Raw genomic sequence first — 56,707 nt, 5'->3', positions numbered from 1 at the left:
GCTGCGCAGGTCGAGCTCGTCGGGATCGTTGGTGATCCAACGAATCTGCGTGTACGGCAGGGGCGTGCGGCGGATGCCCACGTGATACTCGCTCTTGAGTCGACGCTCGAGGACATCGAGCTGAAGAACGCCCACGACGCCGACGACGACGCGCTCCATGCCCATGCCCCACTCGCGGAAGATCTGGATTGCGCCCTCCTGGGCAATCTCTTCCATGCCCTTGATGAACTGCTTGCGCTTGAGGGTGTCCACCTGCTCGATGCGCGCGAAGTGCTCGGGAGCGAAGGTGGGGATCTGCGGGTACTTGACGTGGTGGCGCATGTCGCACACGGTGTCGCCGATGCTGAAGATGCCCGGGTCGAACAGGCCCACGATGTCACCGGCATACGCCTCGTCGACGATGGCACGGTCGTCGGCCATCATGCTCGTGCCGGTGGCCAACTTGAGCTTGCGATCTCCCTGGACGTGCCAGGCATCCATGCCGCGCTCGAACTTGCCCGAGCAGATGCGCACGAAGGCGACGCGGTCGCGGTGGTTCTTGTCCATGTTGGCCTGGATCTTGAAGACGAAGCCACTGAACTCGTCAGTCGCGGGATCGACCTCCTGGCCGGTCAGCGTGTCGGTATAGGCCAGCGGCTCCGGCGCCATGCGCAGGAACTCCTTCAGGAACGGCTCGACGCCAAAGTTGGTGAGTGCGGAGCCGAAGAACACCGGAGAGAGCTTTCCGCAGCTGACGGCATCCATGTCGAACTCGTTGTCGGCACCGTCGAGGAGCTCGATGTCATCCATCAGGTTCTTGTGGTTCTCCTCGCCGATGAGCTCGTCCAGCTTGGCATCGCCGAGCTCGGCCTCGATCTCGCCAACCTTCTTGGTCGCGTTGGCGTGGCCATCGCCCTGGAAGGCGAGCACGTGGCGCGACTGGCGGTCAAACACGCCGCGGAAGTTGCGTCCCGACCCGATGGGCCAGTTCATGGGATAGGTGTCGATGCCCAGAACGTCCTCGATCTCCTCCATGAGCTCGAAGGGGTCGCGCGTGTCGTGATCGAGCTTGTTGACGAAGGTGAAGATGGGGATGTGCCGCAGGGTGCAGACCTTGAAGAGCTTGATGGTCTGGGCCTCGACGCCCTTGGCGCCGTCGATAACCATGACCGCCGCATCGGCGGCCATGAGCGTGCGGTACGTGTCCTCAGAGAAGTCCTGGTGTCCCGGCGTGTCGAGGATGTTCACGAAGTGGCCGCCGTAGCTGAACTGCAGGACGGAGGAGGTGACCGAGATGCCGCGCTCCTTCTCGATGTCCATCCAGTCCGACACGGCATGCTTCGCGCTCGCCTTGCCCTTGACCGAGCCGGCCGTCTGGATGCTGCCGGTATACAGGAGGAGCTTCTCGGTAAGGGTCGTCTTGCCCGCGTCAGGATGCGAGATGATGGCAAACGTCCTGCGCGAGGAAATCTGGTCGGTAAGGTTGGACATGCGCGTTCCTTCTGCCGCGCACCACAGAAACCTCTGGGCTGGCGCGACAACTCGTCGAAAAATAGTGATTAACCTGTGGCATTGTATCTAATGGGACGGGTCGGCTCTAGAATGACCCCATGTTTGACCGAATTACCTCATTTGTGCGCCAGCAGCTCATGCTCTGCATCGCGCTGGCTGCGGCTGCCGTTACCACCACCATCGCCGGAACGGGCCCCTCGGAGGTCGCCCAGTCCATCGACTATCGCGTGCTCGCGCTCCTGTTGTGCCTCATGACCTCGGTCGCAGGGCTCGTTGGCTGCGGAGTGCTCGACCGCATGGCGCGCCAGCTGCTCGGCCGGGCACGCAGCACGCGAACGCTCAGGCTCGCGCTGGTGCTGCTCCCCTTCTTCTGCTCGATGCTGGTGACCAACGACGTGGCGCTGCTGATCTTCGTGCCGTTCGCCATCACCTCGCTACGCATGGCCGGACGCCAGGACGAGCTTGCCCACCTGGCCGCCTGCCAGGCCGTGTCCGCCAACCTCGGAAGCATGGTCACGCCCATCGGCAACCCCCAGAACCTGTTCCTCTACCTTCGCTTCGGCATCGACCCCATCGAGTTCTTCCTGGCGATTGCCCCCTACGCCCTGCTCTCGCTTGTCCTGCTCGTCACGCTGTGCGTCGCGAGGAGAAGCCAGGCGGTCGAGAAGTACGTGGCGCCCTCGGGGGCGACGGGCGCGGAGCCCAAGCCGTCCAGCGCGGAGGGCAATGAGTCACGCAGATGCCTTCTGCCCATGCACCTCGCGCTCTTCTCGCTGAGCATCCTCACGGCGCTTCGCGCCGTGCCTTGGCAGCTGACGCTCCCCATGGTCCTGCTCGCGGTCTTGGCGCTCGACCGCCACGCGCTCAGCAAGGTCGACTGGGCCCTTCTTGGCACGTTTGCGTGCTTCTTCGTGTTCTCGCACAACATGGCGCGCATCGAGGCGGTGACACTGGTGCTCGGATCGGCCATGGGGACCGCGCCGTTCCTGACGAGCCTGGGCGCCAGCCAGGTCATCAGCAACGTTCCTGCGGCAATGCTCCTTTCCGGCTTCGTCCAGAGCTGGAGGCCGCTGCTGCTCGGCGTCGACCTGGGAGGGCTGGGCACGCCCGTCGCTTCCCTTGCGAGCCTGATCGCGTTTCGCATCTACCGCATGTCTCCGCACTCGTCTGCGCGGCGCTTCATGCTGCCCTTCGCCGCGCTCAACGTCGCCCTGCTGGCCTGCCTCTGCCTGCTATACCTGGCAATCGGCTAGTCGCCGCTTCGACGGGCGCCGAACCGTGCGAAAAAAGAAAGACGCCCCCGGCGATGCCTGCAGGCGTCTCGTCGAGGGCGTCGGTGCTTCTTGGCCAAGAGATGGCACTACCAGCTTAGGAGCTCATAGCCGTCGTCGGTTATCACGATCTGGACCTCCCACTGCGCAGAGTCGCTACCGTCCTTGGTCCGGACGATCCAGCCGTTCTCCTTGTCGATGGTCACGTCGGGGCCGCCGGCGTTAATCATGGGCTCAATCGTGAAGCACATGCCCGGCATCAGGACGGGGCCGGTGTCCTCCTCGCCCACGTGCGGAACGAAGGGCTCCTCGTGGAACTCGCAGCCGATGCCATGGCCGCCGAACATCTCGACCACGCTGTAGCCCGCGTCCTCGGCGACCTTCTGGACCGCAGCGCTCATGTCGCCAAGGTGGCCCCAGGGCTTGACGGCGGCCAGGCCGGCCTTCACCGCCTCGTGGCAGACCTCGACCAGGCGCCTACGCTCCTCGCTCACCTCTCCGATGCAGTACATGCGCGAGGAGTCCGAGTAGTAGCCGCCCTTGATGGTCGACATGTCGACGTTGATGATGTCGCCCTCCTTGAGGACGTCGTCCTCGTTGGGGAAGCCGTGGCAGACCACGTCGTTGATGGAGGTGCAGACGCTGTAGGGGTAGCCCTCGTAGTTGAGGTCGGCAGAGACCGCGTCGTGGGCGGCAAGGTACTCCTCGACCCAGGCGTTGATGTCGGCGGTGGTGGTGCCGGCGCAGATCTTCTGGCCCACATAGTCAAGAACGCCAACGTTCACCTCGGCAGACGCCTTGATTCCCACAACGTCGTCAGCCGTCTTGATGAGCGAGCGGGGCAGGACCTCCTCGCCGTCGGTCCAGAGGCGCTCGAGACGCGCGTCGATGGCAGAGTGGCACTTCTTGTACTTCTTTCCGCTGCCGCACCAACAGATGTCGTTGCGCCCAGGAACGGGCAGGTTGTCATACATGATGATCTCCCAATCAGGTAACTCTTTGCTAGTGAGACCTTACCCCTAGAGAGACGGGCGTTGCGCGCAAAACGAGCGAATCGCGCAGTCTCCAGCGGGCCGCCGCAACTCCATGCGACAACGCGCATGGCCAGCCGCGGCAAGCACGGACGAGGGCATTAGTCTGGACAATTTGTCCATACGGTTAAGCTTGCCACCCGTCGTTGCAATTCCTTTTCCCCTGGCCTAATATGCGACGCGTTCTCAATTTGAAGGCAGGAGGTTCCGGTGGCACGAGGCCGATACAACACGGCGCATCGCGAGATGGTCACGCGCTGTCTCGAGTCGCTGGGAGACCACCATGCCACGGCATCGGACGTGTTCGACCGGCTGCGCGCCGATGGCGCCGACGTGTCGCGCGCCACGGTGTACCGCCAGATAGAGCACCTGGTCGAAGAGGGCTCGGTGATTCGCTTCACCCCCGAGGGGGAGCGCCGCGCCTGCCTCCAGCTCGTGAGAACGGAAGGCTGCCGCGACGAGCACTGCTACCACCTCAAGTGCACCGAGTGCGGAAGGCTCATCCACCTTGACTGCAATGAGGTCAAGCCGCTTCTCGAGCACCTCGAGCGCGAGCACGGCTTCACGGTGGACGTGCATCGCACCGTCCTGATGGGCGTGTGCAGGGACTGCCGGAAGGAGCGCTGATGCCCCTCCGTCGCCTCGTCACAGACTGCCGTCCCGTCGCACGCCGCGCTGTCGCCCTGCTCGTCACGGTCACGCTCCTGCTGCCCGCCGTCTTCGTGGCCACGGAGGCCAAGCACGACTGCACGGGCGACGGCTGCGTCGTATGTCAGGTCCTGCGCGGGGCAATCGCCCTGCAAGGCACATATGGCCCGACCCCCAGCAGGCCCCAGATGCCGCTCGCGCTTCCCCGTGCGGCGGCGCTGACAGTCGTCGTAATGCAGCTCCTCCTGATGGCCGAGACGCCCATCACGCTTAGGGACCGAATGGACGACTGACGTTCCACGCGCACCTCGACAGAAGTACCGCGTCACCCATGACGCATAGGCATCGTCATCGCGAAGGAACGAGCACACATGAAGAAGAGCATCATCGCGGCAGCGGCAAGCGCCCTGCTCGCACTTGCCTGCGTAGCGGGCTGCGCATCAGGAACGGCCAGCAACAACCAGAGCGGCTCCGACCAGGGTCAGGAGACCAAGACCGTCAAGGTCGTCGCGTCTTTCTACCCCATGGCCGACTACGCCAAGAAGATCGGCGGCGACCGCGTCGAGGTCGTCAACCTGGTGCCCGCAGGCACCGAGCCCCACGACTGGGAGCCCTCGACCGACGACATGAAGACCCTCGAGAGCGCGGACGTCTTCGTCTACAACGGCGCCGGCATGGAGAAGTGGGTCGACCAGGTTTCCGACACGCTTTCCAACGACAGGCTCGTGAAGGTCGAGGCGTCCCAGGGCATCCAGCTGCGTGCGGGCGCCGACGAGGAGCAGGGCCAGTATGACCCCCACGTCTGGCTCAGCCCGCAGAACGCCAAGGTCGAGATGGCCAACATCCGCGACGCCCTGATCGCGGCCGACCCCGACGGCAAGGACGTGTACGAGAAGAACTACGAGACCTATGCCGCGAAGCTCGACGAGCTTGACCAGCAGTACCAGCAGAGGCTCTCGGCCGTCCCCAACAAGAACATCGTCGTCTCGCACCAGGCGTTCGGCTACCTGTGCGACACATACGGCCTCAACCAGGTCGCCATCGAGGGCCTGGACGCAGAGTCCGAGCCCGACGCCAAGACCATGGCCGAAATCGTCGACTTCGCCAAGGACAACCACGTCAAGGTCATCTTCGGCGAGGACCTGGTGAGCCCCAAGGTCGCCCAGCAGATCGCCGACGAGTCCGGCGCGCAGTGCAAGGTGCTCAACCCGCTCGAGGGGCTGACCGACGAGCAGCTTGCCGCAGGCGAAGACTACTTCAGCGTCATGGAGAAGAACCTGGACAAGCTCGTCGAGGCCCTCTCGTGAGCATAAGCGCCGTCAGGCTGTCGAGGGTTAGCTTCTCGTACCGAGAGCACCCCGTTCTTGCGGGGGCGAGCCTCGAGCTCGCCCCCGGCGAGTTCTGCGTTCTCGCGGGACAGAACGGAGCGGGAAAGTCCACACTCACCAAGATCATCCTCGGCGAGCTCGAACCCGACGGGGGATCCGTGGCGGTGTTTGACCGGACACCCACCGCCGCGATTGCGGACGGCCTCGTGGGATACGTTCCCCAGCAAAGCCCAGACGACTACCGCCACATCCCCCTGACCGTTCTCGAGCTGGTCCAATCCAACCTCAACGCAACGCGGATCCTCCCCCACCGCCACGCCCGGGAGCGTTCCCTCGCGCTCGAGGCAATCCAGAGGGCGGGGCTCGCCGGATTGCACGACCGATTGGTCGGAGAGCTCTCCGGGGGCCAGTTCCAGTCCGCCCTCCTCGCCCGCGCGCTCGTGAGGAGCCCCTGGCTCCTGCTGCTCGACGAGCCGACGAGCAACCTGGACGACGCCAATGCGGCGGCCCTCATGCAAACCGTCTCCCAGGCTTCCGAGGGCGGGATGAGCACCCTTCTGATCACCCACGACCTCGCGCGCCTTCCCAGGCTCTACGACAGGACGGTCGTTCTCGGCCACGGCGTCATACATGAGGAATCGGACGAAAGGAGCGTCCACAATGGGCTTTGACATGTTCGAGTACGCCTTCATGCAGCACGCCTTTGTCGCGGGCCTCGTCATGGGCGTCGCCATCCCCTGCATCGGAGTCGTGGTCGTGCTCAGGCACCTCTCCATGATGGGCGACGCGCTCTCGCACGCGTCGCTGGCAGGCGTCGCCGGGGGCCTCGTTGCGGGAATCGACCCCGTAATCGGGTCCATCGTCGCCTGCCTGCTGGCCGCCGGCTCCACCGAGTTCGTCCGCAAGCACTTCGCAGGGCGCCAGGAGCTGGCCATCGCCGTCGTGCTCGCCTGTTCGGTAGGACTTGCGGGCGTCCTTTCGGGGTTCACGCCCAACGCGGCGAGCTTCTCGAGCTTCCTGTTCGGCAGCATCGTCGCGGTAAGCGACCGCGAGCTCGCCGTCGTGGTGGTGGTCGGCCTTGCCGTCGTCGCGTTCTGCGCGACGTTTCGCCGTCAGCTGCTGCTAGTCACCCTCGACGAGCAGCAGGCCCGTCTGGCCGGCGTGACCACGGGCGCGCTCAACGTCGCGTTCGTCATCGCGACGGCCCTTGCCATCTCGGTGGGCTCGCGCACCGTAGGCGCACTGATCGTCTCGTCGATGATGGTCGTGCCGGTGGCCTGCGCGCTGACCGTCGCGCGCAGCTGGCGCCAGATGGTCGCGGTCTCGTGCGGCTGCGGCCTTGCCATGTCCGCAATTGGGCTCGTCATCTCCTACGCACTTGGTCTCAAGCCCGGCGGCACCATCGTGCTCGTCGGCATCGCCATCCTCGCCTTGCTCGCAGCGGGCAAGTCCCTGGCGCACAGGAATTCGAGGGGGTAGGGGCTTCGCGGAAGGCCCCGACCCCGTCCCTTCCCCGCCGACGATTTGCCACCAAAGAGGCAAGAAGTAGCAGGTCAGCCATGCGCGCGGCGCTAGGATGAGTCCATCCACGTCACTCGGGGGGCAGACATGACGACACGCCAGGAGAGCGCTCGGACCGGCGGGAGACACAAGAGATTCCCGCACGGCAGAGGGAAGCGCAAGGCAGACCCACGTCCCACCCTGCAAAGCGCCGGGCTCAGACCCCGGAGCAGGGCGGAGGGGGCCAGCCTCGCCATGGCGTTCGCCTTGCTGAGCCTCGCCTTGGGCCTGCTGGTAGGCTCTGCGGTGTTTCTCGTCATGAACCTCTCCGAGTGGCTCACCAGGCTCATCTGGGAGAGCCTCGGCTCGAGGCTGAGCATCCCCCTGTTTCCGCTCATCACCTGCACGCTCGGGGGCGCCGTCATCGGCGTATGGACCTACGTCTCGAACGACCGTGTCAAGTCCCTCGAAGAGGTGCTGGGCGAGTTCAAGCGTACGGGCTCCTACAAGACCCAAGGGGCCATACGGCCCGTCGTGACCTTCCTTCTGCCTTTGGCCTTCGGCGGCTCCATCGGATTCGAGGCCGGTCTGACCGGCCTCATAACCGCCGGGTGCTGCTGGGTTCGCGACCGCATCAAGCGCGCGGGGCTGAGCGTCGCCAGGCTGCACGTCGACGAGGTGGCCGACGCCTCCATCGCAGCCTGCGTATCGGCCATCTTCGCGACGCCGCTCGCCGGCATCGTCGCCGGAGTCGAGGACGCGTCCAAGCCCAACGCGAGCGACTACACCATGCGCCGCGGGGCCAAGGTCGCGCTCTACACCGCCGCGGCCTTCGGCGCGTTCGGCGGCATTCTGCTGTTCACCCGCATCTTCGGCTCCTCGAGCGGATTGCCGCGCTTCGACTCCATCGCGGTCGGGGACATCCGCCTGCTTTGGGTCATCCCCTGCATCGTTGCGGCATACGCCATGACGCTCCTGCACCACGCCTCGAGGCGCTTCTTCGCGTCGGCAGCGCGCCGCCTGGGCACCGGCGCGGTCGGCACCGTTGCGGCCCCCGTCGCGGCGGGAGCCCTCATGGGGGCCGTGGCGACGTTTTTGCCCTACGTCCTCTTCCCAGGCGAGGCCCAGACCACGGAGCTAATGCGCGAGTGGTCCGGCTGCCCCGCAATCGTCCTGCTCGCGACCGGCTTCGCCAAGGCGGCGATCACGCCTATGTGCCTCAGCATGGGATGGATGGGCGGAGACTTCTTCCCCAGCATCTTCTCGGGAGTCGCCGCAGGGTACGGCCTCGCCGCGCTCACGGGCGCGGACCCCATGCTCATGGTCACGGTCACCACGACGGCGTTTCTGGCCGGCGTCACGCGCAAGCCGCTGCTCACCCTGGCCATCCTGATTCTGTGCTTCCCGGCCAACGGGCTCATCTGGATGGGAGTCGCTGCCGTCATAGGGGCGGCGATGCCACTTCCGTCCTTCTCCTCGCTCGACGGCGCAGCCGACGCGCCCTCCATCGCCTCGGACGAAGGGGTCTAGCCCATGGAGAAGGACCTGCGTCCGCACCCCAAGGTCACACCGCGACCCTTCAGGTTTCGCGCTCTGGGACCCATCATACGCGCAGCTGGGCTGGGGCCTTGGACGGCCAGCTTCGTCATGCTGTTCGTCATCGCCTCCATGACGCTCGCCATGGCTGAGCCCGGCGTCAGGGGACTCGGCGACGCCGCCTGGATCCTCTTCCAGGCGGTCAGCACCATCGGCTTCGGCGACATCGCGGTCAACTCGATTCCGGGCCGCGCGGCGGTCGTCCTTCTCTCCGTCTACTCCATCTTCTACCTCGCGCTCATCACGGGTGCCGTGGTCAGCTTCTGCCAGGAGCGCATGCGCGCCTCGCGCGACGAGAGCGTCGCGCGCTTCATCGACCAGCTCGAGCACCTGCCCGAGCTCTCGCACGAGGAGCTCGTCGAGCTGTCCCAAAAGGTCAAGCGTCTCGACGGCAGGCGCTAGCGCCACGAAAAAAAAGAGCCGGCCCCACACGGAGGCCGGCCCAATCATCGTCTCGCTTCTTGCGCGGACGCCCGCAACCCTACAGGTCGAAGAGCGTCATGCGGTCCTCGTCCGATATCGAGGTGCCGGCGGAGGGCAACTTGTCCACGACGTAGCGCGCTGGGTCGGCGTCGGGTCCCAGGAACTCCTCGGGCTTGCCCACCGCGATGACCTCGCGCCCCTTCTTGCAGGTAAACGCGATGAGACCCTGGGTGCTGTTGGTGGTCTTGGTCTTCAGCAGCTCGGTGTTGAACGTTATCAGGCGCTCGTCGTTCGAGAAGAGCGTCACGTCTCGGTTCTCGCTCAGGACGATCGCGTCGACCAGCGGGCTGCCAACGTAGATGGCGTTCTTGAGCTTCTTTCGGTTCTGCTTCGTGACGTAGCCGGAGAGCGCGACGCGAGCCACGCGGCCGTTGCGGAAGATGTAGAGGATGTCGCTCTTGTAGTCGCCCGGATCGAGCACGTGGATGATGTTCTCGCCATCCTCCATCTCGAGCTTGGTCGCAAGGAAGGTTCCCAGGTCGGCCGACTTGGTGTCGGACAGCGTGCAGACCTTCACCTTGTAGCACTGGCTCTGGTCGGTCAGCACCAGGAGCTCTCCCCTGTTGGTCGATGGGAACTCCAGCCAGGGGGAGTCGCCGTCTTTGTACTTGAGGTCGGCCCCGGAGCGCAGGACGCGGTCGGTCAGCTTCTTCAGGTAGCCTTCCTTGGACACCATGATGGTGACGGGATAGTCCTCGACCTCGGGCTCCAAGGATACCTGGACGATGTCCTCGGCGTCGACGATGCCGGTCTTGCGCGGCGTGACGTACTTCTTGTTGATGGCGGCCAGCTCGTCGTAGATGACCTGCTTGACGTTGTCGTCGCTGCTCAGGATCTTCTTGAGGGAGGCGATCTCCTCGTCGAGAGCCTCGATGTCCTTGGTCCGGTTCAGGATGTACTCGCGGTTGATGTTTCGCAGCCTGATGTTCGCCACGTACTCGGCCTGCACCTGGTCGATGTCGAAGCCCCTCATCAGGTTGGGCACGACGTCGGCCTCGAGCTCCGTGTGGCGGATGATGTCAACGGCCTTGTCGATGTCGAGCAGGATTGCCTCGAGGCCGTGCAGCAGGTGCAGCTTCTCGGACTTCTTGTTCAGGTCGAAGCGCACGCGACGCCTCGTGGACTCCATGCGCCACGCGACCCACTCCGCAAGGATCTCGCGCACGCCCATGACCTTGGGGTAGCCGTCGACCAGCACGTTGAAGTTGCAGCTGAAGGTGTCCTGCAGCGTGGTCATCTGGAACAGCTTGGCCATGAGCTTCTCGGGGTCGGTGCCGCGCTTCACGTCGATGGCGATGCGCAGGCCCGAAAGGTCGGTCTCGTCTCGGATGTCCGAGATCTCGCGGACCTTGCCCTCCTTGGACAGCTTGACGATGCGATCGATGATCACGTCGGTCTTGGTGGTGTAGGGAATCTCGTAGACCTCGATGATGCGCTCGCTGGGCAGGTAGCGCCAGCGCGAGCGAACCTGGAAGCTGCCCAGGCCCGTGTTGTACACGCGCTCGAGCTCCTCGCGCTTGTAGATGAGCTCGCCGCCGGTCGAGAAGTCGGGCGCCGGCATGCTCTTGAAGAGGTCGTAGTCGGGGTCCTTCAGGAAGTGCATCGTGGCATCGCAGACCTCGTTCAGGTTGAAGCCGCAGATGTCGCTGGCCATGGCGACGCCGATGCCCTTGTTGGCCGAGACCAGCACGTTGGGGAAGGCGGTCGGCAGCAGGCGTGGCTCCTGCATGGCGCCGTCGTAGCTGTCGACGAAGTCGACCGGGTCCTTGTCGATGTCCTTGAAGACCTCCGCGCAGATGGGCGACAGCTTCGCCTCGGTGTATCGCGAGGCTGCGTAGCTCAGGTCGCCCGAGTAGTACTTGCCAAAGTTGCCCTTCGACTCCACGAACGGGGTGAGAAGTGCCTCGTTGCCGGTCGCAAGGCGAACCATGGTCTCGTAGATCGCCGCGTCGCCGTGGGGATTGAGCTTCATGGTCTGGCCAACGATGTTCGCGCTCTTCTGGCGCGCGCCGTTGAGCAGGCCCATCTTGTACATGGTGTAGAGCAGCTTGCGGTGCGACGGCTTGAATCCGTCGATCTCGGGGAACGCGCGCGACACGTTGGTGCTCATCGCGTACGGCATGTAGTTGACCTCGAGCGTCTCGGTGATGGGCTGCTCCAGGACCTCGGAGTGCAGGCCGATGACGTTGGGGTTGTCCACGTGCTTCTTCTTGGGCGAAGCCTTCTTCTTTCTTGCAGCCATGTCTCCTCCTTACTGCAGGTCCAGTTGGTCCAGATACTCTTTGCCGTGCTCGGCAATGTGGCGCTTGCGTCCCGCGTCGTCGTTGCCCAGGAGCAGGTTGAACATGCGCTCCATCTGCTCTACGTCCTCGGGCAGGACCTTGATCAGGTGGCGCGTCTCGGGGTTCATGGTGGTGAGCCACATCATGTCCGGATCGTTCTCACCAAGACCCTTGGAGCGGCTGATCGAGCACTTCTGGTCGCCAATCTCCTGGAGGATGCGGGCCTTCTCGGGCTCGGTGTAGGCGAAGTAGGTCTTCTCCTTGCAGTTGATCTCGTACAGGGGCGACTCCGCGATGAAGACGTAGCCCTCCCTGATGAGCGTCGGGACAAGGCGGTAGAGCATCGTCAGGATCAGCGTGCGGATATGGTATCCGTCGACGTCGGCATCCGTACAGATGATGACCTTGTTCCAGTTGAGGTTGTCCAGGTCGAAGGTGCCCAGGTTCTTCAGGCGCTTGTCCTTCACCTCGACGCCGCAGCCCAGGACGCGCAGCAGGTCCATGATGATCTCGGACTTGAAGATGCGCGGGTAGTCCTCCTTAAGGCAGTTGAGGATCTTGCCTCGGACGGGCATGACGCCCTGGAACTCCGCGTCGCGAGAAGTGCGGCAGGCACCGGCCGCGGAGTCGCCCTCTACGATGTAGACCTCTCGGCGCGTGCGGTCCTTGGAGCGGCAGTCGATGAACTTCTGCACGCGGTTGGCCATGTCGGTCTTCTGCTGCAGGTTGGTCTTGATGCTCTGGCGCGTCTTCTCGGCGTTCTCGCGCGAGCGCTTGTTGATGAGGGCCTGCTCCATGATCTTGTCAGCCGACGGCTTGTTCTCGATCAGGTAGGTCTCCATCCGCTCCTTGATGAAGGCGGTCATGGCCTGCTGGATGAACTTGTTGTTGATGGCCTTCTTGGTCTGGTTCTCGTAGCTCGTCTGCGTCGAGAAGCAGTTGGTGACCAGGACCAGGCAGTCCTGGACGTCCTGCCACTTGATGGCGCTCTCGTTCTTGTTGTACTTGCCCTGCTTCTTGATGTAGGCGTCGATTGCGCTGGTAAATGCGCTGCGGGCGGCCTTCTCGGGCGAGCCGCCGTTCTCGAGCCACGAGGAGTTGTGGTAGTACTCCTGCATCGACATGGTGCGCGAGAAGCAGAAGCACGCGGTGATCTTCACGTTGTAGTCGGGAAGGTCGTCACGGTCGCGGCCGCGGCGGTTCGCCTCGATGAAGAAGGGCTCGGTCAGGTAGTTGGGCCCGACCTTCTCCATGACGTAGTCCTCGATGCCCTTGGGGTAGCAGAAGTCCTGCTCCTCGAAGCCGTCCGCACCCTCCACGCGCAGGCGGAAGGTCACGTTGGCGTTGACGACCGCCTGACGGCGAAGGGTCTGCTCGAACCACTCGCGCGGGATGTCGATTGACGTGAAGACCTCGAGGTCGGGACGCCACTTGATGATGGTGCCCGTGCGCTCCTCGTCGGTGGGCTCGACGTGGAGGGCCTTCTTCTTGCTGCCGACGACCTTGCCCTTGGCAAAGTGAAGGTCGTACTTCTTGCCGTCACGCCAGACTGTCACGTCCATGTACTCGGACGCGTACTGCGTCGCGCAGGAGCCCAGGCCGTTCGTTCCCAGCGAGTAGTCGTAGTCGCCACCCGCGTTGTTGTCATACTTGCCGCCCGCATAGAGCTCGCAGAAGACCAGCTCCCAGTTGAAGCGCTTCTCGCTGGGATTCCAGTCAAGGGGGCAGCCGCGGCCGTGGTCCTCGACCTGGATGGAGCCATCCAGGAACTTGGTGACCGTGATCAGGCTGCCGAAGCCCTCACGCGCCTCGTCGACGGCGTTCGACACGATCTCGAACACCGCGTGCGCGCAGCCGTCGAGGCCGTCGGAGCCAAAGATGACTGCGGGGCGCATGCGGACGCGCTGCTCGTCCTTGAGCTGGCGAATGCTGTCATTGCCGTAGCTTGCTGTGTTTTTTGCCATGGTGATGCTCTCGTTTCACACTGCGGCTGTGCCGCTCTCTTGCCCGGCGCCGCAAAGCCCGCGTGCCGGACGCAAATCTCGACTTACTACCCTACCTGTTGTATCGGCCAAATAATAAGAAATCCAGACATACGCGGCGAGGGCGAGGCCACCTAGCGAGCAAGAAGGAGCATGGCTGCCAGCGGAAGTCCGTTTCCCACGACGTTCACGATGAGGTGCGCGGTCATCATCGCGTAGACGTTCTTGTGCCAGGCATAGGGAATCGAGAAGGACGCGCCAAGCACCGCGTAGGTCAGGACGCCAAAGGGGGCAAGGGCGTGCTCGAGGGCAAATAGAAGCGAGCTCAGCACGACCGTCACGACCGTCCGAGCCCCTCCCCCGAGCACGATGAGGGACTTCCTGAAGAACAGCTCCTCGGCAAGGGGCGGCAGGAGGGTCGTCTGCAGGGCGAAGAGGGCGATCTCGACGGGAGTTCGCGTAGGCAGCTCGATCTCGCCCAGGTCGAGCCCGGGGAGGCTAGCCTGGAGCAAGAGCATCAGCAGGAAGCCGGCAACGACGGCGCCCACCGTGGCCAGCGTCTGCCTCCAGAAGGAACCCTTTGCGAGCTCTTCCTTCCACCGGACCGGCGAGCAGCTTCCCAAGGCGGCGAAGTAGACCGTCACCACCGCATAGAACGCGAGGTTGAGATAGGTCACTCCCCTGCCGACAAGGGGGACGAGGCCGACAAACAGGGCGAGCGCCAGAAGCGGAGCCGCGTTTCTTGCCAAGTAGCCCTTGGCCCCACGCCCACTCGCGAACCCGCAAGAAGCCTCGTTCGCCACACCCATCCGTCATCCCTTCTCCTCGGCTCCTGCCAGCGGCAGGCAACCTCACAAGTATAGGCACGGGGCGGACGCAAGGGTAGCCGGCCCCAAGGCAGCAAACGCCCCTCTCGATACAAGAAGACCGCCCAGCGAGAGCTGGACGGTCCTTCTCCCCTGCGCATCATGCGTCTTGAAAGGCTATGCGTCCTTGGAGTGACGCTCGCCAATCTGGAAGTCGTCGGAGTGCTCGAACATGTACCTGACGGTGATGGGATCGTCGCCGGTGAGCTTCTTGAAGTCGTCGGTGAACTTGGCCATCTTGCCCTCGCGGATGGCCTGGGCGAAGGTGACCATGCCGTCGGAGCTGAACGGCGCCTCGGAGCCCTTCTTGAACACGCCGTCGGTAGTGCGGGGGACGCCCATCGCGTCGAAGATCTGGTAGTTCTCCTCGTCTGTGACCTCCTGGTAGGTCACGTGGTTGCCCGTCGCCTCGTTGCCGATCTCGATGAACTTCGAGATGGTCATGAGCTCGGGGCCATTGATGTCGAGCGCCGCCTGGTGGTACTCGTCGCCGCGGACGAGCGCATAGGCCACGGCCTTGGCGCAGTCCTTGCGCGAGATGTAGGCCATCAGTCCGTCGCCCTGGGAGTTGGTGAGGACGCCGGTGGTCTTCACGTAGGTGTAGTAGTTGGTGATCATGGCCTCGGCGTACTGGCTGTTGCGCATGAAGATGTAGTCGAGCCCGACGCTCTTGATGTACTCCTCGGTGTAGATGTGGTCCTTCTTCTCGACCGAGGGGTTCGTCGGGTCGTCGGCATTGACGAGGCTGGTGTACACGATCTGCTTGACGCCGGCCGCCTTTGCGGCGTCAACCGCGTTCTTGTGCGCGTTCTGGCGCTTTGCGCCCACGAACGGCATCGAGATGAGCGCCAGGCGCTCGGCACCCGCAAACGCGTCGGCAAGGCCATCGGGATCGTTGAAGTTCGTGACGTGGGTCTCGACGCCCATTGCCGCGTACGGCTCGAGCGACGCCGGGTTATAACCGCAGAAGATCAGCTGGTCGTGAGGGACGATGTCAAGAAGGACGCGCGCCGCCTCGCCTCCCAGGTTTCCGTCAACGCCAGTAAGAAGCATCTTTGCCATAGTGGCTCTCCCTTCGAACGGTTAACCAGGCGAAGTTATTGTATCAACCTCCACGCCTCACTCACGAGCGAGGCGTTCGGCCCGTAGCATGAGGTCAGTCAACCGACCACATGCGAACGCTCATGTCCAGCGGCTTGGCGCTGTACAGACAGGTCGTGGCGACGCCGTCGACACCCGTCACGGCATAGGACGCCGCATTCGATGGGTTGATTCCTCCAGCAGCGATAAGCGTCAGGCGCGGGTCTATGCTTCTAAGCTCAGCGACCAGGTCAGTCAGCTCGCCGGCCGGAACCTTGTCGAACTGGAGCCCGTCAACGCCCGCCTTCGCGAGCCTCACGGCGTCATGCGGACCTGCCTCGACGAAGACCTTCTTCTCTATGCAGCGGCGCTTGATCTGGGGGAGCTCGGCAAGAAAGGCATCCATTCCGCCCATGAGGTCGATGTGGTGGTCGAACACCAGGACGGTCTCGGATAGCCCCAGCCGATGCGGATATGCCCCGCCCACCATTACCGCCTTCGTCATGAGCGACTTCGTCCCCGGCATCAGCTTGCGCGTCGCGAGGACCTCGCAGTCGGGATTTGCGCCGTGGACCGCTTTGACCATGGTCGCCGTCTTGGTGGCGACGGCCGAGGTGCTGTCCACCATGTTGAGGCAGACCTTCCAAGCCATGTGAAGCGCCGAGGCGGGGCCGGAGACCCTCAGGAACGAATCACCCGCATCGAGGCTCGCGCCGCTGGGCAAGAAGGACTCGACCTCGCAGCCCAGTCGTTCCGCGATCCTGGCAGATTCCTCGGACCCGCAGAGCAGGCACTTCTCCCTTGTGTAGAACTCCATGGAGGCAAAGACGGAACCTATCCCCATGACCTCGGTGGTCAGATCGATGTAGGGCACGTCCTCGGCAATGAAGGCGTCAAGCTGTGCGTCGGTCACGCGAACCATTTCGATTCCTCCCAAGAAACGCGGCCACGTCCTCGTCGCAGCCTTTGGTAAAGAGCTGGCCTGACGGCACCACGGCACGCAGCCTCCCGTCAAGAATGATCGCTATGCGGTCGGCCAGCAGCTGGGCCTCGTAAAAATCATGCGTCACGAACACGATGGTGCAGTCATATTCCTGGTTGACCGTACGGACGACCTCGTACATGTCCTCCCTTGTGGTGGGGTCGAGCGCCGAGAAGGGCTCGTCCATCAGGAGCAAGCGCGGGCGCAACACCATGGCTCGGGCAAGGGCAACCCTCTGGGCCTCGCCGCCACTGACCCCGAGGGGACTGCGGTCCCCAAGATGCGCGACCCCAAAGCGATCAAGCTCCGCGAGGGCCCGGCCGTGCGCTTCGGCCCTCTTGACCCCATGGCATTCCAGACCGTAGGCGACGTTGCCGACCACGCTCAGGTGGGGAAAGAGGGCGCAGTCCTGGTAGACGACGCCCACGTCGCGCTGGCGAACCGGCACCTTGGTCACGTCGACGCCATCGATCAGCACGCGCCCCTCGTCGGGATCGTAGGCGCCGGCGACGGTCTCAAGGAGCACGGACTTTCCGCTTCCCGTACGTCCCAGGAGGGCAAACACCTCTCGCTCTCCCACGCTCAGGGTAACGTCGCGCAGCTCGAAGGGTCCGAGCCTGACCGCAAGGTCCTGTATGTCAAGTCTAGCGCCCACGGCAGGCCCTCCCTCCGTCCACGGCATGCGCCCTCGGCCGGTTCAGCAAGTTGGCGAGGATTAGCGTCGCCGCCGAGAGCAGCAGCATGACCATGGCCGTCGCCATCGCCATATCATTGTTGCCCGTGGATATGTTGAGGTAGATGCTCCCCGGCAGCGTCTCGGTCTTCATCCTGGTGACCCCCACCAACATGAGGGTCGCGCCGAACTCCCCCATTCCCCTTGCCCACGTCAGCACGAAGGCCGATACGATCGAGTTGCGGCAAAGCGGCAAGATGATGGTCCGAAAGACGCGAAAGGGCGAGGCGCCCAAGGTCGCTGCAACAAGCTCAAGGCGTCTGTCGAGACCGTCAAGCGCGGTTCGCATCATCCTCACGGCAAATGGCAGGTTCACGATGAGCTGGGCCATTACGATGCCAGCCGGCTGAAAGACCACGGCAAAGCCAGCGTCGCGCAGCGCCTTTCCCATCGGGCTCGAAAAGACGACCAGCAGCGCAAACCCCAGCAATATGTAAGGCAGCGATAGCGTGAGCTCGATAACCACCTCGACCAGGCGGTTGAGGGGCATGTGGGTTCGCGTCAGCGCGTATGCCGTGGGCAGGGACAGGAGCAGGCAGATGGTCGTCGAGATCGTCGAGGTCACGAGGCTCATACCAAGGCTGAACAGCACCTCGGGAGAAGTGCCCGCCTCTACAAGGCGAGGAGCCCCCGCCACCACGACGGCCGCGATGGCGCCGCCCACAAAGAGCAGCACCAGCGCGGCCAGGGCAATGCACAGGTTTGCGAATGTCCCCTGAGTCCTCACGTGGTTATTCGCTTGCTCCCACGACCTCGTAGCCATATTTTGTCCAAATCTCCCGGGCGGCGTCAGACTGGAGGAAGTCGTTGAAGGCCTTTGCGGTGTCCTTGTCGGAGCAGCAGGTCAGTTGCGCGGCAGGAATGACCTTTACGGCCTTCTGCATCTGAGGCGTCTCGATGACGGTGACGCCGTCGCCGGCATTCTCCTTCCACACGATGCCCGCCTGCCCCTCGCCGTTGGCAAGCGCCGTGGCAATCTGGGGAGCCGTGGTCGTGGTGGTAATCTTCCCGTCCGCCATCATGGAGTCCCAAAGGCCGGCGTTGGTCAGGACCTTATTGGCGATCTTGCCGATGGGCGTCGACTCGGGGTCGCCCACGAGGACGCGGTCACACTTTGCCAGGTCATCGATGGAAGAGACCTGGGCAGGATTGTCATTGGGGACCACCAGAACGGGAACGTGCTTCACCAGATCGGTGCTCGAGTCGACATAGCCCTCGACCGGCTGGAGCTCCTCCTTGGAGCCCGCAATGAAGAAGTCGCCCTCTTCGGTCGTCTTGATCTGGGTCTGGATCTGAGCGGCATTTGCGTACGTGACCTCTACCTTGCAGCCGGTCTGCTCTTCGAATGCCGCACTGATGTCAGTAAAGGGGTCCTTCATCCCAGCTCCGCAGTACACCTTCAGAGACTTGCCCTCAAGCGCGGGCTTATCACTCGTCTCGCCGCTCGTAGAGCCGCTACCAGCGCATGCGCTTGCTCCAATGCACAGCACCAGCGCGAGCACGCTTGCCAGAATCGTCATAACCCTCTTGCGCAAACTCATTGTTCCTCCCTGTCCAGGGGTCCCACCCCCCGCGTTGACAAATTGTAAGGACAAAATAATCTTCTTAAGGCTAATTCTGCCGCCCAGGAAACAACATGCCAAAAAGGGCCAGCGGTTGCCATCTCTGCCGCCCTCGCATGCAGCCAGGCCGCCCGTCTTCATTACAGGGGCCAACGCGCGCACGTCGCGCCGCACCGACGTTGGAGCGATGGATGGGGCCGAGGGCGACGCAGCGCTCGTCAGCCACGGCCCCTTCCACAAGTTCGGCCGGTGCCGTCGGCCTGCTCGCCACGGGCTTCTCGATGGCGCAGTCCTGCTGTCGTCCTTCCAACCCGAACCTCCAACGACGTCGCGAGCATGCGCCCGCCAGAGGCAGTCGGCCGGCTCGCAACTCAACCTTAGACCGCGCAACTTGGTCGCTCCCGGTGCATCTTGGTCAGATGCCGCCGGGAGCGACCAAGCCGGCGTGTAGGATGTGCCTTGTCGAGAGGAGCAAGATGAAGATTACGATCGACGAGCAGCCGGGCATGATGGGCGTCGACGTCACGATCGCCTGCGGCAAGACGGACCAGCAGGTCCTCGACATCGTCGCAAGGCTGCGCATGTTCGACCGAAAGGTAACGGGCGGCTCAAATGGCAGCACGCACATAGTGAGCGCGGAGGACGTGCTCTACGTGGAGTCGGTAGACAAGCACACGTTCTTCTACACCAAGGAGGCGGTGTACGAGACCCCGCTTCGCCTTTACGAGATGGAGGACCGGCTGAGGGAATGCGACTTCATGCGCGTGGCAAAGGGCTGCGTGGTGAACTTCCAGAAGATCGCATCGCTCAAGCCGGACGTGAACGGACGAATCATCGCGACCATGACCAACGGAGAACGAGTCGTCATATCGAGGCAGTACGCGCCCGCCGTCAAGCGCAAGCTCGGACTGATGTAGCGGAGCAGAAAAGAGGCAGACATGACACGCAAGGACATTATCGACACCGAGAGGAAGACCCCGGCGGAGGGTGCGCGAACCTTCCTGCTCATGGTATGCGCGGAATTCTCCGTCGCGATGATCTTCTATCTGTTCTTCACCACGCTGTACGCCAGCTGGGGCGCTCACCTGGACCTCTGGGTCTGCTGGTCGTTCCTGGCAATCGCGCTCGTCGCAACCACACTGCAGCTCGTGTTCTTCACGCCGCTCGTCATCAAGCGCATGCCCTACCCACTGCGAATCGCAGCCTTCGGGGTCTGCCTGTACGCCGTCCTCTCGGCCGTCGCCGTGCTGGTGGGCTGGTTCCCCGTCGAGAGCCCTGGCAGCTGGGCGCTGTTCACCACGACGTTCCTCGTCACGCTCGCGATCGCGACGGCCGCGGCAAGCCACAGGATGAGGCAAGAGGAGCGCACCCTCAACGAGGGCCTAAGCAAGTACCACAACGACGGCAAGTGAGGCCGGCGCTTGGGGCCAAGGACCCTATTGCGCCTCTCGCCTCTTGCCTCGCCTCACCCTGTTGACGTGCCTCTCGAAGTCCCCGCGGCCGATCAGCTCTGCCAGCAGCAGCTGCTCGAAGGTCGGAACGGTGCACGAATAGAAGCCGAGCCTGGAGTCGTACCTCTGGACCAACTTCCGAGGCAGCACCATGTAGCCCACCCTGAGCGACGGGGATATCGTCTGGGAGAACGTGTTCAGGTAGACCACGTTGTCGTCGCCCGAAAGTGCAAAGATGGTCTCCTTGGTCTTTCTGAACAGGGAGAACTCGGATTCGAAGTCATCCTCGACGACGAAGCGCCTCCCCTGGCCCGCCCACCTGAGGTACTCGTGCTTCTTCGAGGCCGACGCGGTGATGCCCGAGGGAAAGCTTCGGTAGGGGGAAACGTGCAAGACGTCCGCCGACGTCTTGGCCAGGGCCTCGCTCGCGATGCCATCCGCCCCCATGGGCAGCAGCTCCACGCGCGCTCCGGCTATCCTATACGTGTCTTCGATCTTCTCGTACGACGGATATTCCAGGGCAAACACGCTACCCCTTCCAAACAGCTCGACAATGAGCCCGTACAGGTGCTCCACGCCGGATCCGATGACAATCTGCTCGATGTCGACGCAGATTCCGCGGTTGCGGGCAAGGTACCTTTGGATCTCCGAGCGAAGCTCGATGCGCCCCTTGTTCGGAGACCTTTCCAGAATCCCCTCCCCGTACTCTGTCATCACGCGACGCATCGTCTTCGCAAGGACCGAAAACGGAAAGGGAGGCGCCGAGAAGGCCACCCCCTTTCCGGTCGCGGGCGACTCCCCTCCCAAGCGGTCCCTCCCAAGCGACCCCTCCTCTGCGTAGGCCGCGAACCCGTCCTCCTGGCGGAACGCCACGTAGTATCCGCTGCGTTCCCTCGCCTCAAGATAGCCCTCGTCGCACAGCAGCTCATAGGCATGCTTTACGGTGATGACGCTCAGGTTCGCTTCCTCGGCCATCGTCCTCTTCGAGGGGAGTCTGCTTCCATAGGGAAAGCTCCCGCTGACGATATCGCGCTTGATGCGCTCGTACAGCTGGACGTATAGGCAGCCGTTTGGTTCTTTCATGGGCGATTCTTGCATCTGGGTATACCAAATTCTTCGCTTTTGGATATTTCTATATAGTCAGCCTCGTGCGATTATCACTCCCATTACGCACCCAGCACAAGGGAGGTTTTGCTCGATGGCCCAGAATAGAAACGAACTCAACAGGCAGTTGGCCCAGATGCTCAAGGGTGGCGTCATCATGGACGTCACCACACCCGATCAGGCACGAATAGCAGAGGCGGCCGGCGCGTGCGCCGTCATGGCGCTGGAGCGCATCCCCGCCGACATCCGCGCCGCCGGGGGCGTCTCCCGCATGAGCGACCCCAAGATGATCAAGGGGATTCAGCAGGCCGTCAGCATTCCGATCATGGCCAAGGTGCGCATCGGCCACTTCGTGGAGGCGCAGATCCTTCAGGCAATCCAGATTGACTACATCGACGAGTCCGAGGTCCTGACCCCGGCGGACGACACCTACCACATTGACAAGACCGCCTTTGGCGTGCCTTTCGTCTGCGGTGCCCGAGACTTGGGCGAGGCACTCCGGCGCATCGCCGAGGGCGCGACCATGATTCGCACAAAGGGCGAGCCAGGCACCGGCGACGTCGTCCAGGCAGTCCGACACATGCGCCTCATCAACCGCGAGATCGCCCACGTGGCGTCGCTGCGCGACGACGAGCTGTTCGACGAGGCAAAGCGCCTGCAGGTTCCCCTGCAGCTGGTACGCGAGGTGCACGACAGCAAGAGGCTCCCGGTGGTCAACTTTGCGGCAGGCGGCATTGCCACGCCCGCCGACGCCGCCCTCATGATGCAACTTGGCGCCGAAGGCGTATTTGTGGGCAGCGGCATCTTCAAGAGCGGCAACCCGAAGAAGCGCGCCGAGGCCATAGTGAAGGCCGTTGCAAACTATCGTGACGCAGAGCTCATCGCCAAGCTCTCCGAAGACCTGGGCGAGGCCATGGTCGGCATCAACGCCGACGAGATCGAGCTCATCATGGAGGAGCGTGGGAAGTGATGGCCAGGTCCAAGGTGGGAATCCTGGCCGTCCAGGGAGCCTTTGCGGAACACGAGGCAGTCGTCAGGCGCCTGGGCGCGGACTTTAAGGAGCTGCGTCAGGCATCGGACCTGGACGATGGCATCGATCGCCTGATTCTTCCAGGAGGCGAGAGCACGTCGCAGGGACGCATACTCCGCGACCTCGGCATGCTCGATCGCATTCGCCAGCTCATTGAAAGCGGCATGCCAGTGCTTGGCACCTGTGCGGGCCTCATTCTGCTGGCACAGTCGATTGACCAGATAAATGGCGATGGGTCCACGGTCGACGAGCAGCACAACTCCACGTGGCTGAAGACCCTTCCCGTCACGGTGCGCCGCAACGCCTATGGCCGCCAGCTGGGAAGCTTTCACACGGAGGCCGAGTTTGCCGGACTTGGAACGATACCCATGACCTTCATCCGCGCCCCCTTCATCACCCAGGTTGGGGATGGAGTCGAGACGCTGGCAGAGGTTGATGGCGAGGTCGTCGCGGTAAGGTACAAGAATCAGCTGGGCACGTCATTCCATCCAGAGCTGGATGACGACGCTCGAATCCACCAGATGCTTCTGTCCATGTGATCATCCGCCCAAGCACGCCAAGGCGAAGCCTGGTACGACATGAAACTCGCAGCCGTTCCGCATGTCGCGTCAGGCAGACGCTTACGTCTTGCCCATCATTATTAGATGCCCTTTCTGGACGGCATTAAAGGCCGCGACGACCGAGGGACAGCATGGGTTTCTGGGCGGAGTTTCCCCGCCTTCACCCTTAACTGAACTGGCTGATGAACTTCTTACCATGGAGGGAAACGCGCTCGCGCCGATGGGCGCGAATCCGGTCTATGACACGGGCTGTCCCTTCCCCACCTTCGGCATAGTCAAGCCTGCCGTCACCAACACCCGCGTGGATATGAGCCCTTACGGGCAGTCGGTGTTCACTGACGCGGTGGACGCGGTCCAAGCGGTGGACCTCACCTTCGACGCTCTCATCTCCGAGATCGACCTCTCCAAGATGCGTATCTTCCTCTCAGACGTTCTCTTCGACCGATCAAGCGAGGGGAACAAGTCAGTCACCATCCCCTTCGGGAAGCAGGACTGCACCGTGTTCAGAAAGGTCATGAGCACCGAGGACACGATCCAGGAGTTCGCGCCGGCGCTGCGCACATCTGCCCAGAAGGAGGCGTTCCGCGTCTCTCTCCAGATGCTCGGGGACCTCTGCGGCTTCGGCATCGACTACTTCGACCTGGACGACGCGCGTGGGTACGTGAAGACGGCGACGGAAGTGTCCAGCGATAACTCTGCGCTCATGCGGAACATCAGGAGGCATGAGAACAGCCTGGAGGGGCGCTCACGGGGATAGCGCATGCCCTTCTCAGCGTCTCTCGGTCCTTTGGCGCGGGCATATCGGACGAGGGCGTCCTCACCGTCTCGTTCGACGACAGCATCATCACCGACACGGCGGCCGAGAAGGAGCAGGACATGAAGGAGGTCGGCGTTACCATGGCTCGCTGGGAGTATAGGCACAAGTGGTACGGGGAGGACGAGGCCACGGCCAGGCGCATGGCGGCCGAGGTGGGGACGGACGTGTCGGGCTCGGTGGGCTGATATACTCTTGCCAGGGGAATGAGGCTCTCCCTTGGAATCTTCCAAAACCGCGACTCTCGCTGATGGCTTCTGCACACGAACCGTGCGGGAGCCGTCTCTCTCTTGAAAGCATCCCGCACACGACCACAGGAGGCATGGACATGCTCACTGACTGCATCTTCGTCGGCATCGGAGGCTTCGCGGGGTCTGTGCTCCGCTACCTGTGCGGGCAGGCCTTTCCCCAGGGGGACTTCCCGCTCACCACCATGGGGATAAACGTGCTCGGCTCCTTCGTGCTCGGGACGTTGGCAGCGCTCGTCACGCGCGGCATGGTCACGGACGACCACCTGTCCCTGCTGCTGAGGGTGGGGCTCTGCGGGGGCTTCACCACCTTCTCCACGCTCAGCCTTGAGGCGGCGGGGATGATGGGCGAAGGCAGGACGGTCGCTGGGCTCGCCTATGTGGCCGGCAGCTGCGTCCTCGGCGTGGTGGCGGCCATGATCGGCGGCAGCGTAGCCAGCGCGTAGAGGGGCTACTCCTCCGTGGGGTCTATGACGATCCTGTCGGTGTCGCTCTCCAGGACGAGCCTGTAGCCGCATGCCTGGGCGATCTGGGTGAGGGTGTCCACACGGGGGATGTTGCCCCTGCTGATGGCGGCAGAGACGTAGGCCCTGGACTTGCCCAGCTCCTGGCTCACCTGTATGGGGCCCTTGCCGCTCTCGTCGCACATCCTCCTGATTGCCTCCGCTATGACCATGGCCCACCCTCTCTCTAATCCGATCCATGGACAGTATAGCCCATGGTTAAGGAATATGTAAACTCTATGAATATGGTTTTCATATTCCTAAACTATGGGAACAGGTGTACTATATAGGTCCGGAACAGATCTCCCGATTGGAGGTATCGCAATGACCACCGCCACAGCAGCCACCACCTGGACACCACGTACCACCTGGAGGACCACGAGCCGATGACGCTGAGCCAGATGCTGGACGGCGTGGACCCGGAGATGGTCCCGACGGACCAGACCATGCTGGAGGACCTGCTGTGGGCCTTCGGCGCCTGGGAGAGCCTGGCAGAAATGAACGCGGCCATGCAGGCGAGGGTGTACTGCGTGGGCGCGGACGGCAAGGTGGGCTTCACGCTGGTGAAGTAGACGGACACCACAAGGTGGACAGCTAGGGCGGCCGCAAGGCCGCCCTTCTGCCATGCAGCTGCCCTGCATGACTTGCCTGTGGCACCGCTGGTGGTGGTCACGCGGCTGATCGCGGGCGTGCGCCGTGGCCGATGACCGGCGGGACGGTGCCTCTGCCGCCGACGGTGCGCACACGCCACGCAGGCGCACGACTCAGGGCCAACAGCATCGTATTCGCAAAGAACTACGTATCGGTCATCGACGAGGTCTACCAGCGGGCGGGCGTCTCGGGTGTTCTCAACTCCGGTCGCCGCATGGTCAGGGCCGGGCATAACGCCAAGGAGATCCTCATCCCTAAGATCTCCGTGACAGGTCTTGGCAACTACACCCGCAACGTGGGTTACAAGACCGGCTCGATCACCTACGAGTTCGAGACCAAGACCTTCAACTACGACCGAGGCATCCGCCTGTTCGCGGACGTCATGGATGTCGAGGAGGCCGGCGTGAACGACTGCTTCGTGGAGGCCGGCGCCGAGCTCCAGCGCACGCAGGTGGCCCCGGAGGCCGATGCCTTCACCTTCGCGCAGATTGCCGGCCACACGGGCGTGACCGTGACCCCGGAGGACCTCTCCGACGCGGAGGCGACCGACATCCTGCAGGCACTTCGCACGGTGACATCGGCCATGGACGAGAACCAGGTGACGCTGGGGAGCCGTTACCTCTTCATCACGCCTACGCTCAAGGGCGTGCTGGACGACTACTCCTACGCGAACCCTACCATGAGCAACCGCGTGCTTGAGCGCTTCGCCCGCGTGATCGAGGTCCCGCAGGTGCGCTTCTACACGGCGATCGAGCTCAAGAGCGGCGATACCGAGTTCGGCTACGCCAAGGCCTCGGCCGGCAAGGACATCAACTTCATGGTGGTCGAGAAGTCGGCCGTAATCAAGTTCGACAAGCACGTGGCGTCGCGCGTGTTCTCCCCGGACGAGCTCGAGGCGCTGGACAGCTACATGATGAAGTACCGCAAGTACGGCATCATGGAGCTCTCCGACAACAAGCTCGACGGCGTGTACGCGTCTGCGAGCACGTACTTCGCACCCACCTGCGACTTCGGCAGCAAGTAGATCGTGGCATGGTCCATTTCCCAGCGCCAGAACATGACGCAGCGGGAGGAGATGCTCGACATGCCGATCCCGAAGACCCCGGAGGGGCGCACCCAGTCATACAGTTCGACATGGGCTGGCAGTACCAGCACGATGGGTACTGCGGAAGGCTCGAGGAGGCGGGTTAAGCTGAAGGGACTAACCCCGGAAGAGTTCCGGAGCCAGTCCATGGCCGCCTAGGCTCTTATTAATCACACCCAAGTTTTGGGACGCGGTTCACTCTGAGCGACCCTGGGGCGCTACTAATTCCGCTGCAAATAATCCCAAAAGGAGCGTTTTCTGGTAATGAGAAGTGATGCGCCGATTTCTCGAACACACCACTTCTGAGCTGCGGTTTAGTTGTGCTTTGGGGTAAAGGGTGTAAGAGTGGTCCCCCTGGCCTTTTACTCCCACTCGGCAGACGCATTAGAAACGCCCATTTAAATCTCGATCGTATACCTGCAGTTTATGAGCTTAATGACAGCGATTTCACTCGTCTTGGCGGGCTTGCCGGTACGAATCTGGTACGAATCGTGCAGAAATCCTTTATTTGCATTGCTGGCGTTCGGATGATTTTTCGAGAATGGCTCGTTGAAGTCGCGCTTCGTCATGATTCGAATGAGGCAGGACGAGCCTGCGTACGCATAAACACGTCCGTGGGTCGTGATGAAGATCCCCGTCTACAGCCCCAAGCCCGCTATGAAGCTCTCAATCTGTGCGTTCACGAAGACAGGGGCATCGACATTGGAGTTATGACCGGCTCCAGGCACCCATACGAGCGAGAGACCCTCCCCGGCGGCCCACTTCCGGTTGAACGGGCGTACATCTCCTGCACGGTCCTTGTCCCCGCAGAGCAGAAGCGTCGGGCATTCAATATCGTAATCGCGCTCGGCTTCGATGGCATCCGCAAGAGCGCGATAGCCGTGTGCAGCGAGGTCCACGTATTCTTCCTTGGTGTAACCGTCCATGAACGAGAGCATCTTGGCACGGCCCCGTTCGGTCGTGGCGACGCCCCACGCACCCCAGCGCTTGAGCAGAGCCCAGGGAATAGCCTGGTACATGCCTTTGGTGTGGCGCAGGAACTTGACCTCCCATGTCGGATAGTACTTCCTCTTGAGCGGCGCGGAGTCGATTGAGACGAAGCCCGCGGCTTTACCGGGATACAGATCGATGAACGCCTGGGAGATGTAGCCGCCAAGAGACTGGCCCACGAGGACGGGCCGCCCGATGCCCTCGAATTCCTGTATGCCATGAAGGACGCGCGCCAAGTCGTCCATCGTAAAACTGAGCGGATACGGGCGGGAGGCACCGTGCGCCGGAGCGTCCCACACCAGGCAGTTTGCCTTGCCGGCGAAATGCGCCATCTGCGCATCAAAAAGCGCGTGGTCGGCAGTGAGCCCAGGCAAAAAGACAATCCAGGGCCTGCCCGGCCCCGCCGAAACGTCGACCCAATAGACAACTTCTCCGCCGTCGGCGCTAAAGGACTTCCTGTTCAACGGTCAGCTCCTCTTGTAGCGTCTGTCTCGGGTTGAACCCTCGCCGACAAGCGCCCCCGCCTGTTTTCACAAGCGTCTCAAACTCCACGCTGATACTCCACTCATACACATTGATCCGACAGTTTACCTCTGCCGTATGGCAATGCACGAATCCAATAGCTTCATTCGCGAATGAATACATGAAAGGCTTCGCGAAATGGCCTAATGGATCATATCACGCAAACCTATCTTCACCGTGCGCCCAACGTCGTCAATGGTGGCGCTGGAGTGGTACGAATTCCGGTACGAATAATCCCGAAAGGAGTGCTTTCTTTCAGTGCAGAGTGGTGCGCCGATTTCTCGGACTCACCACTTCTGACCTGCTGTTTTAATGTGTTTTGGGGTAGAGTGTGGAAGAGTGTTTCGTGCCGAAAATCACTCCCACTCAATAGTTCCCACTTTTCCGACTCGTGATCTCTCGTCCATATCGTATCAGCCCGTGCTGCCACGTCCGAAGAAATCCCCCGATTTCGCGGTTCCGGGTGGTAGCCAGTGATGGGGAGTAAATGCTTCCGGTATGGGGAGTAAACGCTCTGACCTGCGGAAACTGGTGGTAGCCAGTCCCGAGAAACGGCGAAGTGGCTGCCACCCCCGAAATCGCCCTTTTGGGACCGTATTCGCATGAATATGGGGAGTAAAGGATGGGAGTTAATTTTCATGCCGCTTAACCTGCGGAAACGTCTCCAAAATACACGAAATGGTAGCCAGCTGGCTACCATTTCAAATCTTCGGACAATACCTCATCGGACGCTCTCATAGAGTCGCCCTGAAATCATCCAGGAACATGCTGGCGGCGTTGGAGAGCTTCTGGCCCCTTCTCCAGGCGAAGTCGATGTGCGCAACGATGGGGGGCCACAGCGGTCTGAATACCAATCCGGTGCTTGATCCGGTTGGGATAAGCGCATCGAGCCCGAGCATGTAGCCCGCACCCTCCCGCACGAAGACGCTTGCGTTGTAACCGAGTGTGTAGGTAACTGCAATCCCCGCCCGTGCGAGTGAACCGCCGAACCACGCCGTGAGCTCGTCGGTCTCCAGGGCTTGTTCGGAGGCGATGAGGGGCAGACCCTCGAGGTCTTCAGGGGAAACGACATCTTTGGCGGCCAGCGGGTCGTCTGCCGGGAGGTAGACCCCCCATGCATCGGTGTGCGGCAACCTCAAGTGCTCGTAGCGGTCTATCCCAGGGTAGCTGAAAAGAACCGCGAAATCGTCCAGTCCGCGTTCGAGGCGTTCGATGACGTAGTCGGCGTTGCCGCTATGCAGGCAGAAACGCACCTGGGGGTAGCGCATTCGGAACGCGCGCGCGGCCGAGGCGATGGGCGCGATCCCGCTCGACTCCCCACAGGAGATGCGGATGTCGCCGGCGACCACCTTTCCCCTCTCGCGGTACTCGCCCTCTGTCAGGTCCGCGAGCGAGACGATGTCTGCGGCGCGCGACATGAGGTGGAGCCCTTCCTCCGTGGGCTCAACGCTGCGGCTATGGCGTACGAGTAGCACACAGCCCAGCTCGCGCTCCAAATCGGATATCTGCCGCGAGAGCGTGGGTTGAGTCACGTGCAGGCGTTCTGCTGCGCGGGACATGCTGCCCATCTCGCACACAGCTAGGTAATAGCGCAGGGTCCTCAGCTCCATCGGTCCTCCTAAATATAGGAAATACGCATAACATGATATTAAATCAAAGTAATTGTAATATCACGGTGGACCTCACACAATGGAGGCAGGCAAGAAACAAAGGAGGTCTCATGGCAATCAGGGTCAACCTGCGATTCGGGGATGTGTCCGTCCCCGCCGAGCTCAACGACACCGAAACCGCACTAGCCTTCGCACAGAAGCTGCCCGCCAGCATCCGCGTGAGCGGAACCGGCATCGACTTCTGCGGGAGGATGCCCTTCGAGCTTCCCTACGAGGAGTCACAGGTGGGGCGTGGCTGGAACAACGGCGATGTGAACTACAACCCCGGCGGCGGATGGTTCGCGATTCTCTTCGACGACGAGGAAAACTCTTCGCGCTATGGCGATCAGGTGAACATGGGAAACGTGACCGGTCCGCTGGACGTGCTGCACGGGCTCTCGGGAAGCTACGACCTCATCATCGAGAGGGCGTGAGGGCGATGAGGGTTCTAGTGCTGAACGGATCCGCCCGCAAAAACGGAGGCACCGCTGCCATGGCCGCGGCCTTCGCCCGCGGGGCGCGGCGGGCCGGCAACGAGGTGGACGTGCTCGACATCGCCCACATGGACATACGCGGCTGCCTCGGGTGCGAGTACTGCCACACACGCGGAGGCGGCGTTTGCGTGCAGCGCGACGACATGGACGGAGTGTACCCGCTGTGGGACGCCGCGGATGTCATCGTCGTCGCGAGCCCCATTTACTACGGCTCGTTCTCCGGGCAGATGCACTGCCTGATTCACCGCACCTATGCGGGCGACAAGCCGAAGGGCTGCAAGGCGATGGCGCTTCTGCTCTGCTCGGGGGCGAAGGGCGTCTACGAGGCCGCCGAGCGGATCTACCACGGGTTCATGCAGGGCTACTACGGCGTTCAGGACCTCGGCGTCTTCGAGGCGACCACTGGCGAGGCGCTGTCGGGCGAGATGGCCGCGAGGATCGAGGATCTCGGGCGCTCGCTTTCCGAGCGGGTCGGATAGATTAGGGGGCGCTTTCATGAGAAACACAGCGATTGCAGCCGCCATCGGGTTGACCCTGCTACTCGCGGGATGCGCGGGCGCCGGAAGCTCGCTTGCGGGCTCTTCCGGGTCTCAATCCGCTCCGCAGGAGCCCGCCACCGCGATGTCAGCGCGGCAATCCGATGCTGCAAGCGACATGCAAGAAGACAACGATGAGGAGACCATCGAGATGAAGCTGAATATCGCCGGAACGGACGTGACCGTCGCGTGGGAGGACAACCAGGCCGTGGCGGAACTCAAGGCGCTCGCCGCTGACGGCCCGGTCACAGTCGAGCTGCACAGGTACGGTGGCTTCGAGCAGGTGGGGCCGCTCGGCACGAGCCTCACCTCAAGCGATGTGCAGATAACGACCGAGTCCGGCGACATCGTGCTCTATGCGGGCGACCAGATCTCCATCTTTTATGGACCGAATTCATGGTCCTATACCAGGCTCGGCCACATCACCAACAAGACAGTAGATGAGATGACCGACCTGCTCGCAAACAGCGACGTGGGTATAACGATAACGACCATATAGAGAAAAGGCGCGGCAATGATGAAGACAGAAGAACTCGAGCTCGTACAGAAATGGGACAAGGTTTTCCCGCAAGACGAACGTGTCGACCATTGCAAGGTGACGTTCGCGAACCGCTACGGCATCACGCTGGCAGCGGACCTCTACAAGCCGAAAGGTGCAGAGGGCAAGCTACCCGCAATCGCTGTCAGCGGACCCTTCGGTGCGGTTAAGGAGCAATCGAGCGGGCTGTACGCTCAGGAGATGGCGGCACGGGGCTTTCTGACGATAGCCTTCGACCCATCGTTCACCGGTGAGAGCGGCGGCGAGCCGCGCCGCATGGCATCCCCCGACATCAACACCGAGGATTTCTGCGCGGCGGTGGACTACCTGAGCTGCCGCGGCGACGTCGATCTCGAGCGCATCGGCATCATCGGCATCTGCGGCTGGGGCGGCATGGCAATCAACGCCGCAGCACTCGACCCGCGCATCAAGGCGACTGCCGCCATGACCATGTACGACATGACCCGCGTCACCCGCGAGGGCTACTTCGGCAGCGCTGACAGCAAGGAGGCTCGCGATGAGCAACGCGCCGCCTGGGCCGCACAGCGCACGGCGGAATACGCGTCGGGAAACTACGAGCGCGCAGGTGGCGTGGTCGACCCCCTGCCCGAGGACTCGCCTCAGTTCGTGAAGGACTATCACACCTACTACAAGACTGCGCGTGGCTATCACGAGCGCTCGGGCAACTCGACCGATGGCTGGAACGTGACCGGAACCGTCTCGTTCATGAACCAGCCCATCCTGGCGATGGCGGGAGAGATCGACACCCCGGTTTTGCTCGTCCATGGCGAGAATGCGCACTCGCGCTACTTCAGCGAGGGGGCGTTCGAGCTGCTGCGCGGTGACAACAAGGAGCTCATGATCATCGACGGCGCCAGCCACGTCGACCTCTACGACAACTTCGACGCCATCCCCTTCGGAAAGCTGCAGTCGTTCTTCGACAGGAACCTATAGAACAATCTTGTAAGAGCTTATACGGGCTTAAGAAACCCCTCTGCTCAACGTTGATGGGCAGAGGGGTTTACTGTGTTTAACTGGGGTAATAGGCTCTTATAGCCGCCGAGTGTCATTCCCACTCAATTGGAAAGTGAATTGATGAGGTGCGCCTTCGTATCACGTCATGCCATGGCGCCCACGCCGTTCGCTAGCGTCCCCCTCGTTACGTCTGTTTTGGTACTCATTTGGTACTCACGGACTGGGGTCATTCTATTTCCCTCAAATGGTTTGCAAGTTCGTTAGACACACGCTAGAATTATCGCTATGGCAAGTTCTTGGCGTATTATTGTCTATTGAAGGGAGAGGCCACGAGCATCGAGTTTGGAAGGAGGCTTGCAAACCTGCTGGAGAGGAGTCGGATGACGCAGCGAGACCTAGCGGCAGCGACCGGACTGACGGAAGCAGCGGTGAGCAGATATGTTACCGGAGCAAGGGAGCCACGCGCCATCACCGTTGCAAAGATCGCAAAGGCCCTCGATGTCTCCCCACAGGAGCTATTGGGCACCGTCACAAACGACGAGGTTGACGGAGCCGTTAGGCTCATTGCCCGCAATGCGAGCTTTCTCACAGTGGAGCAGCGGGCTGAGCTGATAGCAGCTTTGGCGAAACGATAGGGGTATACCAATGTGCTGACACGAGAGTGAAAGACAGAGATCGAAACTATACTGATTGATGTGCTCCAGGACTTTGGACTCGCCATCTACCCGATGAGCATAAACCGCATTGCGGACGCTCTCGATATCGAGCTTATCCCCCACTCGAGCCTGACGCCCCGCATTCGCGAGCTTGCTATCTCGGCATCTGAGGATGGGTTCTCCCTCAGCAGCCCCGACTATGCACTCGCACAGATAGTCTTCGACGACCGAGGTTCCTACTACTATCGGGCAGGGTTCTCTGGCGGTCACGAAATCGGTCACATCGTGCTCGAACACCCAGGGAACGGAGGCGGATACGAAGAAAAGGCGGACTATTTTGGAGGTTATCTCCTAGTTCCGCACCCCCTTGTCATCACGATGGGGAACAACGCAACCATCACGCGTGTTGCAGACCTATTCGGGGTCAGCCGTCCCTGCGCTTCATTCGCAATCGACCAAGCCCACGCTCGCCAGCGTGAGGGCGGGCCATGGCGTCCACACGAGCAGTGGCTGCTCGACAACGTAGTTTGGAAGGGAGGTGGTCTCCTTGGACGGACATAAGTAAAGCGGCCGTTCCTGTTGGCGCAGGAACGGCCGCGGCTGGGTCGCCAGGACCCAAAGGCTACCTAGGAGTATAAGGCCGCGATAGTCGGAAGCGCTCCACTTTCTGGCGACCCCAGCCACTCAGCAGAATTCGGCTGCAAGTGGCCATCGCCGCTCGCGCGGCGGGAAGGGGGCCTGCCATGCCTGGCAACCTCGCGAAGTACGACATATTCCACTCGCTCTACTATCATGGCATCAACTATGACGGTGACTTCGAGATGCCCGTCATCCACGGCACAGATGAGCTGCCTGAAAGGCTCGTCCGCTTCTCGGACGCCAAGTCAAAGAGGAGGGATGACCCGGGTGCCTGGGTCGTGCCCTACGAGTTCGACGTCAAGTTGCGCTCGATGTGGAGGAACGCGTACCGCTACATGGAGCGCATGCTGGAGCACCCTGGCATCTTCTCTTGGGACTTCTCGATGTATCGTCTGATGCCCTTCGGCCTGCAGTTCTGGAACTGCTTTTGCAGCAGGCTCATCGGCGCGCTCTACGAGCGAAACGGTGGCAAGTGCATCCCCAACGTCCGCCCAAGTGATTCACGAAGCCTGAGATACGCCCTCGACGGACTGCCCACGGAGGCGACCATCGGCATGGGCACTCACGGGGCGATTGGCACTCCAGAGGACCGAGCGGTCTTCAAGACGTACGTTGACGAGGTAACGAAGAGGCTCAGGCCAAAGAATATCGCCGTTTATGGCGATGCACCCGAAGACATCTTCGCCACCGCTCTCAACGCGGGAGTCAACGTCGTCCCCTATCCAACGAATCTCTCCCAGACTCACTCGAAGAAGGTGGTCTGATGGGCGGCGGCGTGGGAAGAGGCCTCGACTTCGGTAATACCTGGGGATCAGGCCGCCTGCCCATAGACACAGGAGAGCCCGACACTATCCCAGAGGCGGACTGGCACATTGGCAGGAGCCTTGGTGCCGCCGCAATGAACTACGACATCAAGGATCCTAGGACCGGTAAAACATACCGCTTCGTGGAGGGAACCACCATATCCCATGTCGAGGTATTCGCCGGAAAGGGCACGCGTAACAAGCTGAGACCAAAGGTTGCCGCCGGGCTCTCCGAGCGCTATGGAGGCAGGCCGAGGGATTGGAAGCATGTCAAGGGCCTAGGAACAATTGAGGCTGGAGGACGTTTTAGAACGGCAGAGGTACACTGGTTTGAGGAAAGAGGAGCTGGACGAGTCGAATTCAAGGTGAAGAGGTGGCTGGACTAATGATTGTTAAGTATCACGGCGAGTCTTCGCCTGTCGGGCTCATCGATGGCAAGAACTACGAGGTAATATCCATCGAAAAGGACTGGTACCGCATCGTCGATGAGACCGATGAGGACTACCTGTATCCTCCCGAGTGCTTCGAGATAATCGAACCCAACGACGGCACAGTGCCCATCAGCGACTAGACGCAGCTTGCCCGGTCGGCCATTGGCTGAATGGGTAAGCTCTTCCTGCCCATTCAGCCGCTTCTTCGTGAGCACAGTGCGCCTAGCATCCTCACGCTCGGCACACTCGAGCCTGCGCCCCGTGTACGGGTCGTCTATCTAATGTGCTGAGCTATTCCCACTCAATCAGGAAAGCGTGGCTGTGGTGGCTCGCGGTGGTTCGAGACGCGCTCTTGTATTAGTGTTGTCCACCGTAGCTTTGACTATCCCCTCTGCGGACATCAAAGCGACGTCACAGGCGCTTTTTCCACACCCGTGACGTCGCCTCACTCGAAGTCGGGTGACGTCATGACGTCACCTTACTGTATTTGCGCTGGTAAACCGTCTGTTTCAACTCCTTCTACAGGTCCTGAAGTACAAGAATACATCTCGCTCTAATGAGCAGTTCCTTTGCCAATTGACCTTCAGAACGCCGCCTTAGACTGCAATGGGCATCAGGCTCTGCTTGGCAGCTGTCATGCAACAGTGCTGATATGCCATGAAAGGCACTAATGTCACGACCGCACCACGAAGATAAACCCTACTCATTCCTAGGCTTCGAGGAATACATGTCCCTTGCATGACGAATGACGACGGCCCACTTGTTGTTATGCTTCAGCGATTCGATCACTTTGTCGAATTCGAAACCCATCAGCTTTGCGACCACAAGCTTGCAAATGAGCGTGCAGCACCTCATGTGCCAGTAGATGTCAACGTCATTGCGAGGCGATGAGCTCTCTCTGCGAGTCCCTCCAGGATGGATGCTGCTATTGCGTATATCCTTCTGAACCTTGAAGAACTCGCCTGCACCGCCCGGGATGAGCCACTCGAAGACTTCGGAATGCCTCTCGTAAAGCTCGTCGAAAAGCGTCGATTGCCCCTTGCTGTTCCCGTTCAGACGCATCGTTACCCACTCACGGACTTCTTGTTCAGCAATCGAATCCAAGGCAATTTTCCTGTAGCGTTTATAAACCTGTGGATCAAGGGAATGCAGGTCGATGCCGTATTTGGTCAGACCCTCGAGCGCCTGTGAGGCAACAACGAATGCGTTGCTTAGGGGAAGGTCCCATTTCCCGGCATCAAAAGAGGAAACTATGTCACGTGCAGTCTTCAGACCACCCTCTGCGTTAATCCAGCGCTCCAGAATCTCCGGGATACCACTCTCGAAAACCGCATATCTCAAGGGCACCTCACGAGAATCCAGCTTCTTGTCTTCTTGCCGTGCCTGTGGGAATGGATAGTAACAATCGACACGTTCCTCATGCTCCGCAAACCATACGTGCAGGTCAACAACCTCGGCAAGCTGTTCGGTGCAAAAAGAGAAGAAACGCTCGAGCAGACTTGCTGTTGCAATTGCACCATCAAGCGGGACGGGCTCTTTGAACACTATGCTGAGCTTGCAGTCATGCCGTATCGATATCCCTTCAACACTAATCGAACTGCTTGATAGCGTGTGAAAGAGCTCTATCTTCATCCACGCGTCGTCCATCAAGACGCGATTGTCTTTGTCTCGTTCAAGATCGACTTGGACACTTCTTAGCATATGGGTCTCTTTGTCAAATGACACCGATGCAGGAAAAAGCCCAGCCCACTCGTTCAAACCCTTTAGGCCCAATTCCATCTTGCGCACGTACTCCAAAGGGTCGAACCGAACCCTACTGAGCAGGAGGCTGTCTGCATCAACAGATTGGCTAGAACCGCCAGGAATGCTAGCCGTCCCGCCTGCATATCGTGCATTAATTAAAACCGCATAGAACCCCGTGCGGGTAAACCCAAAGACATGGTCAACATAATTGGGAGGCTGCGGAGGGCCACCTATGACCACAACTCCCGGGGTTCCCAGCAACTCACCAAAAGGAATATCGAGTAGTACATGTCCGCCAGAATACTCGACAGACCCTTGAACACAGTCGCCGGGAGCGTCAAGCGCGTCCCACGAGAAGGCCCAAAGCCCTGCGCCAATTCTCGAATCTTCCACCTTGCTGTACCCCTCGACGAGAACGCTAGAAATCTGCTCGGAACCCCTTACGGCCAGAGCCTTCAAGGGTTCGTCCAGCTGGGTAGTGGTGGTGCTAACATGCAAACGCAAGCCCGTTCAGTGTGCAAGCTCTTGCTCTCTCAGCCAAGACAATGCCTCAAGACCAATTTGTTTGGCAGTGAATGCGTTGGTCTGCAGTTTGTTTGCCCATGCTCGTCCCGGGTGGAGCGTATCCCAACGCGATCGCATCTGGTTGTAACGCCCGCTACCCGGGTCATGATTGCCGAACCCGTCGATGAGCGTATTCCATAGTGGCCGATACATCGATATGGCTGACGCCTCGGCCATGGGTACCCACACATACGCAAGCACGAGAGCCCGTATGTGGAAATCACTCAGGCGAAGATTCTCGGCGAGGTCGATGCTTTTGGCGTGGTTCCCCAGGCGCTTGAACAGCGCATCGCCCGAGTAGTCGTCGGGAGCTGAAACCATTTCGCCTTTCCGGGTCGAAGCCTCTGCCTTTCCCACGTAGATTGGCCAGCTTCCGGAACGCTCTCGGTTCGCGAGCGCCATCGGCGCGTAAGCAGGGAAATCCCCCGTATAGTAGAGCGCATAGATGCCCGGCCCCTCGAAGCGTGGGAGACCATCGAGCGGACATGTAGGCACCTGAGACAGCTCACGCGCGATGGAGTTTGACAGGGACTCAAACGATAGCGGATTGAACACTGTAGGCTGCCAGCTCATGCGACATCACCCACAAGGCGCAACTGTGGCACCTGCACACCGCTTGCGTCCGCATCAGCTAGGCTCTGCGCGACAGAAGCTGCCACCTTTCGGGCGAGCTCGACGGGAACGGCGTTGCCAATTTGCCTCATGGTCTCCGTCCAGGATCCCTCGAAGCTGTAGAGGTCGGGGAACCCCTGAATACGAGCAGCCTCGCGCGTCGTGTAGTGGCGCATGGATCCGTCATCCGCAACGAACATGTTTTCTCCGCCAGGAACCCCATGCACCCCGGCCTTGAGCGCTTTGGAGGGCTCGTCAAGAACGGAGCCTGTATGCCCGGGATAGCTTCTCGCGGCGGCACGTCGCTCATGCTGGAGCCAGCCCTCGGTTCCACCGACGAGCGGATTTGGCATGTCAGATATTGCGTCTCGCACGGTGCGCCACGGCTGAAGGTCGTACGTATCCATGGGGAGGACCAGCGCGGACATGCCCTCGGACGGCTTGATGCCATGCCGCCTCCAATAGGCACCGGTCTCCTTGGACGCAATTAGCGACGCCTTGGAATGAGTTGGCTTGGGGAAGGCCCAGTTAGCTCGTACGTCGGCGCGGAACCCGACGATGATGACGCGCGACCTGTGCTGTGGTACGCCGTAGTCGGCGGCGTCGACCACGGTTGGAATCACCTCGTAGCGGAGGTCGGCAGCGATGCCGTCGGTATGTTCCCGGCAGAGCCTATCATAGTGCTCGCGCCACGTCTCGTCCTCACGGGCGGCTACCTCCGGGTGCTGCAGGCGCATAAGGATGTATGAGTAATAATCCGCGAAAGAGGCACGGGTCAAGCCGCGCACGTTCTCGCAGATGAACGCACGTGGCGCAAGCTCGGCGAGGACGTTCGTAAAGGCAGGGAACATGTCCCTGCGGTCAAGTGCGGCACGCGCAAGGCCACCAAGAGAGAACGGTTGGCACGGGGGCCCTCCCGCAAGAAGATCGATGCCATCAAACTCTGATCCCCACGAGACGTCACGGACATCGCCCTCGATAACCTCTGTACCCCTCAGGAGGGGGTTACCTAGCGCAATATTTGTGCGCAGAGTATCACATGCCTGGTGGTTCCATTCAACCGCCCTCTCGTGCGAGAACCCCGCAAGCGAAGTCCCAAGAAGCAGCCCTCCACCGCCAGCGAAAAGCTCTATGGCCCTGTATCTCGTACCCATACCTTCTACCTCCGAATTCCATTCTCGCACAGATTGCAGCGTAACCTGTTCATCGAATCATCTCAGAGGCAGCAGACATGAATTCGACAGGCAACTCTACAGGAGAATGCCAGTCAAATGGCCTTTTACCTTCATCAATTAACGTTGTGGTATCACCAGAAAACCGTGACGTCGTTTTAGCGTCATCAGGGACGGCTTCTACTCGCGCGGCCCCATGCCAAACGTGCCGACGTCCGCCTATAACTGCTGTGTTCTGCCGCGTTCGCCCTGTTCGCACAAAACTGTTTGATCATTTGTTGCGATAGGTAGCCATAGGCAACAATGCACAGATAGAGCGGTGTTTCTCTGCATTCTCCCTCACCTGCTGACGACGCATCACGCGTTAGGCTTGCAGGCACACGAGTCCTCGCAAGGCCACGAAAAGGCGCCCCGGAACCACGTCCGAGGTGCCTAGAGAATCGCACAATTTTGTAGCGGTCCTATTCCCACTCGATGGTCGCGGGCGGCTTGGGGGTCACGTCGTAGACGACGCGGTTGACGCCGGCGACCTCATCGACGATGCGGCTGGAGATCTTGCCGATGACCTCGTAGGGAAGCTTCGCCCAGTCGGCGGTCATGGCATCGGACGACTCGACCGCGCGGACGATCACCGGACGCTGGTAGGTGCGCTCATCTCCCATGACACCGACGGACTTTATATCAGGCAGGACGGCGAAGTACTGCCAGCAGCTGTGCTCGGAGTTGCGGTCGCCCGTCTCCTCGAAGAGACGCTCGTTGTAGGCATCGAGCTCCTCGCGCACGATGGCGTCGGCGTTCTTCAGGATCTCGAGCTTTTCGGGTGTAACGTCGCCGATGATGCGGATGGCCAGGCCGGGGCCGGGGAACGGCTGGCGGTAGACCATCTTGGCGGGCAGGCCCAGGCTGACGCCGAGCTCGCGGACCTCGTCCTTGAAGAAGTGGTCGAGCGGCTCGATGAGGTCGAAGTGGACACCGTCGGGGAACGGAATCAGGTTGTGGTGGCTCTTGATGGTCGAGGCCTTGCCGCCCGTCTTGCGGGCGCCGGACTCGATGATGTCTGGGTAGATGGTGCCCTGCGCGAGCATCTCGACGTCACCGATCTTCTGGGCCTCGTCGAAGAAGACCTTCCAGAACTCGGTGCCAATCAGGCGACGCTTCTTCTCGGGCTCGGTGACGCCAGCAAGCAGCTTGGCGTAGCGCTCCTCGGCGTGGACGTGGACCAGGGGCACGTTGAACTGCTTGCGGAAGACCTCCTCGACCATCTCGGGCTCACCCTTGCGGAGCATGCCGTGGTTGACGAAGACGCAGGTCAGCTGGTCACCAATGGCGCGGTGCACGAGAGCCGCGACGACGGAGGAGTCGACACCGCCAGAGAGGGCTAGGATGACCTTCTTGTCACCAACCTGCTCGCGGATCTGGGCGACCTTGTCGTCGATGATGTTGTCCATGGTCCAGGTCTTGTCCAGGCCGCAGACGTTGAACAGGAAGTTCTTCAGCATCTCGTTGCCGTGGACGGAGTGGCGCACCTCGGGGTGGAACTGCGTCGCATAGAAGTTGCGGCTCGCGTCCTCCATGGAGGCGACAGGGCAGGTCTCGGTGACCGAGGTGACCGAGAAGCCCTCGGGAACCTCGCTGACAGCGTCGCGGTGGCTCATCCAGATGGTCTGGGTCTCGGGCGTGCCGTCGAGGATGCGGCTCTCGCCCCTGCGAGTGAGCTGCGCGGGGCCGTACTCGCCCTTCTTGGTGTGACCGACCTTGCCGCCCAGCTTGACCGCCATGATCTGCTGGCCGTAGCAGAAGCCGAGGATCGGCAGGCCGAGGTCGAAGACCCTCTTGTCCATGTCGGGCGCGTCGTCGGCGTAGACGGATGCGGGGCCGCCGGAGAGAATGATTGCCGAGGGAGCCATGGCGGCAAGCTCGTCCGCCGAGATGTCGCAGGGGACGATCTCGGAATAGACGTTCAGGTCGCGCACGCGGCGGGCGATGAGCTGACCATACTGAGCGCCGAAGTCGAATACGGCGACAAACTGCTTGGGCCTAGAAGTCTGCATGCATTCCTCCACTGATGCCAACGCAACGGGTGTTTGCTGATCATTGAGTCTACCTGCAAATAATGACACGTAATTGACGCCTTGGGGCGGCTCTCGCGAGAAGTACAGACATTCCCCGTCCCCACGGCACCCTCCCCCGCAAAAACGGCCGCCGTGCGCCCCTTTCGCATCCAAATTGCATCCGTTGACATAGGCTCCTCCTATGCCGGCTCCCCTACCACGCCTTTCTGGGCCAAGATTTACTTGATTACCTTGTGCTTTATGTTCTTCGTGCGGTGACTGTACCGAGCGGCTAAACTTAGTTGGTTGTAATAGTTGCTACTACTGCGATTTCCGGCCAGGCGGCAGCGCGCCGCCCGAGCCATGAGGAGCAATTTTGGGAGCACACAGCAAGCACTCGCACATGTCCCACGAGGAGCAGATGGCCCGCTCCAACGCGACATTCGCATCTTCCAGCAGGTTCTCGAGCACCGATGACGCGTCCCAGTACTCTCGAACCAACGGACTCGCGCACTACACCGCCAAGCGCAGGCAGAACCGCCGCAAGCACCGCGTGCTGCGCACCATCGGCATCGCCGCGCTCGCCCTGCTGGTGAGCGGAACCGTGGCCGTCGCGGCGTTCATCGCGAACATCAACGGCAAGATTACCCGGGGCGTCGACAGCGACCTCCTCAACGTCCTGAGCGACACCAACAACTCCGAGCCGTTCTACATGCTCCTGCTGGGCATCGACAAGGACGAGGAGCGCGCCCAGAGCGCCGACTACGGCGAGAGCTACAGCAACTACCGCACCGACACGATCATCCTTGCGAGGGTCGACCCGACCCAAAAGAAGGTCACGCTTGTCTCGATTCCGCGCGACACCATGGTCGACATGGGCGCCAACGGCAAGCAGAAGATCAACTCCGCCTACTCCTACGGCGGCGCGGCGTACGCCACCCAGGTGGTCGAGCAGTTCGCCGGCATCAAGATCTCGCACTACGCCGAGATCGACATGGACGGCTTCGCCAAGGTCGTCGACTCCATCGGCGGCGTCGACGTCGACCTTCCCGTCGCCGTACAGGACCCCAACTACACCGGGCTCGACCTGCCCGCCGGCAAGCAGCACCTCGACGGCACGACCGCGGGCCTGCTGGGCCGTTGCCGCCACGGCTACGACCAGTACGGCGGCGGTGACTTCTACCGTGAGGCCAACCAGCGCATGCTCATCGGATCGGTCGTCGACAAGGTCATGGGCTCCGACCCGCTGACCATCGCCAACTCCATCTCGACCATGGCCGGCTACGTCAAGACCGACATGGACGTGGGCGCCATCGTCAGCCTGGCGACCCAGTTCACCGGCATCGACGTCAGCAACGACATCTACTCCGGCCAGTGCCCCACCATCTCGAAGTACGTCAACAACACGTGGTACGAGATCTGCGACACCGAGAAGTGGAAGGCCATCATGAAGCGCGTCGACAGCGGCCAGCCGCCCTACGACTCCTCCAGCGACGACTTCACCGCGGGCGTTGCCGGCTCCGTCGGCCAGAGCACCGTCGGCTCCAGCGATGGCTCCGGCTCTGGCGACTCCAGCTCGGTGACGCCAGTCCACAACGGCAACGTCTCGGTCCTCAACGCATCCGGCGTCTCGGGCGTCGCCTCCAACGTCGCCAACAAGCTCAACGGCGCCGGCTTCACCGCCGCCGCCGACAACGCCGACAGCAACACGAAGACGACGAAGATCTACTACAACGGCGACAACCTGGCCAGGGCTATGGGCGTCGCAGAGAAGCTCGGCCTGGACGTCGAGCCCGTCAAGAACGACGGAAGCGTGAGCACCATCGTCGACGTCGTTGTCGTCATCGGCTCCGACTACTCCTAGTTCGGCATCTCAGGCTAGGCCCACAGGCGCGCCTCCCCTTGGGAGGCGCGCCTTTTGTGGCGCCAGACCAACCATGGTCTGTGGCCGACGCTTGCCCAGAACGTCTCTCTCCCCAAGACTCATAGGGGGTACGCACGATGGCACAGCCTAGAAAAAGGGGAGTCCCCGTAGGGACTCCCCTGGAAACGATTGGTTGCCCTGCGCCCACCCCCGTCACGGGGCAGGCCGCAGCGTGAGCGAGGCTAGACGTTGAAGCGGAAGACCATGACGTCGCCGTCCTGAACGACGTAGTCCTTGCCCTCCATGCGCAGGCGACCGGCCTCCCTGGCGCCCTGCTCTCCCCCGAGCGTCACGTAGTCGTCGTAGCCGATGGTCTCGGCCTTGATGAAGCCACGCTCGAAGTCGGAGTGGATGACGCCTGCCGCCTCGGGGGCCTTGGCCCCAATGCGAACGGTCCAGGCACGGACCTCCTTGGGACCGGCCGTGAAGAAGGACTGCAGGCCCAGCAGACGGTAGGCGGCCTGTGCAAGCGTCTCGAGACCCGAGTGCTCGAGGCCCAGGGACTCCAGGTACTCAGCGGCCTCCTCGGCGTCGAGCTCGCTCAGCTCGGCCTCGACCTCTGCGCAGATGGGAATCGCCTTCTGGCCGTCGATGACCGGCTCGTCGTGCAGCTGGTCCTCGTCGCAGTTGGCCACGTAGAGAATCGGCTTCATCGTCAGCAGGAACAGGTCGTGTGCGGCCGCACGCTCGTCGTCGGTCATGTCGAGGGTCGCCGCGCGGTTGCCCTCGTTCAGCCAGTCCTGAAGGCGCTTGGCAATGTCCAGGCGCGGCTTCTGGTCCTTGTCGCGCTTGGCCTCCTTCTCGAGCTTGGGGATGGAGCGCTCGAGCGAGCCAAGGTCAGCCAGGATCAGCTCGGTCTGGATGGTGTCGGCGTCAGCCGTGGGGTCGACGCGGCCGTCGACGTGGATGACGTCCGGGTCCTTGAAGAAGCGCACGACCTCGCAGATGGCATCGCAGTTGCGGATGTTGGCGAGGAACTGATTACCGAGCCCTTCTCCGGCATTTGCGCCCTTGACCAGGCCTGCGATGTCCACGAACTCGACGGTGGCGGGAACGAGCTTCTCGGGGTTGACCATCTTGGCGAGCTCGTCGATGCGCTCGTCGGGAACGTTGACGATGCCCACGTTGGGGTCGATCGTGGCGAAGGGGTAGTTGGCGGCGAGGCCACCCTTCTTGGTGAGTGCGGTAAAGAGCGTGGACTTGCCCACGTTGGGGAGACCCACGATACCAATCGAAAGTGCCACTTCTTCATCTCCTGCTTGGTCATGCCGTCCGAGGGCGGCTATCGATACGGCTCGCTATTCGTCCGCAAGGCGCTCGAGGCCGTCAAGCACCTTGTTCAGCTGCTTCTTGCCCCGCTCCTTGGCCTCGGCGATCTTGGCGCGCTGCCTGGCGGCCGCGCGCTTCTTGCGCTCGGCCTCCTCGTCCACGACGACGAGGGCCGCGGGGTCGCAGGACACCATCGTAAGCGCCCCCTCCTCGCATGCGACGGCACAGGCGCCACAGTTGACACAATAAGCGGGTTCGACCGAGAAGCGCCCCTGCGCGTCGAGGTCGCAGGCGTGCTGCGGGCAGGCCTTGAGGCAGTCGCCGCACATGGTGCACAGCGACGCGTCGCAGGCGGGGACCTTCAGGTCGAGGCGCCTTGCCAGGCGCGGGTGCGCCTGGAGTGCGGTGAGGGTTGCCTTGCGGTTCTGGGTGAGGATGCGGCGCCTGTTTGCCTGGGTCTTCTCGCCCACCGTACGCTCGAGCGAGCGCTGCATCTCGTAGATCTGGTTAGAGTGCCGCTTGATCTTGTTGGCGACCGCCGCGGCGCCCGCGAGCGCGGGATTGGACGCAGCCACCAGGGACTTGCCGGCATTGGCCATGCTTCCCATGAACTGGCTGCGCTTGTAGGCGCGCGTCTGCTCGTGGTTGAGGGCGGCCTCGTCCACCTCGAGCCCCACGGAGCGGCCGCTCCACTCCTCGGCCTGGCCGATCTGGTTGACGTAGCACTCCTCGCCGGTGGTGGTGCGGCACTTGTCGCAGATGCCGACGGGCAGGTACACGCTCAGGTTGTCGTACTCGGTCAGCAGGGAGAACCACAGCTCGGCCGACATGGCGCCGACGCACGGCAGGACGATCTCGTTGTCCTTGGGCAGCCGGTGAAGGCATCCCATGGCTCGGGTGCAGGTGACGTAGCACTGCTCATAGGCGCTGGCCACGCGTGCGACCTTGTCGTAGAGCGCCTTGGCCATGATCTTCTGGACCAGGAACACCTCGGTCGGGCAGACCGAGGTGCACAGCCCGCACTTGCGGCAGGAGTCATCGACCTTGACCGACGAACCCTCGATCGCGATGGCGCTCACCGGACACACGTCCAGACAGCGCGAGCAGGCGGCCTCGTCCCGAGCGGCGACCCGGACGCAGAAGAGCGAGTTCGCGCGGGGACGGCCCTTGTACTCGGAGGGGTCGAAGACCTTGACGTCCTCGGGGTTGGCCGCCAGCGTGCCGGCAATGTTGCCCAACGGATTGGAGACGGCCCTCCAGTCGCTCTGGATGTCGATCAGGTCATCAATCATGTCGCGATGCTCGGCCATGCATCTCCCCCTCACTCTTCACAAGTGTTGATTGTACCAGCACGAACGGCAACCGGGGTGCTCCTTCGCGCGCATCGCAGATTGAGCGCAGCAAGAAATCCCACGCCAGATGCGCCCACGCATAAGAAGACCCCGGCCACGGGGAGAAGGACTTGACCTTCTCGCCCAGCACGGCCGGGGTCCGAATGCCTTATGGCTTGCCTACGCTCGGGGCGTGGTGGCCTTAGTACATGCCACCCTGGCCGCCCTGGGCAGCGGCGGCGGAGATGGCCTCCTCGATGCTGGTGTTCTTGGGCTCGTCAGAGACGGTTGCCTCGGTGATGAGGATGAGGGAGGCAACGGAGGCTGCGTTCTGGAGCGTGGTGCGGGTGACCTTGACGGGGTCGAGGACGCCCATCTCGATCATGTTGCCCCACTCGCCGTTGGCGGAGTTGAGGCCCTCGCCCTCGGGCAGACCCTTGATCTTCTCGGCGACGACGGAGCCCTCGAAGCCAGCGTTCTGGGCGATGGTCTTGACGGGGGCAGAGAGTGCCTTGCGGATGATCTCGACGCCGATCAGCTCGTCGTTGTCAGAGGTCTCGACGGCGTCGAGGCTCTTGGCGGCCTGCAGGAACGCGACGCCGCCGCCCGCGACGATGCCCTCCTCGACGGCAGCACGCGTAGCCTGGAGCGCGTCCTCGATGCGGTGCTTGACCTCCTTGAGCTCGACCTCGGTCGCGGCGCCGACCTTGATGACGGCAACGCCGCCGGCCAGCTTGGCCTTGCGCTCCTGGAGCTTCTCGCGGTCGAAGTCGGAGTCGGTGTGCTCGATCTCGGAGTTGATCTGGTTGATGCGGTCCTCGATGGCCTCCTTGGCACCGGCGCCGTCGACGATCGTGGTGTTGTCCTTGGTGATCTTGACCGACTTGGCACGGCCGAGCATCTCGGCGGTGATGTCGGTGAGCTCGACGCCGAGCTCCTTCATCGCAGGCTGGCCACCGGTGAGGATGGCGATGTCCTCGAGCATGCGCTTGCGGCGGTCGCCATAGCCGGGAGCCTTGACGGCGGCGATGTTCAGGGTGCCGCGGAGCTTGTTGAGGATCAGGGTCGCGAGGGCCTCGCCGTCGACGTCCTCGGCGATGATGAGCAGCGGGGAGCCGGACTTCTGGATGGCCTCGAGAACCGGAAGGATGTCCTGGATGTTAGAGATCTTCTGATCGGTCATCAGGATGTAGGGGTTCTGGAGCTCGGCGGTCATCGTGTCGTTGTTGGTGGCGAAGTACGGGGAGATGTAGCCCTTGTCGAACTGCATGCCCTCGACGGTGTCGATGTCGATGCCGAAGGTCTGGGAGTCCTCGACCGTGATGACGCCGTCCTTGCCGACGACCTCCATGGCCTCGGCGATCTTCTTGCCGATCGCGGGGTCGCCAGCAGAGATGGTGCCGACGGAAGCGATCTGCTCAGAGGTCGAGACGTCACGGGCGGCGGACTTCATCTGCTCGACGGCGGCGCTGACGGCCTTGTCGACGCCACGACGGATGGCGATGGGGTTGGCGCCAGCGGCGACGTTGCGCAGGCCCTCGTTGACGATGACCTGGGCAAGCAGGGTCGCGGTGGTGGTGCCGTCACCGACGGTGTCGTTGGTCTTGGTAGCAACCTCCTTGACCAGCTGGGCGCCCATGTTCTCGACGGGGTCCTTGAGCTCGATCTCCTTGGCGACAGAGACGCCGTCGTTGGTGATCGTGGGAGCGCCGAAGGAGCGCTCGAGGGCAACGTAGCGACCCTTGGGGCCCATCGTGGTAGTAACGGCGTCAGCAAGCGTGTTCACGCCCTTGGCGAGCTTAGCGCGGGCGTCGGTGCCGAAAGCAATGTCCTTTGCCATGTTCTTGTTCCTCCAAATGAAAGTATCAGTGGGCGGGGCCAAGCCCCGGAAGCGTCAAAGGGACGCGAAGTTACTCGGTGATGATGGCGTAGATGTCATCCGCGCGAAGCAGCAGGAAATCCTCGCCGTCGAGCTTGACCTCGTTGCCGCCGAACTTGCCGTAGTAGACCTGGTCGCCAACCTGGACGTCAAGAGCGACGCGCTCGCCCTTCTCGTTCGTCTTGCCGGCGCCGACCGCGACGACCTCGCCGCGCTGCGGCTTCTCCTGTGCGCCGGAAGAGATGTAGAGACCGGTGGCAGTCTTCTCCTCCTTGGGAGCAGGCTTGACGAGGACGCGATCGCCCAAAGGCTTGAGAGTCATAGCTAACCTCCTAGAAACGCGCGCTGGGGCGCGTGACGCAGCGCAGGGCAACGCGGTGTTGCGCACCCCGCTTTTCCAACGTTGTGAATCATACCCAGAATGGAAGTCTTATACAACGATATTGAAAAAATCTTACATGCAACACTTAGATTTTCTCACCGACAAGAAGTAGGCTCTGAGCTGGTATTTTATTGCCCTTTGGCCTAGTTGAGTCCCTCAAGCTCCTTAAGCCACAGGGTCGCGCAGGCGTCCGAGGGCATACGGAGGTCGCCACGGGGAGAGACGGCCACCGAGCCGACCTTCGGCCCGTCCGGCAGGCAGCTGCGCTTGAACTGCTGCGCGAAGAACCTCCGATAGAAGGTCTTGAGCCACTTGAGCATGGTCGCGTCGTCGTAGCTCTCGCCCAGGGCGTAGCGCTCGAGGCGATACACCTTGCGCGGCCCGAAGCCGCGGCGCAGCACCTGGTAGAGCACGAAGTCGTGCAGCTCGTAGGGACCGACGAGGTCCTCGGTGCACTGGGCAATGGTGCCGTCCTGCTGGGCGGGCAGGAGCTCGGGCGAGACGGGCGTGTCGAGCACGTCCATGAGCACGTCGGCCAGCTCGCGCGAGCCGCAGGTGTCGGCCACATAGCGCACCAGGTGGCGCACGAGCGTCTTGGGGATGGACGCGTTGACGCCGTACATGCTCATGTGGTCGGCGTTGTAGGTCGCCCAGCCCAACGCGAGCTCCGAGAGGTCGCCGGTACCCACGACCAGGCCGCCCTCCTGGTTCGCGATGTCCATCAGAATCTGCGTGCGCTCGCGCGCCTGCGCGTTCTCGTACGTGACGGAGTGGTCGGACTCGTCGTGGCCTATGTCGGCAAAGTGCTGGCGCACAGACGCGGCTATCGAGACCTCGCGCAGCGTGGCGCCAAGGGCGTCGGCCATGACGGTTGCGTTGCCGTGCGTGCGCTCGGTGGTGCCGAAGCCCGGCATGGTGACGGCGATGATGCCCGAGCGGTCGAGACCGAGCAGGTCGAAGGCGCGAGCGGTTACCAGCAGGGCGAGCGTCGAGTCGAGGCCTCCCGAGACGCCGATCACCGCGGAGCCCGCATGCGTGTGCGACAGGCGCTTGGCCAGGCCATAGGACTGGATCGAGAGGACGTCCTCGCAGCGCTCGTTGCGGCGCCGGGCGCTCGCGGGCACGAACGGATGGGGGTCGACGCGACGCGACAGCCTGGTCTGCCCCACCTCAAGGGAGAAGGGCGTGACCTCGTAGCCCGCGGCCTCGGGCGACGGCGCGGCCTCGTACGTGGAGAGGCGCCTGCGCTCGGCCGCGAGCATGTCGACGTCGATCTCGCTCTGGGCCTGCGCGTGGCCGAAGGGCTCGCCCTCGGCCAACAGCGTCCCGTTCTCGGCAACCATGTCATGGGCCGAGAAGACGACGTCCTGCGTAGACTCCTCCCAGCCGGCGCTGGTGTAGACGTAGCCGCAGACCAGGCGGGCACTCTGCCCCACCACAAGGTCGCGGCGGTAGGACGCCTTGCCGACGATGGCATTGGAGGCCGAGAGGTTGCAGATCACCGTTGCGCCGGCGCGCGCATGCGCGATCGAGGGAGGCTCGCTCACCCACAAGTCCTCGCAGACCTCCGCCGCGACGACGAGGTTGGGCACGCTCTCGCACGAGAACAGCTGGCTCGTGCCGAAGGGGACGCCCTTCTCGCCCGCGAAGTCGACGTAGGAGACCTCCCGCGGCCCGCTCGCAAAGTGCCGGGCCTCGTAGAACTCGTTGTAGTTGGGGATGAACGTCTTGGGAACGATGCCCAGGACGCGGCCGCCCTTGAGCGCGACCGCGCAGTTGTAGAGCTTGTTCCCGGCGATCACCGGAGTCCCGACCAGAACCAGGACGTCCAGGGCGGCGACCCTCTGGGCAAGGCGGGCGACGCCCCTCTCGGCCGCGCGCAGCAGCTTGTCCTGCCAGAAGAGGTCCTCGCAGGTGTAGCCCGTCACGGCCAGCTCGGGCAGCACCACGATCTTGGCGCCGCCCTGCGCTGCGTCCGTCACCTCGTGCTCGCAGGCCTCGACGTTGAAGTCGACGTCCGCCACCCTCACGCGCGGGGTGCGAGCCGCGACGCTTACGAATCCGTCCTGCATTGGTCCTCCTTGGCCGTTGGGTTTCACACGATGGTACCCAAAACGTGCGGACGTCGTGTGGCGGGCAGGAAGGGCTTCCTGCCGCGCCCGCTATCGCTCCCAGGCCAGCACGCCGCCCACGTAAGTGGCCGTCGCGCGCACGTCCTGGATCTGCTCGGGGTCAGCCTGCATGAGGTCGCGGTCGAGCACGACGAAGTCGGCGAGCTTGCCCGGCTCGAGCGTGCCCAGGTCGGCCTCGCGGCCGGCCACACGGGCCGGGCCCCGCGTGTAGGCGTCGATGGCCTTGGCCATGCCGATGCGCTCCCGGGGAAGCCAGCCGCCTGCCGGCTGGTTGTCCCAGGGCTGCTCCCTGGTGACGGCGCAGCTCAGGACCTGCATGGCGCTGTTGGGGACGCAGGGACTGTCCGTGCCGAAGGCCATGGTGACGCCCGCGCGCTCATAGCTCGCGAAGGGCCACATGAAGCCCGCGCGCTCCGCCCCCAGGTCGCGCTCGGGCTGCGTCACGTCGATCACGACGTGCTGCGGCTGCACCGAGGCCACCAGGTCGATGTCGGCCATGGCCCGCACGTCGTCCGGCGTCAGGTTCTCGACGTGCTCGATGGAGTTCATCCCCTGGCGAGGACGCCCGTACTTCTGGAGCGCCTCGCGGAAGATGTCGATGGCCACGGAAATCGCGCGGTCCCCGATGGTGTGGATGCGCGTCGCGATGCCCCGCTCCGCCGCGCCCAGGACATACTTGCGCATGACCTCGGGGTCCACGGTCGGGCGACCGCAGTCGCCCTCGAAGTAGGGGTTCGCGTAGGGCTTGTGCAGCCAGGCCGTGTGCGCGCTCGAGACGCCGTCGAAGAACTGCTTGGTGCCCGGAGCGCGCAGGAGGTCCCCGCCCAGGCGGGACTGCAGGCCCTCGATGCGATCGAAGTCGCCCACGTTCTGCGGGAACATGCTGACGCGCAGCGGCAGGCGACCCTGGGCGAGCAGCTCCTCGTAGATGTCATCGTTCACGTAGTCGGCGCCCGGCAGGGCCGAAAGCGCCATGTCGCACACGCTCGTGATTCCCTGCGACAGGCACCTCTGGAAGTAGTCCTCGTAGGCTCGCATGACGCCGGCTCGCGGCAGGCTCGCGAAGACCTTCGCGACGTAGACCATGCCGGCGGCCTCGCGAAGCACGCCCGTCAGGCGACCACCCTCGTCACGCGAGAACACGCCACCCCGGGGCGGCTCGGTCTCTTGCGTGATGCCCAACGTGCGCAGGCCCGCGCTATTGAGCCAGAGCGTGTGCAGGTCCCCGGAGTACATGGCCACCGGGCGGTCGGGAAAGGCCGCGTCAAGGGAGTCGCGCGTGGGCGGAGCTGCCGGCTCCCACAGGTCGGCACGCCAGCCCTGGCCCACCAGCCACCCGTCGCCGGGATGCGACCGCGCGAAGGCGCGCAGGTGCTCCACGCACTCGGCCTCGCTGTGCCCCGGGAAGGAGCACGCGAGGTCCGAGTCGAAGAGCGCCGTGTGGAACACGTGCTGGTGCGCGTCGTGGAAGCCGGGGCAGACGAATGCGTCGCCATAGTCGCGGACCGGGGCGTCGTCCGAAAGCGCCGCGGCCTCCTCGGGGCTGCAGATGGCTTTGATGCGCGAGTCCTCCATCACAAGCGCGGCTCGCTCGTCCGGCCTCCCCTCGCTCACATAGACGTGGTCGGCACAAACGACGCTGACATCGGCCATCGGTGGTCCCCCTAGAGCATCGTCTCCTGGATGAGACGAATGAAGAATCTGATTCCCTGCAGATACGCGCGTCTGGTGATGCGCTCGTCGGTCCCATGGACGCCGCGAGCGACCTCGTCGGCGTCGGCCACGAATGCCGAGAAGCGCATGCACGTGTCGCAGACGCGCTCATACATACTAGCGTCCGTCGCGCCCGATACGATGGCGGGAATCAGCGCGAGCGGCTCGTCGGTCTGGGGGTCCACGAAGTAGCGGCTTGCGACGTCCACGAGCTTCCGGAAGCCGTAGCCGTCGGAGCGCGACGTGGCGGACGGGTCGTTGGCCGCGTCGTTCAGCAGCTCGACCTCGACGGGAAGCCCCGCGACGTCCTCGCTCACGGCACGCAGGACGTCGGCGGTCGTCACGCCCGGAAGCAGGCGGAAGTTGATGGTGGCGCTCATGTCCTGCGGCATGACGTTCGCCTGTTGGGACCCGCCCTCGATCATCGTGGGCGCGCAGGTGGTGGTGACGAACGGGTACAGCTCGCGACGGCTCGCGAACTCGCGGGCGATGGCGTCGGCGTTTGCGTCAATCGCCGCGCGGCCGCCACGCACGAGCGACGCCAGGGGCTCGGCCGTAATGGTCGGCGCCAGGCACTCGAGCATGCGGCGGTTGATGTCGATGAGCTCGACGGGCCACTCCCGGCGGGAGATGCGGGCGATCGCCTCGGACAGCGTCGCCAGGGACGTCCCCCCAAACGGGTTGGACGAATGGCCGCCGGCGCTGCGGACGGTCAGGCGGACGTCGGCATAGCCCTTCTCGCACAGATTGACGCGCATGCCAAAGCGGCCGGGGGCGCCGTAGATGCCGGTGTCGACGATGTTGTAGTCACCCTCGTCAACCAGGTACTCGAAGCGAAGGCCGCGCTCCTCGAGCAGCCTTCCCATGGCGCGGGCTCCCGACTGGGCCATCTCCTCGTCCTGGCCGAAGCACAGCATGAGCGTGCGCCTGAAGCGCCAGCCATGGGCGAGCGCGTACTCGGTCGCCTCGAGCTCGCCCATCAGCTGGTCGGTCATGTCGAGGGCACCGCGGCCCCAGACGTAGGTGTCGTCCACGTGCCCCGAGAACGCATCGTGCTCCCAGTCGTCCTCCGTCCCCTCGACCACGGGAACGACATCCATATGCGCGATGAAGAGCGCGGGCAGAAGCGAGGGGTCTTCTCCGCTGATGGTGAGCATGAGCGAGTGGTCGACGTGCTCGACCGCAGCCCGCCCGAACGTAAGCGGGAACGATGCGCGAAGGTGCGCCTCGAGCTCGTCAAACGTCGACCAGTCCGTCGTGTCGCGCGTGGGTCCGTCAACGGTCTTGATCGAGAGGGCGCGCCCCAGTCGGGCGCATGCCCCCTCCTCGCTCATGTCGGAATAGTCATCCTCGTGCGAGAAGAACTTCCATACCTGTGCCATGCCCTGCCTCCTATGCGACTCCGGTGTCCTCGAGATAGCGAGAGAGGAACTCCCGGGTGCGCGGGTGCTCGGGACTCGTGAAGAGCTTGCTCGGGCTGCCCTGCTCGGCGATGACGCCCTGGTCCATGAAGACGACCTTGTCCGAGACGTTCTTGGCGAAGTCCATCTCGTGCGTCACGACGACCATCGTCATGCCCTGGGCCGCAAGGTCGCGCATGACGTTGAGGACCTCGCCCACGATCTCGGGGTCGAGGGCGGAGGTCGGCTCGTCGAACAGCATGAGGTCGGGCTTCATGCAAAGCGCGCGGGCGATGGCGACGCGCTGCTTCTGGCCGCCCGAGAGCGAGGTCGAGGGGGCGCTCGCGAAGTCCAGAAGGCCGACCGCCTCGAGGTTGCGCTTGGCCTCGGCCTCGGCCTCGGCCTTGCCCATCTTCTTGAGGGTAATGGGCGCAAGGGTGCAGTTGTCCAGCACGTTGAGGTTGTTGAACAGGTTGAAGCTCTGGAAGACCATGCCGATCTTCTCGCGCAGGGCGTTCACGTCCACGTGCTCGGCGGCAAGGTCCTGGCCATGGAACCACACGTGCCCGGAGTCGGGCGTCTCGAGCAGGTTGATGCAGCGCAGCAGCGTCGACTTGCCCGAGCCCGAGGCGCCGATGATGGTGACGACCTCGCCCGGCATGACCTTGAAGTCGATGTTCTTCAGGACCTCGTGGGAGCCGAACGACTTGCGCAGGCCCTCGACGTGGATGATGGGCTCGGCGGAGCCGTTGTTGGAAGCGTTAGTCATTGTTCTTCTCCCCTACCTCTTGGACGACGGCTTCTTGCCGTGCGCGCCCTTGTGGTGCTCGTCCAGCTTGACCTTCCTGGGATCGGCCTTGCCGCCCGCGGTGCCGGCGGTGGACGTCACGTCGGACGTGCTCAGCACGGGGCCGGGGTCAGAGGCGTCGAGCCGGAGCGCAAGCATCGAGAGGAGCTTGCTGGCCACCATCGTGAGGATGAGGTAGCACAGGGTGGCAACGGCGTAGACCTCGAGCTGTCGGTAGTAGATGCCGGCGACCGTGGTCGTCGCGAACATGAGGTCGAACACACCGATGACCGAGAGGACCGAGGAGTCCTTGATGTTGATGACGAGCTCGTTCGAGAGGGCGGGGATGGCGTTCTTGATGCCCTGCGGGAAGACGACCTTGGTCATCGCCTGCCACTGCGAGAGGCCCAGCGAGCGCGCGGCCTCGGTCTGGCCGTCGTCGACGGCCTCGATGCCGCCGCGCAGGACCTCCATCATGTAGGCGGTCGAGTTGAGCGAGATGGTGACCAGGCCCGCGACGAACGTGGACCAGATGGCGCCGATCTGCGACGCGGACATGCCGGTGCCGCGCAGGGCCGCGAAGCCCGCGAAGTAGATGAGAAGGGACTGGACCATCATCGGCGTGCCGCGCACCACGGCAGAGTAGACGCGCGCGAAACCGACGCCCAGGACCTTGAAGAAACGGACGGCGTCGTTGTCCGGGCGATCGATCTGCTGGATGCGCAGGAAGACCAGGAGTATCGCCAGGAAGAAGGCGATGATGGTGCCGAAAAGGGCAAGCTCGATGGTCGTGAGGATGCCCTGAACGAAGATGTCCCTACCCTCGAAGACCATGTAGACGGCGCCGGGCAGGAAGCCCTGGGGGGTGGAGTCGGACGCGATGGCGGCACCAACGACCGAGGCGAACCCCATGACCGCACGGTCGACGAAGAGCACGCAGGTGATCGCGGCGACCACGTACGACGCGATGCGCTCGGCGCGGCGGGCGGCAGGACGCGCGAGTGGGGACGTGGTTGCATAGTCACGCCACTTGACGAGCTTGTTGACCAGGGCGACGGCCGCCACGGCGAGGAACAGCACGAGCGCGTAGTACAGGACCACCTCGACGGCATAGGACTGAGCGAGGAAGCTCATGTCGCTGCGCGGCTGCATGGAGAGCCACATGCCAACGAGCGCGATGACGCTCGTTCCCAGGAATACGTAGCGATGATCGTTGAGCACAAAGCCGGCGAAGCCGTGCCTGTCGCCCCTTGACTGTGCGGGGAGGGAGGGGTCAGAGCCCTCGTGGTTGCTGCTCATTGCGTCGCAACCTCCTTTTTCGAGTTAACGGGAACGGCGCCCGCCCGCAAGACCCATGTCTCTCGGGCGCGCGCCGCAGTACGTGCGGTTGAGAGGAGAAGTGCTTCTTACTCGGGAGTGCGATCGACGCAGGCGTCGAAGATCTCCTGGCGCTTGTCGTCCGAGTAGGCGGCAATCGCGTCGTTGATCTTCTTCAGGACGGCGTCCTGTCCCTTCTTGATGCCAGCGTTGACGGGGACGGTCTCCTTGAAGCCCTTGCCCTCGTCAAACTGGACGGCGACGAGGTCGGGGTTGGCGCGCAGGAAGCTCTTGGTGCTCTCGGTGTTGAAGGTGATGGCGTCACATGTCCCCTGGTTGAGCTGGGAAATCATGTTGGGAACGGTCTCGACCGGCGTCAGGTGGTTGACCTCGGGAATCTCATCGATGACCTGGTCGAGGAGCGTGTCCTTCTGGCCCAGGACCGCAGCACCCTTGAAATCCTCAAGCGAGGTGGCGCTTGCGTAGGGAGAGTCCTTCTTGACAAGCAGCCCGAAGCCGCCGACGAAGTAGGGGTCAGAGAAGTCGATTGCCTGCTTGCGCTCTTCGGTCGCGGACATGCCGGCGCAGATGATGTCGATCTGGCCGTTGTTGAGCGAGTCGATCAGACCCGAGAAGGCCATCTTGATGGCAACGGGCTCCATGCCCAGCGCCTCGGCAATCACCTTGGCGAATTGCACGTCGTAGCCATCGGCGTAGGCACCGGAGACGTTGTCGACGGGAATGGTGGTGTCAGAAGACTCGGAGGTCTGCCAGTTGTAGGGCGCGTAGGCAACCTCCATGCCGACGCGAAGGGTCTTGCCGTCGCCCAGGGTGGCGGCAGACGAGTCGGAGGAGCTGTCAGAGGAATCGGACCCAGAGGCGCCGGGGGCCGCAGGGCCGCAGGCGCTCAGCAAAGAGGTGCCCGCTGCGGCGGCGGCGGTGACGCCAGAAAGCCTGAGGAAGCCACGACGCGAGAGCTTGTCCAGATGCTCGCTCTCTGAGACATTTTGCAGATGCTGGTTATGGGTAGGGTTGGCCTTGGTCATGGTGGTTCCTTCTTTCCTTCTGAAAACTGCCTAAAGTCCCCTTCCGTGCTCCGCAACCGGAGGGGACCTATTCCCCTCCCCCTTGCAACCTAATGCGAGAAAGTTACGTGCACGAGGTCAGAATACGACAGCTATCAAATTCGAAAGTGAAGTCCCCGTCCTTGGTAACACGGGTTTAACCAGCGATTATATCCCTCTTTACCATATGCAATAAAACGGTGCCGCGATGCGCCCAAGCATCGCGGCACCACCCGACAGCGAAAAGATTAATCCCGCCTGACCTTAGGATTGTGCAGGCCAGTCCCCTCCTATCAGTGGCGCCGCGGTAGAGCTCCAGGCACCCAGCTTTGCATTGGGATTTGCGTCGAGCGAAAGGTCGGCCATCACGCCGTCTCTATAATTTCGCAGGGCGACGACCGCGATCATGGCGCCGTTGTCTCCGCAGACGGACAGCGGCGGAACGCTCACCCTGACCCCCATGCGCCTGAAGCGCTTCTTGTACGCCTCGCGCAGCTGGGGGTTCGCAGCAACGCCGCCGCCCACGCAGAAGTCCGAGACGCCCGTCTGCAGGACGGCCTCCGCGGCCTTGGCAACCTGGACGTCGATGACCGCCGCCTCGAACGAGGCGGCGAGGTCCGGGAGGTTGATTGGCCTTCCGGCCTTGTTCTCGCCCTCGATGTAGGTGATGACGGCCGTCTTCAGGCCGGAGAGCGAGAAGCGGAAGTCATGGCTGTGCATCATGGCGCGGGGGAAGTGGATCGCCTTCTTGTTTCCGCGGGCGGCGAGCTTGGAGATGATGGGGCCGCCCGGGTAGCCCAGCCCCAAGGCCTTTGCGACCTTGTCGAAGGCCTCGCCCACCGCATCGTCGATGG

55 protein-coding genes and 1 riboswitch (2 of these 56 running past the window's edge) are annotated in these 56,707 nt (G+C 62.7%); of the genes, 26 read left to right on the top strand and 29 right to left on the bottom strand.

Annotated features, from left to right (window positions below; all coding sequences use genetic code 11):
* A protein-coding gene (locus BMY31_RS08560; protein WP_091009877.1) for a peptide chain release factor 3 crosses the window boundary here: on the bottom strand, positions 1-1,470 show its 5' portion. Its footprint begins 144 nt before the window's first position; 1,470 of the gene's 1,614 nt are visible here — the first part of the coding sequence; the start codon lies at positions 1,468-1,470; the stop codon falls past the left edge of the window.
* Between the two features lie 119 nt (positions 1,471-1,589).
* On the opposite strand from BMY31_RS08560, the gene BMY31_RS08555 reads away from it, so the two are divergent.
* The gene (locus tag BMY31_RS08555) at positions 1,590-2,744 is read left to right on the top strand and encodes an SLC13 family permease (RefSeq protein ID WP_091009874.1); all 1,155 of its coding nucleotides are present in this window, start codon (positions 1,590-1,592) and stop codon (positions 2,742-2,744) included.
* Between the two features lie 107 nt (positions 2,745-2,851).
* Here BMY31_RS08555 and BMY31_RS08550 read toward each other — a convergent pair whose 3' ends face one another.
* Positions 2,852-3,736 (bottom strand): methionyl aminopeptidase, encoded by an 885-nt coding sequence (locus BMY31_RS08550; protein WP_091009871.1) that lies wholly within the window; start codon positions 3,734-3,736, stop codon positions 2,852-2,854.
* A 267-nt stretch (positions 3,737-4,003) separates the two neighbouring features.
* On the opposite strand from BMY31_RS08550, the gene BMY31_RS08545 reads away from it, so the two are divergent.
* From BMY31_RS08545 to BMY31_RS08515, 7 genes are all read left to right on the top strand, one after another.
* Entirely contained in the window at positions 4,004-4,420 is a 417-nt protein-coding gene (locus BMY31_RS08545) for a Fur family transcriptional regulator (protein WP_091009869.1), read from the top strand.
* A complete protein-coding gene (locus tag BMY31_RS08540) occupies positions 4,420-4,734 on the top strand; it encodes a hypothetical protein (RefSeq protein ID WP_078687704.1) in 315 nt (104 codons plus the stop codon). Before BMY31_RS08545 ends, BMY31_RS08540 begins: the two co-directional genes overlap by 1 nt.
* Positions 4,735-4,812: 78 nt before the next feature.
* On the top strand, positions 4,813-5,748 hold the full coding sequence (locus BMY31_RS08535; RefSeq protein ID WP_091009866.1) for a metal ABC transporter substrate-binding protein: 936 nt from the start codon (positions 4,813-4,815) through the stop codon (positions 5,746-5,748).
* Positions 5,745-6,440 (top strand): metal ABC transporter ATP-binding protein, encoded by a 696-nt coding sequence (locus tag BMY31_RS08530; protein WP_180371395.1) that lies wholly within the window; start codon positions 5,745-5,747, stop codon positions 6,438-6,440. Before BMY31_RS08535 ends, BMY31_RS08530 begins: the two co-directional genes overlap by 4 nt.
* Positions 6,430-7,248: a metal ABC transporter permease gene (locus tag BMY31_RS08525; RefSeq protein WP_234970794.1), complete on the top strand. Its 819-nt coding sequence runs from the start codon at positions 6,430-6,432 to the stop codon at positions 7,246-7,248. The genes BMY31_RS08530 and BMY31_RS08525 overlap by 11 nt, the downstream gene beginning before the upstream one ends.
* Before the next feature lie 276 nt (positions 7,249-7,524).
* Positions 7,525-8,799, top strand: coding sequence for a chloride channel protein (locus tag BMY31_RS08520; RefSeq protein ID WP_180371394.1), 1,275 nt, complete (start codon positions 7,525-7,527; stop codon positions 8,797-8,799).
* Between the two features lie 3 nt (positions 8,800-8,802).
* Positions 8,803-9,267 (top strand): ion channel, encoded by a 465-nt coding sequence (locus BMY31_RS08515; RefSeq protein WP_078687708.1) that lies wholly within the window; start codon positions 8,803-8,805, stop codon positions 9,265-9,267.
* 79 nt (positions 9,268-9,346) lie between these two features.
* Here BMY31_RS08515 and BMY31_RS08510 read toward each other — a convergent pair whose 3' ends face one another.
* The 8 genes from BMY31_RS08510 to modA form a co-directional block, all read right to left on the bottom strand.
* Positions 9,347-11,590, bottom strand: a complete 2,244-nt coding sequence (locus BMY31_RS08510) for a DNA gyrase subunit A (RefSeq protein WP_091009857.1) — start codon at positions 11,588-11,590, stop codon at positions 9,347-9,349.
* Between the two features lie 9 nt (positions 11,591-11,599).
* Positions 11,600-13,594 (bottom strand): DNA gyrase/topoisomerase IV subunit B, encoded by a 1,995-nt coding sequence (locus BMY31_RS08505; protein ID WP_091009854.1) that lies wholly within the window; start codon positions 13,592-13,594, stop codon positions 11,600-11,602.
* Positions 13,595-13,746: 152 nt separating this feature from the next.
* The gene (locus BMY31_RS08500; protein WP_159444007.1) at positions 13,747-14,361 is read right to left on the bottom strand and encodes a CPBP family intramembrane glutamic endopeptidase; all 615 of its coding nucleotides are present in this window, start codon (positions 14,359-14,361) and stop codon (positions 13,747-13,749) included.
* Between the two features lie 234 nt (positions 14,362-14,595).
* The gene (locus tag BMY31_RS08495; protein ID WP_091009848.1) at positions 14,596-15,540 is read right to left on the bottom strand and encodes an NmrA family NAD(P)-binding protein; all 945 of its coding nucleotides are present in this window, start codon (positions 15,538-15,540) and stop codon (positions 14,596-14,598) included.
* Between the two features lie 94 nt (positions 15,541-15,634).
* The gene (gene modD, locus BMY31_RS08490; protein WP_078687713.1) at positions 15,635-16,480 is read right to left on the bottom strand and encodes a ModD protein; all 846 of its coding nucleotides are present in this window, start codon (positions 16,478-16,480) and stop codon (positions 15,635-15,637) included.
* Positions 16,452-17,195, bottom strand: a complete 744-nt coding sequence (locus tag BMY31_RS08485) for an ABC transporter ATP-binding protein (protein ID WP_078687714.1) — start codon at positions 17,193-17,195, stop codon at positions 16,452-16,454. Before BMY31_RS08485 ends, modD begins: the two co-directional genes overlap by 29 nt.
* Positions 17,185-18,000: an ABC transporter permease gene (locus BMY31_RS08480; RefSeq protein WP_257612406.1), complete on the bottom strand. Its 816-nt coding sequence runs from the start codon at positions 17,998-18,000 to the stop codon at positions 17,185-17,187. The genes BMY31_RS08485 and BMY31_RS08480 overlap by 11 nt, the downstream gene beginning before the upstream one ends.
* Positions 18,001-18,004: 4 nt before the next feature.
* Positions 18,005-18,814 (bottom strand): molybdate ABC transporter substrate-binding protein, encoded by an 810-nt coding sequence (gene modA, locus BMY31_RS08475; protein WP_219334866.1) that lies wholly within the window; start codon positions 18,812-18,814, stop codon positions 18,005-18,007.
* 497 nt (positions 18,815-19,311) lie between these two features.
* On the opposite strand from modA, the gene BMY31_RS08470 reads away from it, so the two are divergent.
* Positions 19,312-19,752 carry a LytTR family DNA-binding domain-containing protein gene (locus BMY31_RS08470; protein ID WP_078687717.1) on the top strand — a complete coding sequence of 147 codons (441 nt, stop codon included), beginning with the start codon at positions 19,312-19,314 and terminating at the stop codon, positions 19,750-19,752.
* A gap of 21 nt (positions 19,753-19,773) precedes the next feature.
* Entirely contained in the window at positions 19,774-20,247 is a 474-nt protein-coding gene (locus tag BMY31_RS08465; protein ID WP_091009839.1) for a DUF3021 family protein, read from the top strand.
* 24 nt (positions 20,248-20,271) lie between these two features.
* Here the strand turns inward: BMY31_RS08465 and pdxR are convergent, their stop codons facing one another.
* Entirely contained in the window at positions 20,272-21,369 is a 1,098-nt protein-coding gene (pdxR, locus tag BMY31_RS08460; protein WP_091009836.1) for a MocR-like pyridoxine biosynthesis transcription factor PdxR, read from the bottom strand.
* Positions 21,370-21,484: 115 nt separating this feature from the next.
* Between pdxR and pdxS the strand changes: the two genes are divergently transcribed.
* The 5 genes from pdxS (at position 21,485) to crcB (ending at position 24,488) form a co-directional block, all read left to right on the top strand.
* Positions 21,485-22,360 (top strand): pyridoxal 5'-phosphate synthase lyase subunit PdxS, encoded by an 876-nt coding sequence (pdxS, locus tag BMY31_RS08455; protein ID WP_091009833.1) that lies wholly within the window; start codon positions 21,485-21,487, stop codon positions 22,358-22,360.
* Positions 22,360-22,959 carry a pyridoxal 5'-phosphate synthase glutaminase subunit PdxT gene (gene pdxT / locus BMY31_RS08450; RefSeq protein WP_091009829.1) on the top strand — a complete coding sequence of 200 codons (600 nt, stop codon included), beginning with the start codon at positions 22,360-22,362 and terminating at the stop codon, positions 22,957-22,959. The genes pdxS and pdxT overlap by 1 nt, the downstream gene beginning before the upstream one ends.
* A 217-nt stretch (positions 22,960-23,176) precedes the next feature.
* Positions 23,177-23,737, top strand: coding sequence for a hypothetical protein (locus BMY31_RS08445; protein ID WP_257612405.1), 561 nt, complete (start codon positions 23,177-23,179; stop codon positions 23,735-23,737).
* A gap of 119 nt (positions 23,738-23,856) precedes the next feature.
* Complete coding sequence (locus tag BMY31_RS08960) at positions 23,857-23,982, top strand: hypothetical protein (RefSeq protein WP_257612404.1); 126 nt, start codon at positions 23,857-23,859, stop codon at positions 23,980-23,982.
* 5 nt (positions 23,983-23,987) lie between these two features.
* A riboswitch (Fluoride riboswitch) is annotated at positions 23,988-24,061 on the top strand.
* 61 nt (positions 24,062-24,122) lie between these two features.
* A complete protein-coding gene (gene crcB / locus BMY31_RS08440; RefSeq protein ID WP_180371393.1) occupies positions 24,123-24,488 on the top strand; it encodes a fluoride efflux transporter CrcB in 366 nt (121 codons plus the stop codon).
* Positions 24,489-24,493: 5 nt separating this feature from the next.
* On the opposite strand, the gene BMY31_RS08435 is transcribed toward crcB, so the two are convergent.
* A complete protein-coding gene (locus BMY31_RS08435) occupies positions 24,494-24,718 on the bottom strand; it encodes a helix-turn-helix domain-containing protein (protein ID WP_091009823.1) in 225 nt (74 codons plus the stop codon).
* A 213-nt stretch (positions 24,719-24,931) separates the two neighbouring features.
* On the opposite strand from BMY31_RS08435, the gene BMY31_RS08430 reads away from it, so the two are divergent.
* Together BMY31_RS08430 and BMY31_RS08425 are read left to right on the top strand one after the other, a co-directional pair.
* A complete protein-coding gene (locus tag BMY31_RS08430; RefSeq protein ID WP_091009819.1) occupies positions 24,932-25,117 on the top strand; it encodes a hypothetical protein in 186 nt (61 codons plus the stop codon).
* A gap of 131 nt (positions 25,118-25,248) precedes the next feature.
* Positions 25,249-26,220, top strand: a complete 972-nt coding sequence (locus tag BMY31_RS08425) for a hypothetical protein (protein ID WP_257612403.1) — start codon at positions 25,249-25,251, stop codon at positions 26,218-26,220.
* 698 nt (positions 26,221-26,918) lie between these two features.
* Here BMY31_RS08425 and BMY31_RS08415 read toward each other — a convergent pair.
* Together BMY31_RS08415 and BMY31_RS08410 are read right to left on the bottom strand one after the other, a co-directional pair.
* The gene (locus tag BMY31_RS08415; RefSeq protein ID WP_091009816.1) at positions 26,919-27,734 is read right to left on the bottom strand and encodes an alpha/beta fold hydrolase; all 816 of its coding nucleotides are present in this window, start codon (positions 27,732-27,734) and stop codon (positions 26,919-26,921) included.
* 792 nt (positions 27,735-28,526) lie between these two features.
* Positions 28,527-29,402: a LysR family transcriptional regulator gene (locus BMY31_RS08410; protein WP_091009813.1), complete on the bottom strand. Its 876-nt coding sequence runs from the start codon at positions 29,400-29,402 to the stop codon at positions 28,527-28,529.
* A 110-nt stretch (positions 29,403-29,512) separates the two neighbouring features.
* On the opposite strand from BMY31_RS08410, the gene BMY31_RS08405 reads away from it, so the two are divergent.
* The 8 genes from BMY31_RS08405 (at position 29,513) to BMY31_RS08365 (ending at position 34,653) form a co-directional block, all read left to right on the top strand.
* On the top strand, positions 29,513-29,875 hold the full coding sequence (locus BMY31_RS08405; protein ID WP_180371392.1) for a cyclophilin-like fold protein: 363 nt from the start codon (positions 29,513-29,515) through the stop codon (positions 29,873-29,875).
* 5 nt (positions 29,876-29,880) lie between these two features.
* Entirely contained in the window at positions 29,881-30,414 is a 534-nt protein-coding gene (locus tag BMY31_RS08400) for a flavodoxin family protein (protein ID WP_091009806.1), read from the top strand.
* A gap of 16 nt (positions 30,415-30,430) precedes the next feature.
* Entirely contained in the window at positions 30,431-30,970 is a 540-nt protein-coding gene (locus tag BMY31_RS08395; RefSeq protein ID WP_091009802.1) for a cyclophilin-like fold protein, read from the top strand.
* Between the two features lie 15 nt (positions 30,971-30,985).
* On the top strand, positions 30,986-31,963 hold the full coding sequence (locus tag BMY31_RS08390) for an alpha/beta hydrolase (protein ID WP_234970823.1): 978 nt from the start codon (positions 30,986-30,988) through the stop codon (positions 31,961-31,963).
* A 335-nt stretch (positions 31,964-32,298) separates the two neighbouring features.
* The gene (locus BMY31_RS08385; protein ID WP_219334865.1) at positions 32,299-32,619 is read left to right on the top strand and encodes a helix-turn-helix domain-containing protein; all 321 of its coding nucleotides are present in this window, start codon (positions 32,299-32,301) and stop codon (positions 32,617-32,619) included.
* Between the two features lie 764 nt (positions 32,620-33,383).
* A complete protein-coding gene (locus BMY31_RS08375) occupies positions 33,384-34,043 on the top strand; it encodes a DUF4417 domain-containing protein (protein ID WP_091009794.1) in 660 nt (219 codons plus the stop codon).
* Positions 34,043-34,468 (top strand): hypothetical protein, encoded by a 426-nt coding sequence (locus BMY31_RS08370; RefSeq protein WP_091009791.1) that lies wholly within the window; start codon positions 34,043-34,045, stop codon positions 34,466-34,468. Before BMY31_RS08375 ends, BMY31_RS08370 begins: the two co-directional genes overlap by 1 nt.
* Positions 34,468-34,653, top strand: coding sequence for a hypothetical protein (locus BMY31_RS08365; protein ID WP_091009788.1), 186 nt, complete (start codon positions 34,468-34,470; stop codon positions 34,651-34,653). Before BMY31_RS08370 ends, BMY31_RS08365 begins: the two co-directional genes overlap by 1 nt.
* 559 nt (positions 34,654-35,212) lie before the next feature.
* Here BMY31_RS08365 and BMY31_RS08360 read toward each other — a convergent pair.
* From BMY31_RS08360 to guaA, 4 genes are all read right to left on the bottom strand, one after another.
* On the bottom strand, positions 35,213-36,715 hold the full coding sequence (locus tag BMY31_RS08360; protein ID WP_143802955.1) for an ApeA N-terminal domain 1-containing protein: 1,503 nt from the start codon (positions 36,713-36,715) through the stop codon (positions 35,213-35,215).
* 51 nt (positions 36,716-36,766) lie between these two features.
* Positions 36,767-37,393 (bottom strand): Eco29kI family restriction endonuclease, encoded by a 627-nt coding sequence (locus tag BMY31_RS08355; RefSeq protein WP_091009782.1) that lies wholly within the window; start codon positions 37,391-37,393, stop codon positions 36,767-36,769.
* Entirely contained in the window at positions 37,390-38,586 is a 1,197-nt protein-coding gene (locus tag BMY31_RS08350; protein ID WP_091009780.1) for a DNA cytosine methyltransferase, read from the bottom strand. Before BMY31_RS08350 ends, BMY31_RS08355 begins: the two co-directional genes overlap by 4 nt.
* 479 nt (positions 38,587-39,065) lie before the next feature.
* Positions 39,066-40,655: a glutamine-hydrolyzing GMP synthase gene (guaA, locus tag BMY31_RS08345; RefSeq protein WP_091009777.1), complete on the bottom strand. Its 1,590-nt coding sequence runs from the start codon at positions 40,653-40,655 to the stop codon at positions 39,066-39,068.
* Between the two features lie 376 nt (positions 40,656-41,031).
* On the opposite strand from guaA, the gene BMY31_RS08340 reads away from it, so the two are divergent.
* Positions 41,032-42,519 (top strand): LCP family protein, encoded by a 1,488-nt coding sequence (locus BMY31_RS08340; protein WP_180371391.1) that lies wholly within the window; start codon positions 41,032-41,034, stop codon positions 42,517-42,519.
* Positions 42,520-42,761: 242 nt separating this feature from the next.
* Here the strand turns inward: BMY31_RS08340 and ychF are convergent, their stop codons facing one another.
* The 11 genes from ychF to tsaD form a co-directional block, all read right to left on the bottom strand.
* Positions 42,762-43,823, bottom strand: coding sequence for a redox-regulated ATPase YchF (gene ychF / locus BMY31_RS08335; RefSeq protein ID WP_091009774.1), 1,062 nt, complete (start codon positions 43,821-43,823; stop codon positions 42,762-42,764).
* Between the two features lie 54 nt (positions 43,824-43,877).
* Entirely contained in the window at positions 43,878-45,158 is a 1,281-nt protein-coding gene (locus BMY31_RS08330) for a 4Fe-4S dicluster domain-containing protein (RefSeq protein WP_091009771.1), read from the bottom strand.
* A gap of 223 nt (positions 45,159-45,381) precedes the next feature.
* Entirely contained in the window at positions 45,382-47,019 is a 1,638-nt protein-coding gene (gene groL / locus BMY31_RS08325; RefSeq protein ID WP_078687753.1) for a chaperonin GroEL, read from the bottom strand.
* 70 nt (positions 47,020-47,089) lie between these two features.
* Entirely contained in the window at positions 47,090-47,380 is a 291-nt protein-coding gene (groES, locus tag BMY31_RS08320; protein ID WP_078687754.1) for a co-chaperone GroES, read from the bottom strand.
* Positions 47,381-47,583: 203 nt separating this feature from the next.
* Complete coding sequence (locus BMY31_RS08315; protein ID WP_078687755.1) at positions 47,584-49,512, bottom strand: NAD(+) synthase; 1,929 nt, start codon at positions 49,510-49,512, stop codon at positions 47,584-47,586.
* Positions 49,513-49,602: 90 nt separating this feature from the next.
* Complete coding sequence (locus tag BMY31_RS08310; RefSeq protein ID WP_091009768.1) at positions 49,603-51,225, bottom strand: amidohydrolase; 1,623 nt, start codon at positions 51,223-51,225, stop codon at positions 49,603-49,605.
* A gap of 11 nt (positions 51,226-51,236) precedes the next feature.
* Positions 51,237-52,667, bottom strand: coding sequence for a M20/M25/M40 family metallo-hydrolase (locus tag BMY31_RS08305; protein ID WP_091009765.1), 1,431 nt, complete (start codon positions 52,665-52,667; stop codon positions 51,237-51,239).
* A 10-nt stretch (positions 52,668-52,677) separates the two neighbouring features.
* Positions 52,678-53,454: an amino acid ABC transporter ATP-binding protein gene (locus BMY31_RS08300; RefSeq protein ID WP_304528589.1), complete on the bottom strand. Its 777-nt coding sequence runs from the start codon at positions 53,452-53,454 to the stop codon at positions 52,678-52,680.
* A gap of 12 nt (positions 53,455-53,466) precedes the next feature.
* Positions 53,467-54,771: an amino acid ABC transporter permease gene (locus tag BMY31_RS08295; RefSeq protein WP_091009762.1), complete on the bottom strand. Its 1,305-nt coding sequence runs from the start codon at positions 54,769-54,771 to the stop codon at positions 53,467-53,469.
* Positions 54,772-54,878: 107 nt separating this feature from the next.
* Positions 54,879-55,835, bottom strand: a complete 957-nt coding sequence (locus BMY31_RS08290; RefSeq protein WP_091009758.1) for a transporter substrate-binding domain-containing protein — start codon at positions 55,833-55,835, stop codon at positions 54,879-54,881.
* Between the two features lie 282 nt (positions 55,836-56,117).
* Positions 56,118-56,707: the final stretch of a tRNA (adenosine(37)-N6)-threonylcarbamoyltransferase complex transferase subunit TsaD gene (gene tsaD, locus BMY31_RS08285; protein WP_091009755.1), read on the bottom strand. 1,873 nt of this gene lie beyond the right edge of the window; the window shows 590 of its 2,463 coding nt (coding positions 1,874-2,463); the start codon falls outside the window, past its right edge; its stop codon occupies positions 56,118-56,120.

Origin of the sequence: Parafannyhessea umbonata, from assembly GCF_900111255.1 — a bacterium.
Classification (GTDB): Bacteria; Actinomycetota; Coriobacteriia; order Coriobacteriales; family Atopobiaceae; genus Olsenella_J; species Olsenella_J umbonata_A.
Note: the sequence above shows the minus strand (reverse complement) of the source record. Positions and strands in the feature narration are given on the sequence as shown.

Excerpts from the sequence above, each read along its gene's own strand:
- BMY31_RS08555 (WP_091009874.1), top strand. The coding sequence starts at position 1,590 with ATGTTTGACCGAATTACCTCATTTGTGCGCCAGCAGCTCATGCTCTGC.
- BMY31_RS08550 (WP_091009871.1), bottom strand. The coding sequence starts at position 3,736 with ATGTATGACAACCTGCCCGTTCCTGGGCGCAACGACATCTGTTGGTGC.
- BMY31_RS08540 (WP_078687704.1), top strand. The coding sequence starts at position 4,420 with ATGCCCCTCCGTCGCCTCGTCACAGACTGCCGTCCCGTCGCACGCCGC.
- BMY31_RS08535 (WP_091009866.1), top strand. The coding sequence starts at position 4,813 with ATGAAGAAGAGCATCATCGCGGCAGCGGCAAGCGCCCTGCTCGCACTT.
- BMY31_RS08525 (WP_234970794.1), top strand. The coding sequence starts at position 6,430 with ATGGGCTTTGACATGTTCGAGTACGCCTTCATGCAGCACGCCTTTGTC.
- BMY31_RS08520 (WP_180371394.1), top strand. The coding sequence starts at position 7,525 with ATGGCGTTCGCCTTGCTGAGCCTCGCCTTGGGCCTGCTGGTAGGCTCT.
- BMY31_RS08515 (WP_078687708.1), top strand. The coding sequence starts at position 8,803 with ATGGAGAAGGACCTGCGTCCGCACCCCAAGGTCACACCGCGACCCTTC.
- BMY31_RS08510 (WP_091009857.1), bottom strand. The coding sequence starts at position 11,590 with ATGGCTGCAAGAAAGAAGAAGGCTTCGCCCAAGAAGAAGCACGTGGAC.
- BMY31_RS08505 (WP_091009854.1), bottom strand. The coding sequence starts at position 13,594 with ATGGCAAAAAACACAGCAAGCTACGGCAATGACAGCATTCGCCAGCTC.
- BMY31_RS08495 (WP_091009848.1), bottom strand. The coding sequence starts at position 15,540 with ATGGCAAAGATGCTTCTTACTGGCGTTGACGGAAACCTGGGAGGCGAG.
- modD (WP_078687713.1), bottom strand. The coding sequence starts at position 16,480 with ATGGTTCGCGTGACCGACGCACAGCTTGACGCCTTCATTGCCGAGGAC.
- modA (WP_219334866.1), bottom strand. The coding sequence starts at position 18,814 with ATGAGTTTGCGCAAGAGGGTTATGACGATTCTGGCAAGCGTGCTCGCG.
- BMY31_RS08470 (WP_078687717.1), top strand. The coding sequence starts at position 19,312 with ATGAAGATTACGATCGACGAGCAGCCGGGCATGATGGGCGTCGACGTC.
- BMY31_RS08465 (WP_091009839.1), top strand. The coding sequence starts at position 19,774 with ATGACACGCAAGGACATTATCGACACCGAGAGGAAGACCCCGGCGGAG.
- pdxR (WP_091009836.1), bottom strand. The coding sequence starts at position 21,369 with ATGAAAGAACCAAACGGCTGCCTATACGTCCAGCTGTACGAGCGCATC.
- pdxS (WP_091009833.1), top strand. The coding sequence starts at position 21,485 with ATGGCCCAGAATAGAAACGAACTCAACAGGCAGTTGGCCCAGATGCTC.
- pdxT (WP_091009829.1), top strand. The coding sequence starts at position 22,360 with ATGGCCAGGTCCAAGGTGGGAATCCTGGCCGTCCAGGGAGCCTTTGCG.
- BMY31_RS08445 (WP_257612405.1), top strand. The coding sequence starts at position 23,177 with ATGGAGGGAAACGCGCTCGCGCCGATGGGCGCGAATCCGGTCTATGAC.
- BMY31_RS08960 (WP_257612404.1), top strand. The coding sequence starts at position 23,857 with ATGAAGGAGGTCGGCGTTACCATGGCTCGCTGGGAGTATAGGCACAAG.
- crcB (WP_180371393.1), top strand. The coding sequence starts at position 24,123 with ATGCTCACTGACTGCATCTTCGTCGGCATCGGAGGCTTCGCGGGGTCT.
- BMY31_RS08435 (WP_091009823.1), bottom strand. The coding sequence starts at position 24,718 with ATGGTCATAGCGGAGGCAATCAGGAGGATGTGCGACGAGAGCGGCAAG.
- BMY31_RS08430 (WP_091009819.1), top strand. The coding sequence starts at position 24,932 with ATGACGCTGAGCCAGATGCTGGACGGCGTGGACCCGGAGATGGTCCCG.
- BMY31_RS08425 (WP_257612403.1), top strand. The coding sequence starts at position 25,249 with ATGACCGGCGGGACGGTGCCTCTGCCGCCGACGGTGCGCACACGCCAC.
- BMY31_RS08410 (WP_091009813.1), bottom strand. The coding sequence starts at position 29,402 with ATGGAGCTGAGGACCCTGCGCTATTACCTAGCTGTGTGCGAGATGGGC.
- BMY31_RS08405 (WP_180371392.1), top strand. The coding sequence starts at position 29,513 with ATGGCAATCAGGGTCAACCTGCGATTCGGGGATGTGTCCGTCCCCGCC.
- BMY31_RS08400 (WP_091009806.1), top strand. The coding sequence starts at position 29,881 with ATGAGGGTTCTAGTGCTGAACGGATCCGCCCGCAAAAACGGAGGCACC.
- BMY31_RS08395 (WP_091009802.1), top strand. The coding sequence starts at position 30,431 with ATGAGAAACACAGCGATTGCAGCCGCCATCGGGTTGACCCTGCTACTC.
- BMY31_RS08390 (WP_234970823.1), top strand. The coding sequence starts at position 30,986 with ATGATGAAGACAGAAGAACTCGAGCTCGTACAGAAATGGGACAAGGTT.
- BMY31_RS08375 (WP_091009794.1), top strand. The coding sequence starts at position 33,384 with ATGCCTGGCAACCTCGCGAAGTACGACATATTCCACTCGCTCTACTAT.
- BMY31_RS08370 (WP_091009791.1), top strand. The coding sequence starts at position 34,043 with ATGGGCGGCGGCGTGGGAAGAGGCCTCGACTTCGGTAATACCTGGGGA.
- BMY31_RS08365 (WP_091009788.1), top strand. The coding sequence starts at position 34,468 with ATGATTGTTAAGTATCACGGCGAGTCTTCGCCTGTCGGGCTCATCGAT.
- BMY31_RS08355 (WP_091009782.1), bottom strand. The coding sequence starts at position 37,393 with ATGAGCTGGCAGCCTACAGTGTTCAATCCGCTATCGTTTGAGTCCCTG.
- BMY31_RS08350 (WP_091009780.1), bottom strand. The coding sequence starts at position 38,586 with ATGGGTACGAGATACAGGGCCATAGAGCTTTTCGCTGGCGGTGGAGGG.
- guaA (WP_091009777.1), bottom strand. The coding sequence starts at position 40,655 with ATGCAGACTTCTAGGCCCAAGCAGTTTGTCGCCGTATTCGACTTCGGC.
- BMY31_RS08330 (WP_091009771.1), bottom strand. The coding sequence starts at position 45,158 with ATGGCCGAGCATCGCGACATGATTGATGACCTGATCGACATCCAGAGC.
- groL (WP_078687753.1), bottom strand. The coding sequence starts at position 47,019 with ATGGCAAAGGACATTGCTTTCGGCACCGACGCCCGCGCTAAGCTCGCC.
- groES (WP_078687754.1), bottom strand. The coding sequence starts at position 47,380 with ATGACTCTCAAGCCTTTGGGCGATCGCGTCCTCGTCAAGCCTGCTCCC.
- BMY31_RS08315 (WP_078687755.1), bottom strand. The coding sequence starts at position 49,512 with ATGCAGGACGGATTCGTAAGCGTCGCGGCTCGCACCCCGCGCGTGAGG.
- BMY31_RS08310 (WP_091009768.1), bottom strand. The coding sequence starts at position 51,225 with ATGGCCGATGTCAGCGTCGTTTGTGCCGACCACGTCTATGTGAGCGAG.
- BMY31_RS08305 (WP_091009765.1), bottom strand. The coding sequence starts at position 52,667 with ATGGCACAGGTATGGAAGTTCTTCTCGCACGAGGATGACTATTCCGAC.
- BMY31_RS08300 (WP_304528589.1), bottom strand. The coding sequence starts at position 53,454 with ATGACTAACGCTTCCAACAACGGCTCCGCCGAGCCCATCATCCACGTC.
- BMY31_RS08295 (WP_091009762.1), bottom strand. The coding sequence starts at position 54,771 with ATGAGCAGCAACCACGAGGGCTCTGACCCCTCCCTCCCCGCACAGTCA.
- BMY31_RS08290 (WP_091009758.1), bottom strand. The coding sequence starts at position 55,835 with ATGACCAAGGCCAACCCTACCCATAACCAGCATCTGCAAAATGTCTCA.